Below are 55,558 nucleotides of genomic sequence, written 5' to 3' on the forward strand. Positions count from 1 at the left end.
CGGCGGCGGCTCGGCCGCACCGCTCCTGAACGACCCGGGACCCGTCGTCCGCTTCGGCCTCCCGGTCGCCAAGCTCGCCGTCAACCTCGGCGCCGCCGGCATGATCGGCGCCCTCGTCCTCACGCTCTTCGCGCTGAGCCCCCGCGCGGTCGCCGCGCGGAAGGGCGCCCCCGCCGACGCGGAGCCGCGCACCGAGTACACGATCGCCCTCGACGTGGCCGCCGCGAGCGCCGCGTTCTTCGCCGCCGCCTCCGCGCTGACCGGCTTCTTCACCTTCCTCAACGTCACCCAGACGCCGCTGAGCTTCGACCGCGACTTCGGCACCAAGCTCAGCTACTTCATCGGCAGCATCCCGGTCGGCCAGGCCTGGCTGATCACCACGCTCCTCGCCGCCGTCGTCACGGTGCTCTGCTTCGCGGTGCGCAATCAGACCGCGCTCGTCTTCGTGACCGCGATCGCGCTGCTGACACTGCTGCCGATGGCGCAGCAGGGCCACGCGGCCGGAGCGAGCGGCCACGACGCCGCCGTCACCGCCCTCGGCCTGCACCTGGTCTTCGCCGCGATCTGGCTCGGCGGGCTGGTCACGATCGTCGTGCTGCGCCCGCTGCTCGGCGGCGCGCGCCTGCTGCCCGTGATCGGGCGCTACTCGAGCCTCGCGCTCGTCAGCTTCATCGTGGTCGCCGCCTCGGGCTACATCAGCGCCGAGCTGCGGCTGGCGACCCTCGGCAACCTGCTCACCGGCTACGGCGTGCTCGTGCTGGTCAAGGTCGCGGCGCTGACCGCCCTCGGCGTCTTCGGGCTCGTCCAGCGCCGGTTCCTCATCGCGCGGATGCGCAGCGCCGGCGGAGCGGGCGGGCGCAGCTTCTGGTGGCTGGTCGCCGCCGAGGTCGCCTTTATGGGCGTCGCCTCCGGCGTCGCCGCCGCCCTCGCCCGCACCGCGACGCCGGTCGACCAGGTCGCCGCGACCGAGCTGACGAACCCGACCCCCGCGGAGCTGCTCACCGGCGAGCCGCTGCCGCCCGCACCGTCCGCGCTCAACTTCCTCACCCTCTGGAACGTCGACCTGGTCTGGCTGCTGGTCTGCGGCTTCGGCATCGCCTTCTACGTCGCCGGCGTCGTGCGCCTGCACCGCCGCGGCGACCGCTGGCCCGTGCACCGCACCGTGCTCTGGATCGCAGGCATGCTGCTGCTGGCCTACATCACCAACGGCGGTGTCAACGCCTACGAGAAGTACCTGTTCAGCGCGCACATGCTCGCGCACATGGTCCTGACGATGGCGGTGCCGGTGCTGCTCGTGCCGGCCGCTCCAGTGACGCTGATCGCGCGCGCCACCGCGAGGCGCACCGACGGCTCCCGCGGCGGCCGCGAGTGGGTCCTGCTCGCCGTGCACTCGCGCTTCGCCACCGCGATCTCGCACCCGATCGTCGCCGCGCTGCTCTTCGTCGGCTCGCTCTGGGGCTTCTACTACTCGCCGCTGTTCCGCTGGGCGACGACCGACCACATCGGCCACGAGTGGATGATCGTGCACTTCCTGATCACGGGCTACCTCTTCGTGAGCGTCCTGATCGGCGTCGACCCGAGCGTGCACCGCGTGCCGTACCCGATGCGCCTGCTGCTGCTGCTGGGCACGATGGCGTTCCACGCCTTCTTCGGTCTCGCCCTGATGACGGGCGAGGGCCTCCTGCTCGCCGACTGGTACGGCGCGATGGGCTGGGGCACGAACGCCCTCGTCGATCAGCAGGCGGCCGGCGGCATCGCCTGGAGCATCGGCGAGATCCCCACGCTCGCGCTCGCGATCATCGTCGCGGTGATGTGGAGCCGGTCGGACGCGCGCGACTCCAAGCGGCTCGACCGCCAGGCCGACCGCACCGGCGAGGCCGAGCTCTCGGCGTACAACGACCGCCTCGCGGCGCTGCAGAAGCGCGGCTGATCCGAGCCGTTCCCGTCCGGCCGGACGTCCTGCGACAGCCCGGAGCGGGCTCCGCCGGCGCTTCCTAGGCTGACCGCTGCCGCACGACCTCGCCCGCTCCCCGCGGGCTCGAGGCGGCGCGCTGCGAGAAGGGGAACGCATGATCGAGGCACGAGGCCTGACCAAGAAGTACGGGGCGAAGACCGCCGTCGACGGGATCGACTTCACCGTCGAGCCCGGGAGGGTCACCGGATTCCTGGGGCCGAACGGCGCCGGCAAGTCGACGACGATGCGGATGATCGTCGGTCTCGACCGGCCGTCCGCCGGCTCGGTCACGGTGAACGGCCGCCCCTACCGCGAGCACGAGGCGCCGCTCGCCGAGGTCGGCGCCCTGCTCGACGCGAAGGCGACTCACCGGGGCCGCTCGCTCCGCGACCACCTGCGCGTGATCGCCGCGACGCACCGCATCCCGCGCTCCCGGGTGGAGGAGGTCATCGAGGTCGTCGGCCTCGGCAGCGTCGCCCGCAAGCGCGTCGGCGGCTTCTCGCTCGGCATGGGGCAGCGCGTGGGCATCGCGACCGCGCTCCTCGGCGACCCGCGGACCCTCCTGCTCGACGAGCCGGTCAACGGCCTCGACCCGGAGGGGGTCCGCTGGGTCCGCGACTTCGTCCGGGCGAAGGCGGCGGAGGGCTGCTGCGTGCTGCTCTCCTCGCACCTGATGAGCGAGATGGCGCAGACCGCCGACCACATCATCGTCCTCGGCCGGGGCCGGATCCTCGCGGACGCACCCCTCGCCGACTTCCTCGCCGAGGCGCGGCCGCGCGTGCGCGTCGAGAGCCCGGACTCGGTGCGCTTCGCCGAGCTCCTCGCCGTCCGCGGCGCGGCGGTCGCCGTCGTCGCCGGCGGGATCGAGGTCGAGGGCCTCGGGGCCCCGGTGATCGGCGCCCTCGCCGCCGAGTCGGGGGTCGTCCTGCACGCCCTCACCGCGCTGACGCGCTCGCTCGAGGAGGCGTACGTCGCGATGACCGCCGACTCCGTCGAGTACCACGCCGCCCAGCCCGCCGGATCCCAGCCCGCCGGATCCCAGCCCCTCGAAGGAGCCTCCCGATGACCGCCACCGCCCCGGGCACCGCCCGTGCCGACACCGCGCCCGTCCGGCTCCGCCTGGACGGCGTCGTCCTCTCCGAGCTGCTCAAGCTCGTCACCGTCCGCTCGACCTGGTGGTCGATCGTCGTCTCCGCCGCGCTCGCGCTCGCGCTGGCGCTGGCGCTCGGCGCCGTCGCCTCCCCGGAGCCGGGGGTCTCCGCGTCCACGCTCGCGGCCGGCGGCTCGACGATCCAGCTGCAGTTCGTCGGTCTGGTCATCGCCGTCCTCGGCGCGCTGTCGCTCGGCGGCGAGTACTCCACCGGGATGATCCGCTCGACCTACACCGCCGTGCCGCGCCGGATCCCGTCGCTCCTCGCCCGCGGAGTCGTCGTGGCCGTCGCCTCCTTCCTGGTGGGCGTGCTCACCTGCGTCGGCTCGTTCGCGGTGATCGCACCGCTGCTCACGGCGAAGGGCGCGCAGGTGTCGCTGCTCGACGACGGGGTGATCGGGAGCCTGCTGGGCGGGGCCTTCTCGCTGGCCGTCATCGGCGCCTTCGCGGTCGGGGTGGCGGCGCTGCTGCGCAGCACTGCCGCCGCCATCGGCGTCTCGGTCGGCGTGCTCTTCGTTCTGCCGCTGCTCGCGACCATCGCGGGCGGGCTGCTGCAGGCGCCGTGGATCGCCGACGTCAGCCCCTACCTGCTCTCGAACCTCGGGCTGGCGCTGTCGAGCGTCCCGAGCGAGGGCTCCGGCGTGGAGTCGATCAGCACGACGTCCGCCGTGCTCGCCTGCGGCGTCTGGCTCCTCGCCGTCTGGGTCCCGGCGCTGCTGGTCACCCGCGTCCGCGACGTCTGACCGCCCGGGTCGGCCGGGTGCGGCGGTCGGCTGGGTACAGTGGAGCGGTGACCCAGCCGACCCTCTCCGACGAGCAGCAGCGGGTGTTCGACCTCATCGAGAACACCCGCGAGCACCTCTTCGTCACGGGCCGCGCCGGCACCGGCAAGTCGACCCTGCTCAACCACCTGAGCTGGAACACCGACAAGCAGATCGTCATCTGCGCGCCGACCGGGGTCGCCGCCCTCAACGTCGGCGGGCAGACGATCCACTCGCTCTTCCGGCTCCCGATCGGCGTCATCGCCGACTCGGACCTCGATCAGCCGCCCGAGCTGCGCAAGCTCCTCAACACCATCGACACCCTCGTCATCGACGAGATCTCGATGGTCAACGCGGACCTCCTCGACGGCATCGACCGCAGCCTCCGCCAGGCCCGGCAGCGCCGGTCCGAGCCGTTCGGCGGCGTCCAGGTCGTCCTCTTCGGCGACCCGTTCCAGCTCGCCCCCGTGCCGGGCGACCCGGAGGAGCGCGCCTACTTCGCCGACCGCTACCGCTCGCTCTGGTTCTTCGACGCGCTGGTCTGGCAGGAGGCGCCGCTGCGGATCATCGAGCTCGGGAGGATCCACCGGCAGAGCGACGAGCGCTTCAAGTGGATGCTCAACGCGGTGCGCTTCGGGATGGTGACCAAGGAGATCGCCGACGTCCTGAACGCCGCCGGCGCGCGCACTCCGCCCGGGAACGACGCGATCACCCTGGCGACCCGCAACGACACCGTCAACCGGATCAACCAGACCGCCCTGGCGCGGCTCAAGGGCCCGGTGAAGACGGCCTCGGCTGAGATCAGCGGCGACTTCGGCGGTCGCGCCTACCCCGCCGATCAGAACCTCGAGCTCAAGATCGGCGCGCACGTGATGTTCCTGCGCAACGACGCCGAGCAGCGCTGGGTCAACGGCACGATCGGCCGCGTGACCAAGGTCGCCGGCACGGTCTGGGTCGAGGTGGACGGCGAGGTGCACGAGGTCGAGCCCGCCACCTGGGAGCGCTACCGCTACTCCTACTCCGCCGCGACCAAGAAGCTGACCCGCGAGATCGTGGCCGAGTTCGCGCAGTTCCCGCTCCGCCTGGCCTGGGCGGTCACGATCCACAAGTCGCAGGGCAAGACCTACGACGCCGCGGTGGTCGACCTCGGCTCGCGGGCGTTCGCACCCGGTCAGACCTACGTCGCGCTCAGCCGCATCACCAGCCTCGAGGGGCTCTACCTCACCCGTCCGCTGCGGCCGAGTGACATCATCGTCGACAAGGACGTGCTGCGCTTCATGTCCGAGCGCCGCGCCGAGCCGGCCGCGGTCGCCGAGGCCGGGACCGCCTCCGCCTGAGCCGTCGGGCGGACCCTCCGCGGTCCGTCAGGCCGCGGCGCGGGAGCGGGCGAGGTCGCGGAAGAGCTCGGTCGTCAGCCGGTAGGCCTCGGCCACCTCGGCGATCACGCGGTCGCGCTCGTCGTCGTCCCAGCCGGCGGCGTCGAGCTGCTCGCGGTAGACCGCTCGGAACGCGGACGGCGTCGCGATCTCGCCGTAGAGGTAGAAGCCCACGCCGTTCGTCTCGAAGCCGAAGCGCCGCTGCAGCAGAGCGCGCACGATCGCGCAGCCGGAGAGGTCGCCGAGGTAGCGCGTGTAGTGGTGCGCGACGAAGCCGCCGCTCCAGCCGCTCGCGACGGTGCGGATCCGCTCGACGTAGGCCGCCGTCGAGGGGAGCGGGCTGATCCGCGAGCGCCAGTCCTCGCCGACCAGGAAGCGCAGGTCCTCCGCGATCGCCGGCATGCGGGTGAGCTTGGCCGAGATGAACGGGGCGGCGACCGGGTCGCCCGCCATCTCCTCGGCCACGGCCTCGAGCGCCTCGTAGACGAAGTAGTGCTGCGCGATCATCGCGACGTAGTCGTCGCGGCTGCCGGACCCCGTCATCAGCGCCGTCATGAAGGCCGAGACCTCGTCGTCGGCGCCGGACTGGCCCAGGCGCGCGCGGAGGGCCTGCGAGAACGGAACGACGTTCGAGACCTTCGGCACGGCGGCCTCCTTCGGGCGTCTTAGGCTGCCCTTACCTTAGCCTGCGGGCACCGCCGTGGCCAGGACCGGTCTCAGTGCGAGTGCCCGCCGTCGGTGACCGTCGTCATCATGCCGCCCATGTCGTGCGAGCCCTCCGAGGACGCCGACAGCGCCGGCGTCGCGAGGGCGGAGACGAGCAGCGCGCCGGCGAAGAGGCCGAGGACCGCGCGCGGCGCTGACACGGGCGGCTCGGCGGTGCGCCGCGAGCGCAGGGTCGCCGCGACGACCGCGGCGGCGACGAGCTGCAGGGCGCCGGCCGCGAGGGCGGGCAGCGGATCGCGGAGCAGACCGGCGGCGATCGCCAGGACGAATCCCGCGACGGTCGTGCCGGTGACGGCGAGCGCGATCCGCGGGACGACGATCCAACCACGGGCGAGGACGACGACACCCCAGATCAGCTCGGCGACGCCGAGGGCGGCGATCGGCAGGGCCGCCGCATCGAGCTGTCCGGCGGCGAGCGAGAGGTGCACGAGACCGGCGCCGAGTCCTGCGAAGGCGGCGTTGCCGCGGGCGACGGTGCTCATCCCGGTCTCCGATCGTGGTGCATGCCTCGGGCGCGGCCCGAGAGAAGGGAAGAGGCCCCGGATCGACACACCGCATCGTGTCGTCCGGGGCCGTTCGGTCCGTCCGCCGCGGAAAACGGCGGGCCCACGGCGGACGGAGTGCAGGGGGAGCGGACGGATCCGCTCCGGGTCAGGCGGTCGCGGTGCGCGCCCGGGCGCCCTTGTCGGCGGTGAGCCCGACTCCGAGGAGGACGAGCGCGCTGGCGAGGTGCAGGAAGTGGTCGGCCGTGTTCAGCGCGAGCACATTGAGCGCGGTGTCGACCAGGAAGAAGCCCACGACGCCGAGGGCGAGGTAGACCGCGCCGACGGTGGTGTTCACGGTCTTGGCCGCCGACGTGGTGGAGAGGCCCGCGATGAGCAGTGCCCCGCCGATCAGCAGGTGAGCGATGTTGTGCAGCGGATTGACCTCGAAGATCCCGAGGAGCAGTCCGCCCTCGGTGGCGAGGAACTGGACGCCGCCCGTGACGACGAAGCCGAGCAGTCCGACGACGACGTACACCGCGCCGAAGAGCGTGGCGAGCAGTCGATTCGGTGATGTGCGCATGGTCCCTGATCTCCCTTCGAGCAGCGTCTCTTCGCCGCTTGCCTTCTCTTCGTAGCAGCCGCTCAGACGGTTTGGAAAAGGGGTGGCCGGATCCGGGAGGACGTGGTTGCGAGGGTCACGGTCGGGACACGAAAGCCGTCCAGCGCGCCTCCCGCCGCGTCCTCCGCCGGATCGCGCCCGTACAGTGGGGGCGTTCCAGCACACGTCTTCGGGGGGAGTCGAACGGCATGATCGGTGGCCGCAGGTCGATCCGGGTCGGAGCTCTCGTCGTGCCCGCCCTGCTCCTCGCCCTCACCGGCTGCACCGGCGGCACCAGCTCCGTCGTCCCCGACGCACCGCCCGGTCCCGTGCCCGACGATCTGGCGATCGCCCTGTCCGGCTTCCTCGTCGAGGCGCAGAGCGTCGCGGGTGCCTCCGGCGTGGTCGCCGGGGTCTGGTCGCCCTGGGCCGGCGGCTGGGAGACGGCGATCGGCACGATCGGCGACGAGGCGAACACCCCGGTGACCACCGACGCGCACGTGCGGCTCGGCACCGGCGGCACCGAGGCGATGACCTGCGACGTCGTCGTCGCGCTCGCCGAGAAGGGCACCCTCGATCTCGACGCCGACGTCGGCGGCGCTCTCACCTCGCTGCCCGGGATCGAGGGGATGACCCTCCGCCAGCTCTGCTCGCACACCTCCGGGCTCGCCGACTTCCGCTCCATCCTCTGGCCGACCGTCGTGCAGAACCCCGCTCGCGAGTGGCCCACGCTGGAGCTGATCTCGGCCGCGCAGGTGAGCGCGCCGATCGCCGAGCCGGGGACCGCCTGGTCCGAGTCCTCGACCGGCCCGCTCCTCGCCGGTGTCGTGGCCTCCCAGGCGACGGGCCTCAGCATGCAGTCGCTCTACGACGAGTACGTCGTGCCGCGCTACGGACTGGGCAGCACCCGGCTCCCCGGCGACTCCGAGCTCGAGCTCCCCGCCCCGGCGATGCTCGGCTTCTCCGCGGCCCTCGATCCGCGCTCCGGAGCCGTCCAGTGCGAGGTCCGCCGCGACCTGTCCGCCGCGTCGCCCTCCTCGCTCGGCGCGGCCGGTGGCGCCGTCACCGACCTCGAGGACCTGCGCCGCCTCGCGCAGGGTCTCGCGACCGAGCCCGCGGGCGACGCGATGTGGGCCGATCCCGTGCCGCAGGGTCAGGGGCGCGCGGAGTGGCTCCTCGCCGGCCTCGGCGGCCACCAGGCCGGTCCGCTCCGCGGCTTCTCCGGTATCGCGCCCGGCTTCCTCACCGCCGCCTACTCCGACCCCGAGTCGGGACTGACGGTCGCGGTCGCGTTCAACAGCTCGACGGCGGGCGAGGGCTTCGTCGCCACGACCGCGCGCGCCCTCGCGGCGATCGCGGTCGAGCAGGGCGCGGCGACCGGCGCCGCGGGCCTGCCGCAGCTGCCGTGGACGGCGGACGGCGAGCGCGGTGCGGTCCAGGGCGCGCAGCCCCGCTGCTGAGCGGTCCTACCCTGGACCCATGCCCATCACTCCCGATACCAAGGACTGGACCTGGGTGCTCGAGCGCCCCTGCCTCGAGTGCGGCTTCGACGCCTCGCTCGTCGAGTCCGATGCCGTCCCCGCGCTGATCCGCCAGAACGCCGCCGCCTGGCCCTACGTCCTCGAGCGCGAGGACGCCGCGGGGCGCCCCGACGACGAGACCTGGTCGCCGCTGGAGTACGCCGCGCACGTGCGCGACGTGCACCGGATCTACCGGATGCGCCTCGGGCTGATGCTCGAGGGCGACGACCCGCTCTTCCCCAACTGGGACCAGGACGTGGCGGCGACCGAGGAGCGCTACGACCAGCAGGATCCGGCCGTCGTCGGCCGCGAGCTCGTCGAGGAGGCGGGCCGCATCAGCGACGTCTTCGAGGGCGTCACCGGCCGGCAGTGGCAGCGCCCGGGGCGGCGCAGCGACGGCGCCTCCTTCACGGTCGAGACGATCGCGAAGTACTACCTGCACGACGTGCAGCACCACCTGCACGACGTCGAGGGCTGACGCCGCGCGGAGCCGGGGCCGGCGTCAGCAGTCGATGAGCTGCGGGTTGAGGAACGAGAGCGTCCGCGCGTAGGCGAGCGCCGCGGCGGCCGGGCTCACCGACTCCCGCAGGGTGGCATTGGCGAAGTGCCGCTCCGTGTCCGGGTAGGTGTGCGCGGTGACGGGGGTGCCCGCCTCCTTCAGGCGGCCGACGAACGACTCCGGGTCGTCGCCCTCGGGCCACTCGTCGCTCTGCGCGTAGTGCAGCAGGGTCGGGCAGGGGACGAGCACGTGCTCCTCCCGGCCGAGAGTGGCGTAGTAGGCCACGACCGCGTCGACGAGACCGGTCGCGGCGACCAGCAGCGCCAGCCGACCGCCGAAGCCGAAGCCGACGATGGCCGAGCGCGCGGCACCGGCCGCGGATCCGGTGCGCACCGCGTCGGCGACGGAGGCGAGTGCGCGGTCCTGCGCGGCCATCGCGGCGAGGTCGCGCGCGTCCTCCGGGGCGAGCGTGGCCCAGCCGTCGTAGAGGTCGGGGACGAGCACGTGGTACCCGTGCTTCGAGACGGCCTCGGCGAACGGCTCGAGCCAGGGCAGCCGGCCGAAGACGTCGTGCAGGATCACCACGACCGGGCGGCCGGGGTGCCCGTACTCGAGGGCGATGCCCGGAGACGGGATCTGGACGAGCTCGCTCACCCCTCCACCCTGCACCGTCGGGCGGGCGGATCCGCGTGTTCGCACCGATCCGCCCGGCGTGTCGCAGCGCCGGCTCACCTCTGGACGGTGAAGCCCTGCTCCGCGCCGTACTCCTCGAGCTCGGCCTCCCAGTCGAGCAGCCCGTCCTGGAGGGTCGTCCCGTCGGTGTAGGCGGTGCCGACGGAGTCGTTGAAGACCCCCGCGGCGTAGACCTGGTAGGGCAGGAACCGGACGTCGTCGGGGGCGTTCTCCGACGCGGTCGCGTACTCCCGGTTGACGGCCTGCCCGCCGAAGTACTCGTTCGGCTCGTCGAGGAACCCGGGGGCCTCGGTCGCGGCGCGGTGGGCGGGCCAGAGCCCGGAGTCGCGGAGGACGTCGACGCCCTCGCCCGCGGTGGCGAAGGTCAGGAAGTCGACGGCGAGCTCCTTGCTGTCGCTGCTCTCCAGCACCGAGAAGCCGCCGCCGCCGTGCTCCGCCGCCACGCTCTCGCCCGGCTCCCACTGCGGCAGCTGCGCCACGCGCCACTCGCCGGCGGAGTCGGGGGCGCTCTGCGCCAGCGCGGAGGCCATCCAGCTGCCGGCCGGCAGCGTCGCGATCCGGTCCGCCGCGAGCATCCTCCGCCACTCGTCGCTCCAGTCCGCGACCGGCGCGAGCAGACCGCCGTCGAGGAGCCGCTGCCAGTTCTCCGCGTACCGAGCGGTGCCGGGGTCGGCGAGATCGATCGCGACCTCGGAGCCGCTCCCCGAGAACGGCCGGCCGCCCGCCTGCTGGATCAGACTCGTGGCCAGGCCGGCGTTGCCGACGTCGTTGAGGATGTGCACCTCCGGATCCGCCGCGTGCAGCTGCTCCGCCGCGCTGACGTACTCCGTCCAGGTGGTGGGCACCGCCACGCCGAGCCGCTCGAAGAGGGCTCGGTTGTAGAACAGCACCATCGGCCCGGACGCCCACGGCAGCCCGTAGACCGTGCCGTCGAGCTGCGACGCCGCCCACGGACCGGGCGCGAACTCGTCGGACAGCGCGTCGGCCCCGAGCGGCCCGAGGTCGGCCAGAGCACCGGACAGGGCGAACTGGGGGAGCGCGGTGGCGTCGAGGAAGGCGACGTCGGGGCTGCCCGATCCGGCCGCGATCACGTTCTGCAGCGCGGTGTACTGCTCGTCCCCGGTGCCGACGTCGACCACCTCGATCTCGACCCCGGGATGCTCCTCCTCGTAGAGCTCCGCGACCTCCGGCAGCTGGTCGTCCCAGCTCCAGACCAGCAGGGAGTCGTCCCGGGGTGCCGCTGCGCCGGCGCAGCCGCCGAGGGTGACGGCGAGCGCGGCGGCGGCCAGCGCTGCCACGGGGCGAGAGGGGCTCCGGTGGGTCATCGTCGTCCTTCACTCGATCGGGATGCCGTCCCGGAAGGGGGAGGCCGTCGTCGATCCTACGAGAAGGTCGGCGAAGATGGTTGCCTTACCATTCCCTCATGTCTGCCGATGACGTGCACGACCCGATTCCCCCGCCCGACTTCCTCGAGGAGCTCCTGGACGAGCTGCGGCGGAAGAGGAGCCACTATGGGGACATGACCGACGTTCCGCGCCGCCCCTCGCTGGCCGACGTGGCGCGCCTCGCGGGCGTCGCGCCCGTCACCGCCTCCCGGGTCGCGAACGGGCAGACCAACGTCGTGCCGGCGACGCGGCAGGTCGTGCTGGAGGCGATGCGCACCCTCGGCTATCGGCCCAACAGCGCCGCGCGCGCCCTGAAGAGCGGTTCGTTCCGCACCCTCGGGGTCGCCGTCTTCAGCCTGGACACCCTGGGCATGATGCGGACCGTGGACTCGATCGCCTCCGCGGCGGCGGAGGCGGGCTACGCGATCACGCTCGTCCCGGTCTCCGCACCCAGCCAGACCGGGCTCAACGGCGCCTTCACTCGGTTCGGCGAGCTGGCGGTGGACGGCCTCATCGTCGTCGTGGAGACGTACCTGCGCGACACGGCGCAGCTGACCCTCCCCGAGATCCCGCGCGTGCTCGTCAACGCGGCCGCCGGTGCCCAGGGGCCCGTGGTCGACGCCGATCAGGCGGGCGGCGTCCGGGCCGCGGTCGAGCACCTCCTCGGGCTCGGGCACCGCACGGTGCACCACATCGCCGGCCCCCGCGGCTCCTTCGCGGCCGAGCGCCGCGAGACGGCGTGGCGGGAGGCGCTCCTCGCGGCGGGTGCGCCCGTGCCGCCCACGCGCTACAGCAACTGGCGCTCCGACGGCGGGTACCTGCAGGGCGCCGCCCTGGCCGAGAGCGGCGACTGCACCGCGGTGCTCGTCTCCAGCGACGAGGCCGCTCTGGGCGTCTACCGGGCGTTCGCGGAGCACGGTCTGCGGATCCCCGAGGACGTCAGCGTGGTGGGCTTCAACGACATCCCGGAGGCGCAGGACTTCTCGCCGCCGCTGACGACGATCCGGCAGGACTACCGCGCGGTCGGCGCGAAGTGCGTCGAGCTGCTGCTGGAGCAGCTCGCGAACGGGGTGAGCGACGAGCCCGTCGTCGAGCTGGTGCCGACCTCGCTGATCGTGCGGGCGAGCACCGCGCCGCCCGCGACGCGCTAGGCCGCCGCCGTGCACGGTCTCCTCCGCGTCGTCGCGGAACTGGAGCGGACCTGGCCCGACAACAGGGCGGTGAACCTCGTCTTCCACGGTCACAGCGTGCCGTCGGGCTACTCCGCGACGCCCCTGGTCGACCGGCGCGCGTCCTACCCGCACGTCGTCGCCGGCCGGCTCGCCGAGCGCCACCCGCACGCGGTGATCAACGCGATCGTCACTGCGATCGGCGGCGAGCACTCGGAGTCGGGTGAGCGCCGGACGACGGAGGTCCTCGGCCATCGCCCGGACGTCGTGCTGATCGACTACGCCCTGAACGACCGGGCGATCGGGCTCGACCGGGCCCGCCGCGCCTGGGCGTCGATGATCGACGCCGTGCTCGGGGCCGGCGTCGTCCCCGTGCTGATCACGCCCTCGCCGGACCTGGCCGCCGACCTGGCCGATCCCGACGACGAGCTGGTCCGGCACGCCGAGCAGATCCGCGGGCTCGCCGAACGCGACGGCGTGCTGCTGGCGGACCCGCTCCGGGTCTTCCGCGCGCTGCAGGAGCGCGGCGAGTCCCTGGCGGAGCTGATGGCGCAGGGGAACCACCCGAACGGGCGCGGCCACGAGGTCATCGCGGCGGAGATCCTCGCGCTGTTCGCGCAGGCCCGGCAGCGGGGGAGTCGGAGCGAGTGACGGGAATCGAACCCGCGCCATCTGCTTGGGAAGCAGAAGTTCTACCATTGAACTACACTCGCGCGGCGCCGCTCAGGCGCACCGCCCCATGGTAGCAAGCCCCGCGCCCTAAGCTCGCCTCGTGCTGCTCTCCGATCGCGACATCAAGCTCGAACTCTCCTCCGGCCGCGTCGGGCTCTCGCCGCACGACGCGGCGATGATCCAGCCCTCGTCGGTCGACGTGCGGCTCGACCGCTTCTTCCGGCTGTTCGACAACCACCGGTACCCCTACATCGATCCGGCCGAGGACCAGCCCGAGCTGACGCGCCTGGTCGAGACCCCGGCGGGCGAGGCGTTCATCCTGCACCCCGGCGAGTTCGTGCTCGGCTCGACCTACGAGGAGGTCTCGCTCCCCGACGACATCGCCGCGCGCCTGGAGGGCAAGAGCTCGCTGGGGCGGCTGGGGCTGCTGACGCACTCGACCGCGGGGTTCATCGATCCCGGCTTCACCGGTCACGTCACGCTCGAGCTGAGCAACGTCGCGACCCTGCCGATCATGCTCTGGCCGGGGATGAAGATCGGCCAGATGTGCTTCTTCCGCCTGAGCTCGCCCGCCGAGCAGCCGTACGGCTCGGCGTCCTACCTCTCGCGCTATCAGGGCCAGCGCGGCCCCACCGCCTCCCGATCGTCGCTGAACTTCCACCGCACCGACGTCTACGGCGACTGACCCCCTCCGCGAGATGCCACTTGTGCACGCGACACGCCGTGGAAGGCGTGCACAAGTGGCATCTCGCGGGCGGGGGCAGCCGGTCAGCCGAGCAGGCGGGGGAGCTGCAGGACGAGCCAGGGGGAGAAGGCCCAGGGGGCCGCACGGACGGCGGCGAGGGTCGCCTCGGGGTCGACCCACTCGACGTCCATGACCTCGTCGGCGCGGGGGCTCAGCGCGTCGCGGCTCGAGACCGTCGCGGTGTAGACCGGGCAGATCTCGTTCTCGACGATGCCGGAGGCGTCCACCGCGCGGTAGCGGAAGTCGGGCAGCGCCAGCTCGAGCGAGTCGAGCCGGGCGCCCAGCTCGCGCTCGGCGCGGCGCACCACCGCGTCCTCGATCCGCTCGCCGGGAGCGGGGTGCCCGCAGAACGAGTTGGTCCATACTCCGGGCCAGGTGCGCTTGCCCAGCGCGCGCCGCGTCACCAGCAGTGCGCCGTCGGGCGCGAAGACGTGGCAGGAGAAGGCGAGGTGCAGGGGGGTCGCGGTGTCGTGCACGGTCGCCTTGTCGGCCACGCCGACGGCGGTCCCGGACTCGTCGAGGAGCACCACCTCCTCGAGGAGATCCAGCTGCTCGAGCTCGTCAGTGCGCACGGCGATTCCTTCCGAAGTCATGACCGTAAGTCAAGCACGACGGCGGAACTCAGCCGGCTTATTGCTAGAGAGGCGAGTTTGTTAGCCTCGACCCCGTGGATACGCGCGACCCCGTGGTTCTCTCCCGAAGGCGGCAGGAGCACGTCGATGCTGTCCTCGACCGGTTCTTCTCGCTCGCGCGCTCCCGGGCGACGCGGCTCGGACCCCGGTACCTGACCCTCTGGCAGACGATCGAGGCCAACACCCGCGGCGGCAAGCGGTTCCGGCCGCTGATGGTGATCTCGGCCTACGAGGCGCACGGCGGTCAGGACCCCGAGGCGTCCGCCCACCTCGGCGCGGCCTTCGAGCTGCTGCACACCGCGCTGATCGTGCACGACGACGTGATCGACCGCGACTTCGTCCGCCGCGGCGGCCCGAACGTCTCGGGCAGCTACCGCGACGAGGCGACGACCGCCGGGCTCTCCATCCCCATCGCGGAGCACCGCGGAACCTCGGTCGCCGTCATCGCGGGCGACCTCGCGCTCACCGGCGCGCACCGCCTGGTCGAGGGCGTCGGCGCCTCCGACGGCGTCCGCGCGCGCCTGCTCACCCTGCTCGACGAGGCCGTCTTCGCCTCCGCCGCGGGCGAGCTGGCCGACGTCGACTTCTCGCTGATGCCCGGCATGCCCTCGGTGGAGGAGGTGCTCGAGATGGAGCGTCTGAAGACCGCGGTCTACTCCTTCGAGGCGCCGCTGCAGGCCGGCGCGATCCTGGCCGGCGCCGACGACGCGGCCGTCGAGGCCCTCGGCGAGTTCGGCCGCGGCATCGGCATCGCCTACCAGATCGTCGACGACCTGCTCGGCGTCTTCGGCTCCGAGGGGCAGACCGGCAAGACCACGCTCGGCGATCTCCGCGAGGGCAAGCGCACGGTCCTGATCGCGCACGCCGCCGGGACCGACCGCTGGCGCGAGATCGAGGGCCTCATCGGCGACGAGCACCTCGACCCCGACACGGCGGAGCGCGTGCGCTGCATCCTCGAGGAGTGCGGTTCGCGCGGCTACGCCGAGGCGCTCGCGAGCGACTTCGCGAACCGCGCGTGGGACGCGCTGCACACCCCCGCGGTGACGGAGGCGTTCCGCACCGAGATGCGGCCGCTGGTCTCGAGCGTCCTCGGGCGCACCCGGTGACCGCCCGACACGCCGCCGCGCACCCGTCGGACGCCCGCCACGCGCGGATCGCGGCCCGGATGCCGGTCGCCGCCCGCGCGCGCCGTACGGTGGCACGATGAGCCGGCAGAGCGAACTGTACGACCGCGTCGCCCACGAGGCGTCCGCGCAGGTGATCCGGCGCTACTCCACGTCCTTCGGCCTGGCCACCCGCCTCCTCGGGGCGGGCGTGCGCGAGCGCATCGAGGACGTCTACGCGCTGGTGCGCGTCGCCGACGAGATCGTGGACGGGGTCGCCGAGGAGGCGCACCTCGACCGCGCCGCCGTCGAGGAGTCGCTCGACGCCTTCGAGGCCGAGACCGAGCGCGCGCTCGCCAGCGGCTACAGCGCGAACCTCGTCATCCACGCCTTCGCCCGCACCGCGCGCGCCGCCGGCTTCGGCACCGAGCTCACCGGTCCCTTCTTCGCCTCGATGCGCGCCGACCTGCGCGAGACGGTGCACACCCCCGAGTCGTTCGAGAGCTACGTCTACGGCTCGGCCGAGGTGGTCGGGCTGATGTGCCTGCACGTCTTCCTCGCCGCGCCCGACGCCGGACTCGTCTCGCCCGCCGCGCGCGAGCGCCTCGTCGCCGGCGCCCGGCGCCTGGGTTCCGCGTTCCAGAAGGTCAACTTCCTCCGCGATCTGGCGGCCGACGTCGACGGCCTCGGCCGCAGCTACTTCCCCGGCGTCGACCCGCGCGCGTTCTCGGAGACCGACAAGGCGGCGCTGCTGGCCGACCTCGATGACGACCTCGCCGCGGCCGGCGCCATCGTGCCCGAGCTGCCCCGCTCGAGCCGACGCGCCGTGCTGCTCGCGCACTCCCTCTTCGCCGCGCTCGCGGACCGGATCCGCGCCACTCCCGCCGAGGAGCTGCTGCGCGCCCGGGTCGGCGTGCCGACGGCGACGAAGGCGGCGCTCGCCGCCCGCGCCGCCGTCTCGACGATCGGCCCGCGCCTGGGCGCCGGCCCGGCGCGCGCCTCCCGCTCGGCGAGCGGCCCGCACCGGGCCGTCGTGATCGGCGGCGGCATCGGCGGTCTCGCCTCCGCCGGCCTGCTCGCCCGCGACGGCTGGGACGTGACCCTGCTCGAGCAGCGCGAGGTCGTCGGCGGCCGGGCCGGCTCGTGGGAGCGCGACGGCTTCCGCTTCGACACCGGCCCCTCCTGGTACCTGATGCCGGAGGTGTTCGACCACTTCTTCCGGCTGATGGGCACGAGCGCCGAGGAGCGGCTCGACCTCGAGCGCCTCGACCCGGGCTACCGCGTCTACAGCCAGGGCATCGCCGAGCCGATCGACGTGCTCGCCGACCTGGAGTCCAACCTCGCCCTGTTCGAGAGCATCGAGCCCGGCGCGGGGGCCCGGATGCGGGTCTACCTCGAGTCGGCGCGCGACACCTACGAGGTGGCCAAGCGCCGGTTCCTCTACACGAGCTTCGCGTCGTTCCTGCCGCTGCTGCGCCGCGACGTGCTCAGCCGCACCGGCCGGCTCGGCCGCCTCCTGCTCACCCCGCTCGACACCTTCGCGGCGACCGCGGTCACCGACAACCGGCTGCGGCAGATCCTCGGCTACCCGGCCGTCTTCCTCGGCTCCTCGCCGTTCGCCGCGCCGAGCATGTACCACCTGATGAGCCACCTCGACCTGGCCGACGGCGTGCTCTACCCGATGGGCGGCTTCACCCGCCTGATCGCGGCCGTCGCCGAGGTGGCGGAGGAGGCGGGCGTCACCGTCCGCACCTCCTCGCCCGCCACCCGCATCCTCACGGCGCGCGCCCCGCGCGGCAGCCGCCGCGGGGCCGAGGTCGTCGGCGTCGAGTACGAGGGCCCGGACGGCACGCGACAGCTCCCCGCCGAGCTCGTCGTCAACGCCTCCGACCTGTTCACCACGGAGCAGGCGCTGCTTCCTGACGAGCTGCGCAGCTATCCGCCCGAGTACTGGGAGAACCGCGAGCCCGGCCCGAGCGCCGTGCTGGTGCTCCTGGGCGTCCGCGGCGCGCTGCCGGAGCTCGAGCACCACACGCTGCTGTTCACGAGCGACTGGCGCGAGAACTTCGGCCGGATCTTCGGCGAGAACCCCTCGGTCCCCGATCCCGCGTCGATCTACGTCTGCCGCCCGAGCGCGACCGACCCCGGCGTCGCTCCCGAGGGGCACGAGAACCTCTTCGTCCTCGTGCCGATCCCGGCCGACACCTCGATCGGCCACGGGGGGATCGACGGCGCCGGCGACGCGCAGGTCGAGGCCATCGCCGACGCGGCGATCCGCCAGATCGCGACCTGGACCGGTGCCGAGGACCTCGCCGAGCGGATCGTCGTGCGCCGCACCATCGGCCCGGCCGACTTCGAGAGCGATCTCGGGGCCTGGCGCGGCTCGATGCTCGGTCCGGCGCACATCCTCTCGCAGAGCGCGTTCTTCCGCTCCGGGAACGCCAGCGCGCACGTCGACGGGCTGCTCTTCGCGGGCAGCTCGACGATCCCGGGCATCGGCCTGCCCATGTGCGTGATCAGCGCCGAGGTGATGCTCAAGCGCGTCCGCGGCGACGTGTCGACCGAGCCGTTGCCCGTGCGCGCCGCCCCCTCGGCGCCGGTCGCCCCGAGCGTGGCTCCCGAGCCCGTCGCCGCGGGGGAGTAGCGCGTGGGGGTCCTCTACCTGCTCGCGCTCGTCGTCTCGATCACCGGGATGGTCGTGCTCGACAGGCGCTTCGGCCTGTTCTTCTGGGCGGACGCCCGCCGTGCGGCGATCGTGCTGCCGGCCGGCGTCGTGTTCTTCCTGCTCTGGGACCTCGCCGGCATCGGACTCGGCGTCTTCTTCCGCGGCGAGACCCCGTACATGACCGGGCTGCAGCTCGCGCCGGAGCTGCCGGTCGAGGAGGTCCTCTTCCTCACGCTGCTCTGCTACCTGTCCATGGACGTGCACGGGTTCCTCGCGAAGCGGGCGGAGGCGCGCGCGTGACCTACCTGCTCCTCAACGCGGTCTTCCTCGCGGTGGTCGCGGTGCCGCTGGTGGTCGCGCTCCGGCGCGGCCGGCTCCGGCTGCCCGTGCTGCTCGGCACCCTCGCGGTGCTGCTGGTGACGACCGCCGTCTTCGACAACATCATGATCGGCGTCGGGCTCCTCGTCGCCTACGACGACGACCTGATCTCGGGGATCCGGATCGGCGTCGCGCCGATCGAGGACTTCGCCTACGCGATCGCGGCCGCGCTCGCCCTGCCGGCGCTGTGGGTCCTCCTGCCGGCACGCCGCCGGAGCGCTCGGTGAGGCGGCTCCGCGCGCTGTTCGTCTCCAGCCGCCCGCTGAGCTGGGTCAACACGGCCTACCCGTTCGCCGCGGCCTACCTGCTGACCACCCGCGAGATCGACCTCGCCCTCGTGCTCGGCACGCTCTACTTCCTGATCCCCTACAACCTCGCGATGTACGGGATCAACGACGTCTTCGACTACGAGTCCGACCTGCGGAACCCGCGCAAGGGCGGTGTCGAGGGCGCGGTCCTCGATCGGAGCGAGCACCGCGCGACGCTGATCGCGGCGGTGGCGACCAACGTCCCGTTCCTGATCGCGCTCGTGCTGCTCGGCTCGCCGCTGTCCTGGCTGGTGCTGGCGGTCAGCGTCTTCGCCGTCATCGCCTACAGCGCGCCCGGCCTGCGCTTCAAGGAGCGGCCGTTCCTCGACTCGCTGACCTCGGCGACGCACTTCGTCAGCCCCGCCGTCTACGGCGTCGCGCTCGCGGGCACGGTGCTCACCCCGGGTCTCTGGGCCCTGCTGGTCGCGTTCTTCCTCTGGGGCATAGCCAGCCACGCCTTCGGCGCGGTGCAGGACATCCTGGCCGACCGGGCCGGCGGCATCGGGTCGATCGCCACGGTGATCGGCGCGAAGGCGACCGTGCGCTTCGCGATCGCCGCCTACGTCGCGAGCGGACTGCTCCTGCTGCTGCTGCCCTGGCCGGGGACGCTGGCCGCGCTGCTCGCGATCCCGTACGCGCTGAGCGTCTGGCCGTACCGCTCGCTGACCGACGAGCAGGCCGAGCGCGCGAACGCCGGCTGGAAGCGCTTCCTCGCGCTGAACTTCCTCACCGGGTTCCTGGTGACGCTGCTGCTGATCCTGTTCTGGCTCGCGACCTGATCGGAGCTCGCCGGCTGATCAGGCGCTCGTCCGGGCGGCGGCGGCCGGCGTCCTGACCGGCAGCAGCAGGGCGAGTCCCGCGGCGAGCACGACGACCAGCCCGAGGATCCCCCAGTACTGCACGTCGGCGTCGCCGGAGACGCCCGCGGCGATCGAGACCGCGGCGGCGAAGGCGGCGGGCGCGAGGAACGACGCCGCGCGACCGGTCGTCGCGTAGAGGCCGAAGATCTCGCCCTCGCGTCCCTCCGGGATCAGCCGGGAGAGGTAGCTGCGGCTGGCCGACTGCGCGGGGCCGACGAAGAGGCACAGCAGCAGGCCGAAGACCCAGAACGCGGTCGGGCCGGCGTCGTGCAGGACGAAGACGGCGCCGCCGCAGACGATCAGCCCGATCAGCGAGGCGACGATCACCGACTTGGGACCGAGCCGGTCGTCGAGGGCGCCGACCGCGATGGTCGCGACGCCGGCGACGATGTTCGCGGCGATCGCGAACAGGATCACCTGCCCGGCGCTGAAGCCGAAGGTGCCCTGGGCGAGGACGCCGCCGAAGGTGAAGACGCCGGTCAGGCCGTCGCGGAAGACGGCGCTGGCGAGCAGGAAGGCGAGCGTCGTCGGGCTCTCGCGGCGCAGCGCCCCGATCTGGCGGAAGAGCGCGCGGTAGGACTCGAGCACGCTCACCCGCGCGGTGCCGCCGGTCCGGCCGGGGAGCTCGGGGACGGCGAACAGGACGGGCAGGGCGAAGACGGCGAACCAGATCCCGGCCAGCAGGATCGAGACGCGGACGTCCAGGCCGTCCTCGCCCGTGACGCCGAAGAGCCCCACCTCGGGCGAGATGAGGCCGAAGTAGAGGACGAGGAGCAGCGCGATGCCGCCGACGTAGCCCATGCCCCAGCCGAAGCCCGAGACGCGCCCGACGCTCGCCCGGGTGGAGACCTGGCTGAGCATCGCGTTGTAGTTGACGCTCGCGAACTCGAAGAAGACGGTGCCCACGGCGAGCAGGCCCAGGCCGAGCCAGAGGAAGGCCGGGTCGGGGCGGACGAAGAACATCAGCAGGATGCAGACGACGACCACCGCGGAGTGCAGGCCGAGCCAGCGGCGCCGCCGCCCGCCGAGATCGGCGCGGCGCCCGGTCACCGGGGCGATCAGGGCGACGACGACGCCGGCGCCCGCGAGCGTCCAGCCGAGCGCCGCCGAGACGCCGCTCGGTGTGCCGAAGAGGCCGTCGGTGGTGAGGTAGACGGTGAAGACGAAGGTCGTGACGACGGCGTTGAAGGCGGAGCTGCCCCAGTCCCAGAGGCCCCAGGCGACGACGGGCCAGCGGCTGGTGCGGGGGCGGAGGCTGGCGCTGGCGGTCATGCACTCACCGTAGGGGGAGCGGGAGAACGGGAGGTAGCGTGACGTTTTCTGCAGCCTGAGAGTTGAGCCGGGTCGACTCAGGTTTCTGCTCCTCGACTTGACTCGCCACGACCGATGCGTAAACTTGAGCGTGCGGGGCTCAACTCCCGCAGACGACTTTCCCGCAGAAGATCCACCAGTGAGGGACGGCCCGACGGCCGTCCGCGAAGGAGAAACACGCATATGTCCCGTGCCGTAGGCATCGACCTGGGAACCACCAACTCGGTCGTGGCCGTCCTCGAGGGTGGCGAGCCCACCGTCATCGCCAACGCCGAGGGCTTCCGCACCACCCCGTCCGTCGTCGCGTTCACCAAGGACGGCGAGGTGCTCGTCGGCGAGACCGCCAAGCGCCAGGCCGTGACGAACGTCGACCGCACCCTCGCCTCCGTCAAGCGCCACATGGGCACCGACTGGACGTTCGCCGTCGAGGAGAAGAAGTACACGCCGCAGGAGATCTCGGCGCGCATCCTCGGCAAGCTCAAGCGCGACGCCGAGCAGTACCTGGGCGAGAAGGTGACCGACGCGGTCATCACCGTCCCGGCCTACTTCAACGACGCCGAGCGCCAGGCCACGAAGGACGCCGGCGAGATCGCCGGCCTCAACGTGCTCCGCATCATCAACGAGCCGACCGCCGCGGCGCTCGCCTACGGCCTCGACAAGGGCAAGGAGGACGAGCTCATCCTCGTCTTCGACCTCGGTGGCGGCACCTTCGACGTCTCCCTCCTCGAGGTGGGCAAGGACGACGACTTCTCCACCATCCAGGTCCGCGCGACCTCGGGTGACAACCGCCTCGGCGGCGACGACTGGGACCAGCGCGTCGTCGACTACCTGGTCAAGCGCTTCAAGGACTCGACCGGCGTCGACGTCTCGAAGGACAAGATCGCGCGCCAGCGCCTCAAGGAGGCGGCGGAGCAGGCCAAGAAGGAGCTCTCCTCGAGCACCTCGACCAGCATCCAGCTGCCCTACCTCTCGCTCACCGAGAACGGCCCCGCGAACCTCGACGAGACGCTCACGCGCGCCAAGTTCGAGGAGCTCACGAACGACCTGATCGAGCGCACCCGCAAGCCGTTCACCGACGTCATCGCGGAGGCCGGTGTCAAGGTCGACGACATCGCGCACGTCGTCCTCGTCGGCGGCTCGACCCGCATGCCGGCCGTGGCCGAGCTCGTCAAGAAGCTCACCGGCGGCAAGGAGCCCAACAAGGGCGTCAACCCGGACGAGGTCGTCGCCGTCGGCGCCGCCCTGCAGGCCGGCGTCCTCAAGGGCGAGCGCAAGGACGTCCTGCTCATCGACGTCACCCCGCTCTCGCTCGGCATCGAGACCAAGGGAGGGATCATGACCAAGCTCATCGAGCGCAACACGGCCATCCCGACCAAGCGCTCCGAGACCTTCACCACGGCCGACGACAACCAGCCGTCCGTCGCGATCCAGGTCTTCCAGGGCGAGCGCGAGTTCACCCGCGACAACAAGAACCTCGGCACCTTCGAGCTGACCGGCATCGCCCCCGCGCCGCGCGGCATCCCGCAGGTCGAGGTCACCTTCGACATCGACGCCAACGGCATCGTGCACGTGTCCGCCAAGGACAAGGGCACCGGCAAGGAGCAGTCGATGACGATCACCGGCGGCTCGTCGCTGCCCAAGGACGACATCGACCGCATGGTGCGCGAGGCCGAGGAGCACGCCTCCGAGGACAAGGCCCGCCGCGAGGCCGCCGAGGTCCGCAACAACGCCGAGACCCTCGCCTACTCGATCGACAAGCTGATCAAGGAGAACGAGGACAAGCTGCCCGAGGACGTCAAGACCGAGGTCCAGGGCGACGTCGACGCGCTGAAGACCGCGCTCGCCGGCGACGACGACGCGGCCGTCAAGACCGCGTTCGACGCCCTCAACGCCTCGCAGACCAAGATCGGCCAGGCCATCTACTCGCAGGACCAGGCCGCGCAGAGCGCTCCGCAGGACGCGCCGGCCGAGGACGAGAAGAAGGACGACGAGGACATCGTCGACGCCGAGGTCATCGACGAGGACGAGCCGAAGGACACGAAGTAGCGATGGGGAAGCACAACCAGGAGCCGGACAACGGCGTGCCCGAGGACGAGCCGGCCACCGGTGCCGAGGCGGCCGAGTCCGCCCAGGACACCGAGGGTCTGATCGAGGCCGAGGGTCCCGACGTCGAGACGACGCTCTCCGACGCCGACCTCTCGTTCCTCTCCGGTCAGTCCGACGCCGAGACGCTCGCGGCCGAGCACCTCGCCGACCTCCAGCGGGTCACCGCGGAGTACGCGAACTACCGCAAGCGCACCGAGTCGAACCGCCAGGTCGACAAGGAGCGGGCGATCGGCGACGCGGTGAAGGTCATCCTCCCCGTGCTCGACGACATCGACCGCGCCGAGAAGCACGGCGATCTCGCCGAGGGCGGCCCGTTCACCGCCATCGCGCAGAAGCTGCGCGGCGGCATCGAGAAGCTCGGGCTGGTGAAGACGGGCGCCGTGGGCGATCTGTTCGACCCGAACATCCACGAGGCGATCTTCCAGCAGCCCACTCCCGGCGCCGAGACCTCCACGGTCGCGGACGTCGTCGAATCGGGCTACTACCTCGGCGGCTCGCTGCTGCGCGCCGCCAAGGTGGTCGTCGCGGTCCCCGCCGACTGACCCGCCTCCCGCACCACTGCGGAGCCTCCGCTCCCGAGCAGGGGCCGTCCCGACCACGGGCGGCCCCTGCCGGGGTCTGAGGACTCCGCACGACGACAGCCGCACTACGACACAGGAAGAGGCGCATGGCCAGCCAGGATTGGTTCGACAAGGACTTCTACAAGGTCCTCGGTGTCTCGAAGGACGTCTCCGCGGCGGACCTCAAGAAGACCTACCGCAAGCTCGCTCGGCAGTTCCACCCCGACTCCAACCCGGGGGACGCGAAGGCCGAGGCGCGCTTCAAGGAGATCAGCGAGGCGTACACCGTCCTCTCCGACGCCGAGCACCGCAAGGAGTACGACCAGATCCGCGCGATGGGCTCCGGCGCCCGCTTCACGGCCGGCGGCCAGCCCGGCGGCTTCGACGACGTGTTCGGCAACGTCTTCAACCAGGGCGGCGGCGGCCGCACCTCGTACAGCACCCAGCAGGGTCCGCCCGCCGGCTTCGAGGACATCCTCGGCGGCATGTTCGGCAACGCGGGCGGCGGCCGGTTCGGCCAGCCCAGCGGCGGCTTCCGCGGCTTCGGCGGCCCGCAGAAGGGCGCCGACGTCACCGCCAGCACCACCATCGACTTCCGCACCGCGACGCAGGGCGACACCGTGCAGCTGCAGACCGGCGAGGGCCGCGCGCTGTCGGTCCGGATCCCGGCCGGCGTCGCCGACCAGCAGAAGATCCGCGTCCGCGGCAAGGGCCGCCCGAGCCCCGACGGCGGCGAGCCCGGCGACCTCGTGCTCACCGTCGCCGTGCGCAAGCACCCGGTCTTCGAGCGCGACGGACTGAACCTGCGCGTCACCGTCCCCGTCACCTTCGTCGAGGCCGTCTTCGGCGCCACGATCGAGGTGCCGACCCTCGGCGGCGACCCGGTCAAGCTGCGCGTCGCCCCCGGCACCCCGAGCGGCCGCGTGCTGCGAGTCAAGGGCCGCGGTGTCGCCACCGGCAAGGGCACGGGCGACCTGCTCGCCGAGATCCAGGTCGCGGTGCCCGACCACCTGTCCGGCGCGGCGCGCGACGCGCTCGAGGCCTACGCGGCCGCCGAGCCGTCGGACAACCCGCGCGACGACATCCTGGAGAAGGCCCGCTACTAGCACGGCCCGGACCCTGCGGGGCCGGCCGGAGAGGAGGAGACGTGGACGAGAGCACCCCGGTGTTCGCGATCGCGGTCGCCGCCGACCTGGCCGGCATGCACCCGCAGACGCTGCGCCAGTACGACCGGCTCGGTCTGGTGCGCCCCACGCGCACGGCCGGCAAGTCCCGCCGCTACTCGATGCGCGACGTCGTGCAGCTGCGCGAGGTCGCCCGGCTCTCCTCCGAGGGCGTCTCGCTCGAGGGCATCGCCCGCATCCTCCAGCTCGAGAACCAGGTCCTCTCGCTGTCGCAGCGCGTGCGCGAGCTCGAGTCCGCGCTGGCCGACGAGCTGCTCAACCGTCCGGGCCGCCGGGTCTTCGCCGCCGGCCTCGAGGGCGACGTGGTGACCCTCCGTCACGGAACGCGCGCCCAGCGGCGCACCGAGCTCGTGGTGTGGCGTCCGCTGCCGCGCGGGGCCGATGAGGGCGACGCCACCCCTGAGCGCGGAGCCCCCGAACAGGGTTAGCCTGTCGGAGCGCCCGGAACGGACCGGGCCGCTGAGAGGGCACCATGACTCAGGACGACCGCGACGACGACGCCGCGACGCCGGATGCCGAGACTCCGGAGTACAGCCGCGAGGACTACGCGATCCACGCCACCCGGAGCGAGCTGCCGCTCTTCGCGGAGGCCGTCGCCGACCGGCGGGACGACTCCGACTGGCTCTCCGCGCTCTCGGGCGTCCTCGGCCGCACCGAGAAGGACACCGCCGCAGCGGCCGCCCAGGCGGCCCTCGAGCGCCGCGCGAGCAAGCCCGACGGCACCTGAGCTCACCGGCTGAGGCGGCGGGCGGGTCTCGATGCGCCCCTGCGGGGCTGCTCGACCACCATGATGTGCATGCCGATCGAGTAGCGCGCGGAGCGGGCGCATCGAGATCCACCGGCGTCAGAAGTCGAGTCGGCACTCGACCAGCAGGAGAAGGCGCTGCGTGCTACTTGCGGGCCGGGACGCGCAGCGCCGCGGGGGCGCCGAGGCGGCCGCCGCTGAGGCGCTGCAGGATCTCGGTGCCGAAGGGCACGGCGCCGACGAGTCGGCGCGCATCGACGTCCTCCTCGTCGGAGTAGCCGACCAGGACGTAGACGCCGACGACGACGATCGCGGCGATGGTCGCGACGCGGACCGGGATCTGGTCGACCGCCCCTCCCCCGCCGTCGACCGGCTCGGCGAGCGTGACGCACATCAGGAAGACCGTGGCGTAGACCGCGAGGTGCCGGTGCGTGCTCCGCCAGGGCCGCGAGAGCGCGGCGATCGGCAGGATCCAGAGCGCGTACCAGGGGTGGATGGCGGTCGACGCCGTGACGAAGGCCAGCAGCGCGCCGGTCAGGCGGGCGAGCGGATCGATGGCCCGCCGCGACAGCATCAGCGCACCGGCGATCACGCCCGCGCCGAGGAGGGCGAGCATCTTGACCACGGCGATCGCGGCGGCCGGATCGTGGCCGGTCATCTGGACGGCGGTGGACACCGCGACGACGACGGCGGACATCGGCGCGTACCAGTGCAGGATCGAGCCCGGCACGATCATCGCGCCGATCCAGCCGACGCCGACTCCCGCGGCGAGGCCGATCGCGACGACGACGGCGAGGGCTCCCGCGCCGCTCCAGGCCCAGGTCCGGATGCGCTGCCGCAGCGTCGCGTCGTGCCGCAGCCAGAGCAGCGCGAGGACGGGCAGCGCGATGACGGCGACCGGCTTGACGGCGATCGCCGCGCCCATCAGCAGCACGGCGGCGACCCGGCGGTCGGTGTGGCCGTAGTAGAGCGAGGCGAGGATCAGCGCGATCATCACGGAGTCGTTGTGCCCGGCGACGACGAAGAGGACGAGGGTCAGCGGATTGGCGACGAGGGTCCACGCGGTGAGCGGGACGGACAGGCCGCGCAGCCGGGCGAGCCGCAGGGCGTAGACGGTGCTGACGGCGACTCCGGCGACGGAGAGCGCGCGGAGCATCGCGACCGAGAGCTCGGGGAAGGTCCAGCCGGCGACGTGCACGGCGGTCTGCTCCGCGAGCAGGTAGAGCGGCCCGTAGGGCGTGGGCGTGTCGGCCCAGCGCGGGTCGACGCCGAGCGCGTACCAGCCGGGCAGGGTGGCGACGCCGCTCGAGTAGGGGTTCACGCCGGCGGTCATCAGGCGGCCCTGTGCGACGTAGGAGAACATGTCGCGGCTGAACAGCGGCACGGTGACGAGCAGGGGAGCGGCCCAGGCGAGCGCGGCGACGAGGATCGCGCGGACGGATCCGGGGCGGTCGTCGAGGGCGGCCGAGCGCAGCCGCAGCCAGGCGACGAGCAGCAGCATCCCGCCGCCGACGACGGCCACGACGCCCAGCTCGGTGGCCCCGGCCGAGGCGCGGAGCGCGGAGATCAGCGGCCAGTCCCGGATCGGCGAGTCGAGCGGCAGGTAGCCGACGGAGAGCGAGCCGGCGAGGATCGCGAGCGAGCCGATCAGCCCGACCACGAGGGGTGCGGCCGTGGACAGCAGGGGCGCGCGCACGCGCCCGCTCTGCGTCCGGACCTCGTCCGGTCGTCGCGTCGTCCCCCGAGTCACCATCCCGGCCACGTTAGGCGACCCGCATCGGAAAGCGGTGGACAGGCGGTGAACGGTTGACCAGCGCGCTCTCAGCCGTTAGCGGCGTCCGGCGCGGCCTCGGCGAAGCGCAGCTGGTTGCCGAACGGATCGATCAGATCGAGCGCGAATCCGAACGGCGACCGCGTGATCCGCGGGTTGAGGTACGGGTACTCCTTCGAGTCGAGCTCGGCGTGCAGCTCGCGCACCCCGCGGAGGGCCACGTGCACCGCCGCTCCGGGGCTCCCGTCGCGGTGGTGCTCGCTGAGGTGCAGGCGCAGGCCCGACCGCGAGACCTGCAGGTAGAGCGGCGCGTCGCGTGCGGCGCGGTGCTCCCAGTCGACGGTGAAGCCGAGGTAGTCGACGTAGAACTCGCCCGCCTTGGCGACCGAGAAGATCCTCAGGATGGGCACCGCCGCCTCCAGCCGCACCGCTTCCAGGCGCGGAACGTCGCCTCCGTTCGTCTGGTCTCTGGCGCGTCGTCTCGTCTCCACGCCACGAGGCTAGCCGCCCGTGCGACGGCCGCTCGCCAGCGGCGTCGCTCGACGAGGCCCGGCTCAGTCGATGAGGTCCAGGGCGCGCAGCCGGGCGAGCGTGTCGACCCCGGCGGGCGGGCAGCGGTGCGCGTCGGAGCCGGTGATCCAGTGCAGTGCGTCGATCTCGCCGCTCGCGCGCGGCTCCGCGGTGAGCTCCGCGGCGAACACGGTCATGTGCACCTCGCGGCCCTCCGGCTCGCCGTGCGCCTGCGTCCGGACGGTGAAGAGCTCGCGCAGCGACGTCGGCGCGGTGCCCAGCTCCTCCTCCGTCTCGCGGGCCGCCGCCTCGGCGCCCGTCTCGCCCGGGTCGACCTTGCCGCCGGGGAGGTAGACGACGTCGCGCCCGCGCGCCGTCACCATCAGCACGCGGCGCTCGCGCAGGACGGCGACCGCGGAGACGACGAGGGGAGGGAGGCTGCTCATCTCGCCATCATGCCCGTCGACGGTTCCCGCCCGCGGTCGGGCCTCCGAGCCCGCGGCTACCATGGACGCACACCAGAAGGACGCGCGCAGCCGGCGCGCGCCAGGGCCCCGTGCGCCCGAACAGCTAGGAGCTCCCCGTGGCAGAACCCACCACCCTCGACAAGGTCGTCACCCTCGCCCAGCACCGGGGGTTCGTCTTCCCCTCGGGCGAGATCTACGGCGGCACCCGCTCCGCCTGGGACTACGGCCCCCTCGGCGTCGAGCTCAAGGAGAACATCAAGCGCCAGTGGTGGAAGGCGTTCGTGCAGGGCCGCGGCGACGTCGTCGGCCTCGACTCGGCCGTGATCCTGCCGACCGCGATCTGGAGCGCCTCCGGTCACGTCGGCGTCTTCTCCGACCCGCTGACCGAGTCGCTGATCACGCACAAGCGCTACCGCGCCGACCACCTCTTCGAGAAGTACGAGGAGGTCAACGGGCACGCCCCCGAGAACGGCCTCGCCGACATCCCGGACCCGGAGCACCCCGACAAGATCGGCCAGTGGACCGAGATCAAGCAGTTCTCCGGGCTGATGAAGACCTACCTCGGTGTCGTCGACGACGAGTCGGGCCTGCACTACCTCCGCCCCGAGACCGCGCAGGGCATCTTCACCAACTTCGCCAACGTGCTGCAGAGCGCGCGGAAGAAGCCGCCCTTCGGCATCGGCCAGATCGGCAAGGCGTTCCGCAACGAGATCACGCCCGGCAACTTCATCTTCCGCACCCGCGAGTTCGAGCAGATGGAGCTCGAGTTCTTCGTCGAGCCCGGCACGGACGAGGAGTGGCAGGAGACCTGGATGCAGCTCGCCTGGGACTGGTTCGTCGACCTCGGGATCTCGCCGGAGAACATCCGCCAGTTCGAGCACCCGAAGGACAAGCTCTCCCACTACTCCAAGCGCACCGTCGACATCGAGTACCGCTTCAGCTTCGCCTCGGGCGAGTGGGGCGAGCTGATGGGCGTCGCGAACCGCACCGACTTCGACCTCAAGACGCACATGGAGCACTCCGGCAAGGACCTCTCCTTCTTCGACCAGACGAAGAACGAGCGCTTCGTGCCGTTCGTGATCGAGCCGTCCTTCGGCCTGACCCGCGCGCTGATGGCGTTCCTGGTCGACGCCTACGAGGAGCAGGAGCTGCCGCCGAACGCCAAGGGCAAGGTCGAGACGCGCACCGTGCTGCACCTCGACCCGCGCCTCGCGCCGGTCAAGGTCGCGGTGCTGCCGCTCTCGCGCAACGAGGCGCTCTCGCCGCTCGCCCGCGAGGTCGCGGACCGGCTCCGCGCACTCTGGAACGTCGACTTCGACGACTCCGGCGCGATCGGCCGCCGCTACCGCCGCCAGGACGAGATCGGCACGCCCTACTGCGTGACGATCGACTTCGACTCGCTGGAGGACCACGCCGTGACGGTCCGCGACCGCGACACCATGAAGCAGGAGCGCATCCCGCTCGACCAGCTGGAGACGCACCTCTTCACCGGTCTGCGCGGCGCCTGACCCTTCTCGCGAGATGCCACTTGTGCACGCTTTCCACGGCGTGTCGCGTGCACAAGTGGCATCTCGCGGAGGGGGTCAGCGCTCGCGGGCGAGCAGGGCGTAGACGAGGGTCGACGTCCACTCGCCCTTGCAGTACTCGTCGTCGAGGTGGTGCGCCTCGAGGCGCAGGCCGAGCCGCTCGCAGAGGCGGGCGGAGGCGGTGTTGCGGGCGTCCAGCTGCGCGACGATCCGGTGGGCGCCGAGCCGGTCGAACGCCAGATCGAGCAGGGCGCGGGCGGACTCGGTCGCGAAGCCCTGCCCCTGCGCCTCCGGGTGCAGGACCCAGCCGATCTCGATGCCGGCCTGCTCGACCGACGACGCGATCAGCGTCAGGTCGCCGACGACCCGGCCGGTGAGCGGCCCGGAGCGCGGCACGATCGCGAGCACGACGACGTCCCCGTCGGCCGCGAGCCGGTCGGAGGGCAGCCGGAGCGCGAGGTGCGCCCGCGACTCCTCCGGAGTCCGCACGGGCCAGCGCAGATAGCGCACCGCCTCTGCATCGCCCTGGTAGCGGGCGTGGTCCTCGGCGTCGTCCGGCGAGAGCGGCCGCAGCAGCAGCCGCTCCGTCTCGATCGGCTCCGCCTCGTAGGGGAGCCGGAGCGGCGTCACGCGGAGGCCGCGGACTCGCCGCCGGCCTCGAGCGGGCGGGCCGCGGTGCGCTCGACCGGCACCTCGATGCCGAAGAGCGCCTCGAGGCCGGTGAGGTAGGCCTCCTGCTCGCCGGCGCGGGCGTAGTCGCGCGCCCGGACGCTCGGGGTGTGCAGCAGCACGCCGGCCAGGTGCCGCAGCGCCTGCTCGGTGCGGCCGTCCTCGTCACCGCGGGAGCGGGCGCGCTCGATCTCGGCGTCGAGCGCGTCGAAGACGTGGGCGCGGAGGGCGACCACGGCGGGGGTGAGGCTCTTCTCGTCGGCGACGTCCGAGAACTTGCGGACGGCCTTGTCGACCAGGGCGCGCGCCTGCGTCGACGCGTCGAGCACGTCGAGCGGGGCGTGCAGGCTGATCGTCTCGAGGTCGAGCAGCTCGACGCCGGTCACCGTGGTGACGTCGGCGGCGACGTTGCGGGGGAGTCCGAGGTCGATCACCAGCTGGCGCTCGCGGGAGAAGCCGCGCAGGCGCCCCTCCGCGAGGACGGCAGCGTCGAGGACGGGCTCCTGCGTCGTGGTGCAGGTGATCACGACGTCGGCCGCGACGGCCTCGGTCGCCAGCTCGTCGCCGTCGATCGGCCGCAGTGCGCGGCGGGCGGCGAAGCCCTCGGCGCGGCCGGAGGGGGAGTGCACGGCGATCTCGAGCACGCCGCGGTCGCGCAGAGCGGCGACGGTCGCGCGGGCGTAGCTGCCGGTCCCGATCAGCAGCACCCGGGCGGCGCGCCAGTCGGTGATGCGGCTGGAGGCGAGGTCGAGGGCGAGGCGCACGATCGAGCGGCCGGCGCTGCCGAGCCCGGTGCGGTTCTTGATCCCGCGGGAGGTCTGCGAGGCGCGCTGGAAGAGGCGCTCGAGCTCGGAGGAGGTGGTGCCGAGGCGGCGCGCCTCCTCGAGCGAGCGGCGGACCTGGCCGGCGATCTCGCCCTCGCCGACGACCACGGACTCGAGCCCGCTGGAGACGGCGAAGAGGTGCTCGGCGACGCGATCGCCCGAGACGACGGAGACCGAGCTGCGCAGCTCCTCCTGCTCGACGCCGGTCGCGGCGCTCACCGCGGCGGTGGCGGCCTCGACGGTCACGGCCTGCGCGGCGGTCAGCGGCTCGTCGATGTCGAGGTAGGCCTCGAAGCGGTTGCAGGTCGCGACGACCACGGCGCCCGAGACGAAGTCGATCCCGTCCGAGAGGGCCGACGCGACGGCGGAGGAGTCGACGGAGAGCTTCTCGAGGAGATCGAAGCTGGCGTTCTTGTGCGACGCCGTCAGACACAGAAGCACCAGGGCAGTCTACCCGCGGAGTCCGGGGGTCGGCCGCGGTCCTGGGGAAGACTGCACGGATGCGCTCGGATCAGCGGGGCCTGGAATAATGCCGCGGTGACCTCCCCCGACACCGGCCTGCTCGATCCGCTGCACCCGCTCGCCTCCGGGCGCACGGCCGACTCCTCTCTTCTGCGGGCGTACCGCTCCGACCGGCCGGAGTCGACGCCCGTCTGGTTCATGCGCCAGGCCGGCCGCAGCCTCCCCGAGTACCGGGCGCTGCGCACCGACACCCAGATGCTCGACGCGTGCCTCGACCCGGCCCTCGCGAGCGAGATCACCCTGCAGCCGATCCGCCGCCACGGCGTGGACGCGGCGATCTTCTTCAGCGACATCGTCATCCCCCTGCGCCTCGCGGGCGTCGCCGTCGACATCGTCCCCGGACGCGGACCGGTGCTGGAGAAGGCGGTGCGGACCGCCGCCGACGTCGACGAGCTCGTGGCGCTGGACCCGGCCCTGCTCGACGAGACGCTCGAGCCGATCCGCGAGGGCGTGCGCCGCACGGTCGAGGGCCTGCAGGGGATCGGCGCGGGCGACACCCCGCTGATCGGCTTCGCGGGCGCCCCCTTCACCCTCGCGGCCTACCTCGTCGAGGGCGGGCCGTCCAAGGACCACATCCGCGCCCGCACCCTGATGCACGCCGATCCCGAGGCCTGGGCCCGGCTGATGGAGTGGACCGCCGAGGTCACCGGCCGCTTCCTCCGCGCGCAGGTGCAGGCCGGCGCGAGCGCCGCGCAGCTCTTCGACTCCTGGGCCGGCGCGCTCTCGCTGGCCGACTACAGCGCGCACGTGGCTCCCGCCTCCTCCCGCGCGCTCACCCACGTGCGCGACCTCGCCTACGACCACGGCGAGACCCGGCGGAACGTGCCGATCGTGCACTTCGGCGTCGGCACCGGCGAGCTGCTCGGCGCGATGCACGGGATCGGCGCGGACGTCGTCGGCGTCGACTACCGCATCCCGCTCGACGAGGCGAACCACCGGCTCGGCGGCTTCGTGCCGGTGCAGGGCAACGTCGACCCGGCTCTGCTCTCCGCGCCGTGGGAGGTGCTGGCCGCGCACGTCGAGGACGTCCTCCGCCGCGGCACCAGCGCGCCGGCGCACGTGCTGAACCTCGGCCACGGTGTGCCGCCCGAGACCGACCCCGACGTGCTGACGCGCTTGGTCGCGCACGTGCACGCCTGGCGGCCATGACCGAGGAGCGCGGCACCGAGGGGCGCGGCGGCGAGGGGCGCGGCAGCGAGGCCGGCACCGATTACGACGTCGCGGTCGTCGGCGGGGGAGTGGCGGGACTCGCCGCCGCCGCCGAGTGCCTCCGGATCGGACTGCGGGTGGTCGTCCTCGAGGCGGGCGACGCGGTCGGCGGCTCGGTCGCTCCGCTCGGGATCGCCGGGGTCGTCCTCGACGCGGGCGCCGAGAGCTTCGCCACCCGCGGCGGGCACGTCGAGAAGGCGCTCGCCGCGCTCACCCTCGACGGCCGGCCGCTCGCCGAGTCGATCGTCGAGCCGCGCACCGGCGGCTCCTGGCTGCACCTCGCGGGCGGCCGCTCGGTCCCCTCGCCGCGGGCCGGCGTCCTCGGCATCCCCGGCACCCCGCTCGCGCCCGACGTCGTCCGCGCGATCGGCCGCCGCGGTGCCGCGCGCGCCTGGCTCGACGCCGTGATGCCGGTGCTGCGGATCGGCCGCGCCCACTCCCTCGCCGAGCTCGTGCGCACCCGGATGGGGCAGCGGGTCCTCGACGACCTCGTCGCGCCCGTCGTCTCCGGCGTCTACTCCAGCCGCCCCGAGGACATCGACGTCGATGCAGCGGCGCCCGGGCTGAACGGGGCGATCACCCGGTCGGGCTCACTGGCCGGCGCGGTCGCCGCCCTGCGCGCGAACCTCCCGGCCGGCGTGGCCGTCCGCGGGATCGACGGCGGGATGCACCGCCTGGTCGCCGCGCTCGTCGAGCGGATCGACTACCTCTCGGGGGAGATCCGGGTGCGGACCGCCGTGACCCGGCTCGAGGGCGACGGCGAGCCGTTCCTGCTCACCCTCGGCGACGGTGCCGCGCTGAGCGCCCGAGCCGTCATCGTCTCGACCCCGGAGCGCGACGCGCGCGAGCTGCTCGCCGGGATCGTGCCCGCGGTGCGCGAGGAGGCGGCCGAGGTGCTGCACGACTCCGTCGAGCTGGTCACCCTCGTCGTCGACGACGCCCGCCTCGACGCGGCGCCCCGCGGCTCCGGCGTGCTCGTCGCCCCGACCGCCCGCGACGTCACGGCGAAGGCGCTCACCCATGCGACCGCGAAGTGGGCGTGGCTCGCCGCCGGTCTGCCCGCGGGCCGGCACGTCCTCCGCCTCTCCTACGGGCGCCCGGGCGAGCACCCGCCGCTCGAGGGCGCGACCGACGCCGAGGCGGCCGCGACCGCGCTGCGCGACGCGTCGATCCTGCTGGGGATCGAGCTCGACCCCGCCACCCTCGTCGACTCCGCGCGGGTGCGCTGGGCGAACGTCCGGCCCGCCGCGGCACTGGGCCGCCGGGCGCACCTGGAGGCGTTCCGCGAGGCGCTCGCCCCGGTCGCGGGCATCGCCGTGACCGGCACCTGGCTCGCGGGGACGGGTCTGGCCTCTGTGCTCCCGCACGCCGCCGGGACCGCCGCTCTTATCCGGCGCCGACTGGTGCGTCAAGGCGTCGGCATTCCGCGCGAAGAATATGACGGCGACGGCTACTCTGGGAGCCAGGCATCCGCGTGAGTGCGGCGTGCCCCGACACGAGTGGTCATCGACCGCGTGAACGAGCCGCGAGAGCGGCCCAGGACGAGGAGTAGGCGTGAAGGGCAAGATTCTTTTCGTGGCAGGAGCCGCAGCGGGCTACGTGCTGGGAGCGCGTGCAGGCCGCAAGCGGTACGAGCAGATCGCCTCGGCGGCGAACAGGTTCTGGCAGACGCAGCCCGTGCAGGACGTCGCGGGTGCCGTGGGCGGAGCGGCGAAGACGCAGCTCAGCACGGTCTCCGACAAGGCCTACGAGCTCGTCCGCACCGTCGTGGTGAAGGCCGTCTCCGGCGGCAAGAAGGCGCAGGGCGCCTCGCCCGCCGAGGCGACCGCCGCGGCCCGCTCGGCCGCGTCGAAGGTCGACGAGGCCGCCGCCGCGGCCGGCTCCGGAGGATCGACCTCGTCGTCCTCCACCAGCAAGGCGTAGTCCTCATCCCCCCGGGCCGTCCGTTCGGCCGAGGCCCGGCACGTCCCCCCTGCGAGGAGCCCCCGTGGTGAACGAACGCAATCCGAAGAACGCCCGATCGCTGGGCGAGCTGGTCAGCGACCTCCCCGGTCTCGTGATCGAGCTCGTGAAGGCCGAGATCGCCTCCCTCAAGAACGAGCTGTCCGGCAAGGCGAAGAGCGCCGGCCTGGCGGTCGCGCTGTTCGCGGTCGCGGCCTTCTTCCTCCTCACCGCGTGGGCGACCCTCGTCACCTTCGCGATCATCGGCATCGCCTCCTGGCTCCCCGCCTGGCTGTCGGCGCTGATCGTGACCGTGTTCTTCCTGCTGGTGGCGGTCGTGCTGATCCTGGTCGGCGTCAAGTCGATCAAGAAGGCCGTCCCGCCCGTTCCGCAGGACTCGATCGAGAGCATCAAGAAGGACGTCCAGGCGTTCAAGGGAGTCGGCAGCTATGACCACTGATCGCGCTGTGTCCAGCACCACGCCCCGCTTCGTCGACCCGGCGGAGCTCGAGCCGAGTCAGCTGAAGGCCGACATCGAGCGCGCCCGCACCGAGCTCGCGGCCACGCTCGACGCCATCGAGTACAAGGTGAACGTCCCGCGCAAGGTGCGGAACGTCCAGCGCACCCTCGAGCGCAAGGTCGCCGTCGTGCGCAAGCACCACCCCGAGGCGCTGATCGCGGGCGCCGCGGGTGCGGCCGCCGCGGTCGGCCTCGTCGTCTGGGGCATCGTCCGCGCGGTCGTCGAGGACTGACACTCGGCCGCGGGGGCCCGGGTCGCTAGCGCCCCGGGCCCCCGGGCGCCAGAGTCCCTGCCGCTTTTGTGCATCGGCACGAGCGGAGGGATGATGGATCAATGACCGATCAGACCGCCGAGACGGCGGGTCCCGTTCAGTCCGCCCCCGACACGAGCGCCGCTCCGGCGCCGCAGCCCCCCGCCGATCAGGATCACTCCGATCAGGCCCTGGGATACACGCTCTGGGCGGTTCTCCGCAGGGATCCCTCACGCCCGTTCACCCTCTCCGCCGACGAGGCCGCCCAGGCGGCCGCCGGCTACGAGGACACCGTCGCGCGGCTCGCGGGCGAGGGCGTCACGGTGCGCGGCACCTACGACGTCTCGGCCCTCCGTGCCGACGCCGACATCATGCTCTGGCTCACCGGAGCCGCGCCCGAGGAGTTGCAGCGCGCCTACCGCGAGCTGCGCCGCACCGAGCTGCTCTGCGCGCTGCTGCCCACCTGGAACGCGATGGGCGTGCACCGCGACGCCGAGTTCAGCTCGAACCACCTCCCCGCCTACATGCGGGGCAAGGCGCCGGCCCGCTGGCTGACGGTCTATCCGTTCGTCCGCTCCTACGAGTGGTACATCCTCCCCGAGGAGGAGCGCCGCACCATGCTCGCCCAGCACGGCCGTCAGGGCTCGCGCTTCCGCTCCGTGCTGACCAACACGGTGGCCTCGTTCTCGCTCGGCGACTACGAGTGGATCCTCGCGCTCGAGGACGAGGAACTGGTCAACCTGGTCGACCTCATGCGCGACCTGCGAGCCACCGAGGCCCGTCGGCACGTGCGCGAGGAAGTCCCCTTCTACACCGGTCGGCGCATCGAGGCCGACCAGATCGCCGAGGTCCTCCGATGAGCTCCACCGTCCCCGCACCCGAGGCGCGCGACTTCGCCGAGCCGGTTCCCGAGGTCGCCGAGGGCGTCCTCGTCCGCGGTGCGACACCCGCCGCCGCGTCCGGCCCCGAGCACGTCACCGAGCCGGTCGCCTACGACGCGATCCTGCTCGCCGGCTTCGGCGGCCCCGAGGGGCAGGACGACGTCATCCCGTTCCTGCGCAACGTCACCCGCGGTCGCGGGATCCCGGAGGAGCGCCTCGAGGAGGTCGCCCACCACTACCGGCACTTCGGCGGCGTCAGCCCGATCAACGCGCAGAACCGCGCGCTGAAGGCGGCCCTGGAGGCCGAGCTCGCCGACCGCGGCATCGACCTCCCGGTGCTCTGGGGCAACCGCAACTGGGCGCCGTACATGAGCGAGGCGGTGACGGAGGCGAAGGAGCGCGGCTTCTCGAACCTGATCGCCATCGCGACCAGCGCCTACTCGTCCTTCTCCTCCTGCCGGCAGTACCGCGAGGACTTCGCGGCCGCGCTCGACGCGACCGGCCTCGAGGGCGAGCTGCGGATCGACAAGGTCCGCCAGTTCTTCGACCACCCCGGCTTCGTGATGCCGTTCGTGAAGGCCGTCCACGACGGGCTCGACGAGCTGCGCTCGCGCCTGCCCGGCCTGGACGCCGCCACCGAGGTCGAGGTGCTCTTCGCGACGCACTCGATCCCCTCCACCGACGCCGCGCGCAGCGGCCCGCACGAGCGGCACGAGGACGGCACCGTCGTCGACGTGCACCACTTCGGCGACGGCGGCGCCTACGAGGCGCAGCACCTCGCGGTCGCGGAGGTCGTGATGGCGGCCGCCGGCGCGGAGGACGTGCCGTGGCAGCTCGTCTACCAGTCCCGCTCCGGCCCGCCCACCCAGCCGTGGCTCGAGCCCGACATCAACGACGCGATCGCCGAGCTGCCCGCCAAGGGCCGCAAGGCGCTCGTGATCGTGCCGCTCGGCTTCGTGTCGGACCACATGGAGGTCATGTGGGACCTCGACAACGAGGCGCTCGAGACCTCCGAGGAGCACGGCCTCGTCGCCGTCCGCGTCGCGACGCCGGGCACCGACCCGGTCTACGTCTCCGGTCTCGTCGATCTCGTCCTGGAGCGGGTGAACGGCACGCCGGTCGAGGACCGTCCGTCGATGACGGCGCTCGGCCCCTGGTACGACGTGTGCCGCCCGGGCTGCTGCGAGAACGTGCGCGCGGGCTTCAAGCCGGCGCTCGCGGGGATCGCACCGTGACGGGAAGCACTCAGTCGTGAGCATCCGCGTCGGCACCCGCGCGAGCGCGCTCGCGGTGGCGCAGACCCGGATGACGGCCGATCGGATGGCGCAGGCCGCCGGGGTGCCGGTCGAGCTGGTGCGCATCGAGTCCGACGGCGACCGGATGCGCGGCTCGCTCGCGTCTCTCGGCGGCACCGGGGTCTTCGTGAGCGCCCTGCGGGACGCGCTGCTGGCCGGCCGCTGCGACGCGATCGTGCACTCGTTGAAGGACCTGCCGACGGCGCCGGTCGAGGGCCTCGTCCTCGGCGCGGTGCCCGAGCGCGAGGACCCGCGCGACGCGCTCTGCGCCCGCGAGGGGGCGACCCTGGCGACCCTGCCCCGCGGAGCGCGGGTCGGCACCGGCTCGCCGCGCCGGAGGGCCGCCCTTCTGGCCGCGCGCCCGGATCTCGAGATCGTCGACATCCGCGGGAACATCGACACCCGGCTCGGCCGGGTGTCGGCCGGCAGCTCGTCGCCGCTGGACGCGATCGTGCTCGCGCTCTCGGGCCTGCGGCGCCTGGGCCGGACCGACGCGGTCACCGAGGTGCTGGACTTCGGCGTCTCGCCGCACGCACCCGGTCAGGGTGCGCTGGCGATCGAGGTGCGCGCGGAGGAGCCGTCGGACGAGCTGCGGGCGGCCCTCGCGGCCGTGGAGCACACGGCCACGCGCGCGGCGATCACCGCCGAGCGCGCGCTGCTCGCCGTGCTCGAGGCCGGCTGTGCCGCGCCGATCGGCGCGACCGCGGCGGTCGAGGGCGGCAGCGTCGTGGCCCGCGGCGTGGTCTTCGCCGTCGACGGCTCGGCGTCCCTCTCTCGGGAGGTGGCGGAGCCGATCGATAACGGTTCGGTCGCCGGTGCTCGACACCCGGCGGATCCGCAGTATGGTGGTCGCGAACTGCCCGTCGTCGAAGCCGCGTTCCGTTGCGGCTCTCTGCTCGCTGACGCGCTTCTCGGTGCGGGTGCCGCCCAACTCGCACCTCTGGGAGCCACTTCGTGATCGTGCCCGCCGCCTACTCCCAGTGGGAGAAGCCGTTGCAGGGCTGGCGTGTCCTCGTCCCCCGCGGAGGTCCGTGGGGCGACGGCGTCGCCGGTGCCCTCCGTGCGAAGGGCGCGTCGCCCGTCGTCGCCCCGATGATCAACTTCGCGCCGACCGACGACTTCCCGGCGCTCGAGCAGGCCCTGGCCGATCTCGAGGCCGGCGCGTTCGACTGGATGACGGTGACGAGCGCGACCACGGTCGATGTGCTCTCCCTCCTGCGCACCACCGTTCCCTCGAGCACCAAGGTCGCCGCGGTCGGCGAGACCACCGCCGCCGCACTCGTGGCGGCCGGCTACTCCGTGGACCTCGTCCCCTCCGAGGACAACTCGGCGAAGGGCCTGCTCGCCGAGTGGGAGCAGGCGACCGGCGGGCAGCACCCGCTCCGCGTGCTGACCCTGCGCTCCGAGATCGCGAAGCCGCTGCTCACCGAGGGCCTCAAGCGCATCGGCCACGACGTGCGCTCGGTGGTCGCCTACCGCACCGTCGGCGTGCAGGTGGAGGACCGCGTCGTCGCCGACGTCGCGAGCGGCGCCGTCCACGCCATCCTGATCACCTCGGGGAGCGTGGCCGAGCAGGTGCAGAAGCAGCTCGGCCCGGTTCCGGAGTCGACGCTCGTCGCCGCCATCGGCCCGCAGACCGCCAAGGACGCCCGCGCCTTCGGGCTGCGCGTCGACGTCGTCGCCGACGAGCGCTCCGCCTCCTCCCTGATCGAGGCCGTCGCCGGCGTCGCCGCGGAGCGCGCTACCCGCTGACCCGCGCCTGCCGCGCACGACATCAGCTGAGACGGGTGGGGCTCCGCTGTCAGGGGAGGGACCCCCGTCTCAACCCCGAGCGCAGCGCTCCTCGGGGATCTGTGGAGAGAAGATCACGAGGCGGTCCTGGGGAGGAGCTGATGTTCCGCGGTCAGGGGGCACTCCGCGAGCCCGGCTTAGGCTGGAGGCATGACCGCGATCCGCCCGCGGCGCCTCCGCACGACACCGGCACTGCGCCGGCTCGTCCAGGAGACGCGCGTCCACCCCGCCCAGCTCGTCCTCCCCCTCTTCGTCGCGGAGGGGATCACCGAGTCCCGTCCGATCGGCTCGATGCCGGGGGTGTCGCACCACTCGCTGGACAGCGTGCGCCGCGCGGTGACCGAGGCGGCCGAGGCCGGGCTCGGCGGCGTCATGCTGTTCGGCGTGCCGACCACGCGCGACGCGGTGGGCTCAGGAGCGACCGATCCGGACGGCGTGCTGAACGCGGCCACGCGGGTCGTCGTCGAGGAGGTCGGCGACGCACTCGTCGTGCAGACCGACCTGTGCCTCGACGAGTTCACCGACCACGGCCACTGCGGCGTGCTCGACGCGCTCGGCCGGGTCGACAACGACGCGACGCTGCTCCGCTACGAGCAGATGGCGCTCGCGCAGGCCGAGGCCGGCTCGCACCTGCTCGGGCTCTCCGGGATGATGGACGGCCAGGTCGGCGCGATCCGCGCGGCCCTCGACGGTGCCGGGCACCTCGACACCGCGATCCTCGCCTACTCCGCGAAGTACGCCTCCAGCTTCTACGGCCCCTTCCGCGAGGCCGTGCAGTCGACGCTCGAGGGCGACCGCCGCACCTACCAGCAGGACCCGGCGAACCGCCGCGAGGGCCTGCGGGAGGCGACCCTCGACCTCGCCGAGGGCGCGGACGTCGTGATGGTGAAGCCCGCGATGTCCTACCTCGACGTGCTCTCCGACGTCGCCGCGGTCTCGGACGTGCCGGTCTGGGCGTACCAGGTGTCCGGCGAGTACGCGATGATCGAGGCCGCCGCCGCGAACGGCTGGATCCACCGCGAGGCGGCGATCGTGGAGTCGGTCACCGGCATCGTCCGCGCCGGTGCCGACGCCGTGCTCACCTACTGGGCCGTCGAGCTCGCGAACGATCTGCTGAAGTAGGCACATCCTCCGTGAAGGGTCCGCGCCGTATCGTGGTCGGGTGACTCCCACCGCGAACGACACCCTGTACGAGCGTGCCCGGCACGCGATCCCCGGCGGCGTGAACTCGCCGGTCCGGGCCTTCCGCTCGGTCGGCGGCACCCCGAGGTTCATGGTGTCGGCGACCGGCCCGTACATCACCGACGCCGACGGCCGCGAGTACGTCGACCTCGTCTGCTCCTGGGGTCCGGCCGTGCTCGGCCACGCGCACCCCGAGGTCGTCGCCGCCGTGCAGGAGGCGGCGGCGCGCGGTCTCTCCTTCGGCGCGTCGACCCCGGCCGAGACCGATCTCGCCGAGCTGGTGGAGGCGCGGATCACGGCCGGCGGCGTCTCACCGATCGAGAAGCTCCGCCTGGTCTCCACGGGCACCGAGGCGACGATGACCGCGATCCGCCTGGCCCGCGGGGTCACCGGCCGCGACCTGCTGATCAAGTTCTCCGGCCACTACCACGGCCACTCCGACGGCCTGCTCGCCGACGCGGGCTCCGGTCTCGCGACGCTCGCGCTGCCCGCCTCGGCCGGCGTCACCGCGGCGACGGCGGCGCAGACGATCGTGCTGCCCTACAACGACCTCGACGCGGTGCGAGCCGTCCTCGCCGAGCGCGGCTCCGAGATCGCCGCGGTGATCACCGAGGCCGCCGCCGCGAACATGGGCGTCGTGCCGCCTGCGCCCGGCTTCAACGCGGCGCTCGCCGAGCTCGTGCACGCCAACGGCTCCCTGCTGATCATGGACGAGGTGCTCACCGGCTTCCGCGTCAGCGCCGGCGGCTGGTGGGGGCTCGAGAACGCGGGCGCCGAGGCGCCCTACGTCGCCGACCTCTACACCTTCGGCAAGGTCATCGGCGGCGGCATGCCCGTGGCGGCGCTCGGCGGCCGCGCGGACGTGATGGACCACCTGGCCCCGCTCGGGCCCGTCTACCAGGCGGGAACCCTGTCCGGGAATCCGGTCGCCGTGGCCGCGGGCATCCGCACGCTCCAGCTCGCGGACGAGGCCGTCTACGCCTCCCTCGACCGCACCGCGCTCACGCTGCAGCGCGAGGTCTCGGCCGCGCTCTCGGCCGAGGGCGTCGTGCACACGGTGCAGAGCGCGGGCAGCCTCTTCAGCTTCATGTTCACCGACATCGGCGGGCCGGTGCGCGACTACGCCCAGGTCCAGGCGCAGGAGTCGTTCCGCTATCCGGCGTTCTTCCACGCGATGCTCGACGCGGGCGTCTCGCTGCCGCCGTCGGTGTTCGAGGCGTGGTTCGTCTCGGCCGCCCACGACGACGCGGCGATCGGCCGGATCGTCGACGCGCTGCCGGCCGCCGCGAAGGCCGCGGCGGCAGCGCGCCCGCAGGAGTAGGCGGTGGCGCCGGGGGTCAGCCCCGGCGCGACACCGACTTCGGCAGCACGAAGACGAGCGCGAAGGCGGCGATCGCCATCAGCGCGCTGACCAGCATCGCCGGGGCCGCGGCGTCGAGGAAGCCCGAGGCGACGGTGTCCGGCCCGGTGATGACCAGGCCGCCGAAGAGGATGCTGCCGATCGCGGCGATGCCGACGGCCGAGCCGATCCGCTGGATCGCGGAGATGACGCCACTGGCCGCGCCCGCGTCCTGCGGGTCGACCGTCGAGACGATGAACTGCACGTTCGGCGCGATGAAGAAGCCGTTGCCGATGCCCGCGATGAACAGCGGCGCGAGCAGCTGCCAGTTGGTGATCGAGTCGGGCGTCGCGGTCAGCAGGACCAGCCAGACCCAGATCAGGCCGACGGCGAGGAGTCCGCTGCCGAGCACGAGGACGTTGCGGCCGAGCTTCGCGGTGAGGCGATTGCTCTGCGAGGAGCTGACGATGCTGCCGATCGCGAAGGGGATCGAGACGAGGCCCGACTCCAGCGCGGTGTGGCCGAGACCGGACTGCCAGAGCAGCGAGATGGTGAAGAAGATGCTCGTGAAGGCCGCGAAGTAGACCAGCGCGAGGATCACGCCGCCGGTGAAGGCGGGGTGGCGGAACAGGGTCGGCGGGACGAGGGGCGCGCGGCCGCGGCGGGTGTACGCCACCTCCCAGGCGCCGAACGCCGCGAGGAGGATCACGCCGCCGGCGATCGAGAGGAAGGTCCAGAGCGGCCAGCCCTCGTCCTCGCCCTGGATGAGCGGCACGAGCAGGGCGACGAGGCCGCCCGAGACCAGGATCAGGCCGAGCCAGTCGACACCGCCGCTCGGGGCGCGGTCCGCCGCGCCGAGCTCGCGGCGGGTCGGCAGCAGCATCGCGGCGGCGAGGAGCGTCGCGACGCCGATCGGCAGGTTGACCCAGAAGACCAGGCGCCAGCCGTTCTCGTCGCCGAAGGCCTGGATGATGAGGCCGCCGATGATCGGGCCGAGCGCCGACGAGACGCCGAGGACGGCGCCCATCACGGCGAACGCCTTGCCGCGCGCGGGGCCGCGGAAGAGGATCTGGATGTAGGCGTTGACCGCGGGGACGAAGATCCCGCCCGCGAGGCCCTGCACGACGCGGGCGATGACGAGCTGGACGTCGTCGGCGGCCAGGCCGCAGGCGAAGCTCGCGACGGTGAACAGCGCGACGCCGCTGACGAAGACCCACTTGTGCCCGAAGCGGTCGCCGAGGCGGCCGGCCGGGATCAGCGCGAGGCCGAAGGCGAGCGCGTAGCCCGAGATGATCCAGGAGAGCGTCGACTCGGAGGCGTCGAGGGTGGTGCGGATCGTCGGCAGGGCGACGTTGACGATGGTGGTGTCGAGCAGGGCGATGAACATGCCCGCGAGGAGGACCACGAGGGAGCGCCAGGCGCGGCGGTCGGGGGCCGGGGGAGCGCCGGTCGCGCGGTCGGACGACGTCTCGGTCATGCGGAGGGGGCCTTTCGAGAGGCGGGAGAAAGGGGGAGGGGGAGCGGGACCACCCATCGGGGGTACGACCGCATGTGAACTCTCGCAGGAGCACCCGGGTTTCTGCACGTCTCGGCCTGTGGGGGCCTTCAGGGTGCGGGTGCCCGGGGTCTCGTCAGCGGCGGCGGGACTCGGCGGCGCGGGCGCAGGCGATGCAGAGGTCGGCCGTGGGGCGGGCCTCGAGGCGGGCGGCACCGATCGGGAGGCCGCAGTGGGCGCAGTCGCCGTAGTCGCCGGCGGCGAGGCGCGTGCGGGCGGCGACGAGGTCGCGCTCGGTGCGGGCGAGGGCGTCGCGCACCCCGGCCATCCGCGACCACTCCGCGGAGAGCGGGGTGCCCTCCGGGTCGTGCTCGTCGTCGGCGGTGCCGTCGGCGCGGTCGAGGAGGAGCTCGCGGAGGGACTCGTCCAGCCGCTCCGCCTCGCGGCGGGCCTCGGCCTGCCGCGAGGCGAGGAGCGCGTCGAGGAGGCGCCGCTCGTTCGGATCCCTCGTCATCCCTCCATGCTGCCACCGCGACCGCCGGGCGCCGGGTGCGATGGTCGGGGCAGACTAGGGGCATGCCCGTCGTGACCGTGCTCCCCGACCGCCTCGAACTCCGCCTGACCCGTGCCGAACGGGTGCTCGCCCTGCACCGCGGCGACGTCGTCGTCGAGCGCGCGAGCATCCGCTCGGCGACCGTCACCGAGGATCCCTGGATCTGGGTGCGCGGGATCCGGGCGCCGGGGACCGCGGTGCCGCTGACGATCGCGGCGGGGACGTGGAAGTTCCACGGCGGCAAGGACTTCCTGCTGATCAAGCGCACGGCCGCGGCGGTCGTGATCGACCTGGTCGGCGAGGAGTACTCGCGCCTGATCGTCAGCACGAAGCACGCGCCCGAGCTGATCGCGGCGCTGCAGCTGGGTACCGCGACGGCGGCGATCCCGGTGATCGAGACCGACGACCTCGTCGTCGTGCCGGCCGTCGCCGAGCAGGCCGCCGAGCGCCTGGCTGCAGCGCAGGCGGAGGAGGAGGCGCCCACGGTCGTGGAGCCCGCCGTCGTGGAGCCCGCGGTCGTGGAGCCCGCGGTCGTGGAGCCCGCGGTCGCGGAGCCCGCCGCGAAGGAGCCCCCCGCGAAGAAGCCCGCTGCGAAGAAGACGCCCGCGAAGAAGCCGGCACCGGCGAAGCCCGCCGAGGGAGCGCCTGTGGACGAGGCGCCCGCCGCTGCGACGCCCGCCCCGAAGAAGCCCGCCTCGAAGAAGCCCGCCGCCGCGAAGCCGCGCCCCGACTCCTCCGTCGGCCACGCCTCCGCCGAGCCCAGCGGCGCGACCGAGGCCGCCGAGTAGGAGCGTCAGCTCCGGACGTCGACCAGCGTGCGCCCGTGGGCGCGCCCGGCGAGCAGGTCCGCCCCGGCGTCGATCGCGCCCGCGAGCGGAACCGTCGCGGTCAGCCCGTCGAGCAGCTCCAGGTCGAGGTCGTGCGCGAGCCGGCGCCAGGCCTCCTCGCGCAGCTTCCGTGGCGCCTCCACCGAGTTGATGCCCGCCAGCGTCACGCCGCGCAGGATGAACGGCATCACCGTCGCGGGCAGGTCGCCGCCCTGGGCGAGACCGCAGGCGGCGACGGTGCCGCCCCAGCGGGTCTGCGCGAGCGCGTTGGCGAGGGTGTGCGAGCCGGCCGAGTCGACCGCGCCGGCCCAGCGCTCGGATTGCAGCGGCTTGCCCTTCTCGGACAGCTCGGCCCGGTCGAGGACCTCCGTCGCGCCGAGGCGGCGGAGCAGCTCGCCGTGCTCGTCCGCGCGGCCGGTCGCCGCGACGACCTCGTGGCCGAGCTTCGAGAGGACGGCGACGGCGATCGAGCCCACGCCGCCCGAGGCGCCGGTGACCAGCACCGGTCCGTCGCCGGGGCGGACGCCGTGGCGCTCGAGGGCGAGGACGGCGAGCATCGCGGTGAAGCCCGCGGTGCCGATCGCGCCGGCCCGGGCGGAGGAGATCGCGCCGGGGATGCGCAGCAGCGAGGCGGAGTCGACCCGCGCCCGCTCGGTGAGTCCGCCGTCGAAGCGCTCGCCGAGGCCGGCGCCGTTGAGCACCACCCGGTCGCCGGAGTCGAAGCGCTCGGCCGCGGCGCCGTCGGCGTACTCGACGGTGCCGACGACGTCGATGCCCGCGATGAGCGGGGTGCGGCGCACCACGCCGGGGCGGCCGGCGAGCGCGAGCGCGTCCTTGTAGTTCACGCTCGAGTACTCGACGGCGAGGGTCACGTCCCCGTGCGAGCGGTCGGGATCGTCCCGCTCGGTCAGTCGTGCGCGATTCGGGGACTCGGTGTCGGAGGAGGAGTGCTGCTCGACGACGACGGCTCGGAACATGAGCCCACGCTACGCCCGAGCGCGCGGAACGCGCCCGGGCGGCGGCGTCAGTTCAGCGGCCGGGTGCCCTCGGGCAGCGCGCCGCCGGCGTAGAGGGCGGACGCCGCGTCCTGCAGGGCGGTCAGCGCCACGCGCTGCGTCCACGGTCCGTAGGAGACGCGGGCGAGGCCGAGCTCCTCGAATCCCGCGGGCGACTGGGAGTCGGGGACGCCGATCACGCTGACCCGCTGGCGGCCGAGGGCCGACACCAGGCCCTCGAGCTCCGCGTCCTGCAGCAGTCCGGGGACGAAGAAGCAGGTCGCTCCCGCATCGAGGTAGGCGCGACCGCGCTCGATCGCGTCGGCGAGGACCTCGCCGCGGTCGCGGTCGCCGGCGCGGAGGAAGACGTCGGTGCGGGCGTTCAGAGCGAAGGGCACGGCCTCCTCCTCGGCTGCGGCGACCGCCTTCTCGACCGAGCGCAGCGCGTCGGCGAGCGGCTTCGCCTGATCCTCGAGGTTCGCACCGACGACGCCGATCTCGATCGCGCGGCGGATCGTCTCGCCCGCGTCGCCGTAGCCGGCCTCGAGATCGGCCGAGACGGGGACCTCGACCGCGGCGACGATCCGCTCGATCATGCTCAGGTGCAGGTCGAGCGGGATCTGCTCGCCGTCCGGGTAGCCGAAGGTCGCCGCGATGGAGTGGCTGGCCGTCGCGAGCGCCCGCGTCTCGGGGAGGGCGGCGATCGTGGTGGCCGAGACCACGTCCCAGACGTTCACCACGCTCAGCAGCTCGGGGGCGGTGTGGAGGTCGACGAGGGTGCGTCCGCGCGCTTCGATGCTCATCCGAGCACCGTAGCCCGCTCCGCGACGTCCCCGCCGTGCGCCGCGCAGGACGCGGTGCCGCAGGCGTCGCAGACCACGAGCTGCTCCCGGCAGCCGGGATCGGTGCAGTTGCGCATCCGGCTCGTCGGCTCGGCGCAGACGCTGCAGCGGCCGAGCACCTCGGCGTCGGGGGAGAAGGTCAGCGAGCCGCGCCCGTCGAAGACGTAGAGCGCGCCGCGCCAGAGCCCCGTGTCGCGGCGGGCCTCCTGGTAGCGGACGACACCGCCGTCGAGCTGGTACACCTCGCCGAAGCCGCGCGCGAGCATCAGGCTCGAGAGCACCTCGCAGCGGATGCCGCCGGTGCAGTAGGTGACGACCGGCCGGCCCTTGAGGTGGTCGTAGGCGCCGGAGTCGAGCTGCTCGACGAACTCGCGGGTGCTGGCGACCCCGGGCACGATCGCGCCGTCGAAGCGGCCGATCTCGGCCTCGAAGGCGTTGCGGCCGTCGAAGAAGACCACGTCCTCCCGCTCGGCGACCAGGGCGTCGAGCTCGTCGGGGGCGAGCCGGGTGCCGGTGCCGACGACGCCCGTCGCGTCCACGCGCAGCTCCTCGGGCGCCCCGAACGACACGATCTCCTCACGCACCTTCACCGACAGCCCGGGGAAGTCGACGCTGCGGCCCTCGTCGTCGAGGCCCGTGCCGTCGCTCCACTTCACCTCGAGGCCGCGGAAGGCGGAGTGCTCGCGGGTGCGGCGGACCCAGCGCTTGAGCGCGCCCATCTCGCCGCCGAGGGTGCCGTTGACGCCGTCCTTCGAGAGCAGGACCCGGCCGCGCAGGCCGAGGTGCTCGGCGAGCTCGCGCTGCCAGAGCCGGACGGACTCGGGGTCGGCGAGCGGCACGAAGCGGTAGAACAGCAGGATCTTCGGCAGCACCGGGTCATCCTACGAGGGCCGGGCCGGGTCGGCCGAAACGCTCCGGCAACGCGGGTGTGACAGCATCTCCCGGTGACCGACGCCCCTCTCCCCGTGCCGCACAGCCGCTTCGAGGACGTCTTCGGACTCGTGACGGGGGCGTTCGTCGTCTCGCTCGGTCTGTTCCTGCTCCGCGCGAGCGAGGCGGTCACCGGCGGCACCGCGGGGCTGGCGCTGCTGCTGGGCTACGCGGCGCCGATCCCGTTCGGCGTGATCCTCGTCGTGGTCAACCTGCCGTTCCTGGCGCTCTCGCTCTGGAAGAAGGGCTGGCGCTTCACCCTGCGGACGATGTTCTCGATCGTGCTGGTCTCGCTGCTGGCGGGCCTGCATCCGCTCGCGTTCGGCACGATCCGGATCGATCCGGTCTACGGCGTGCTCACCGGCGACGTGCTCGCGGGGATCGGCCTGCTGATCCTCTTCCGGCACGGCTCGAGCCTGGGCGGCTTCAGCATCCTCGCTCTGCTCGCGCAGGAGCGGCTGGGCTGGCGGGCCGGCTACGTGATGATGGCGCTCGACGCCTGCGTCGTCGTGGCGGCGCTGCTCGTCGTGCCGCCGCTGAACGTGCTGATCTCGGCGGCCGGCGTCGTGGTGCTCAACCTCGTGCTCGCCTTCAACCACCGGCCGGGGCGCTACCTCGGTTCGTGAGCGGCGCAGCGTGAGCGCCGCAAGCCCTCGACCTGCGGCCGCCGCTTCCTAGGCTGGAGGGGAGGCGCGCGACTGCCGCGCCCGAACGGAGAACCGGATGTCCGACTGGAACTACGACCCCTACGCCCGCCTCGGCGAGGTGCCGACCTTCACCCTCGAGAGCGACGACATCAGAGACGGTGCGGCGCTGGCCCCCCGCCACTACGGCGAGGGCTCGGGCGGCGAGGACGTCTCGCCGCAGCTGCGCTGGTCGGGGGCGCCCGCGGAGACGAAGAGCTTCGCGGTGACCGTCTTCGACCCCGACGCGCCGACCGGTTCTGGCTTCTGGCACTGGGCGGTGTACAACCTGCCCGCCGACACCACCGAGCTGCCCACCGGCGCCGGAGCGGCCGGCTTCGAGCTGCTGCCCGCGGGCGCGCAGACCCTGCCGAACGAGATGCGGCTGCGCCAGTTCATCGGAGCGGCGCCGCCGGACCGCGAGCACCGCTACTTCTTCGTCGTGCACGCGCTCGACGTCGAGGAGCTCGAGCTCGACCCGGAGTCGACGCCGGCGATCCTCGGCTTCAACGTGCACTTCCACACGCTGGCGCGCGCGGTGCTCGTCGCGACGGCGACGCCGGACGGCGCGAAGGGCTGACGACCGCGGGTCTCGAGACGCCGCTGCGCTGATCGAGTAGCGCGCGGAGCGGGCGTCTCGAGATCCGCGCGCTACCCGAAGAGGGTGCGCGCCTCCTCGTAGCGGGAGTCGGGCACCGTCTTCAGGGTGCCGAGGGCCTCGGCGAAGTCGACGTGGTAGATGTCGGTGCCGCGCAGGGCGACCATGCGGCCCCAGTGCTCGGCGACGACGGAGTCGGCGGCGGCCATGCCGAGGCGGGTGGCGAGGACGCGGTCGAAGGCGCTGGGCGTGCCGCCGCGCTGGATGTGGCCGAGGGTCGTGGCGCGGGTCTCGATGCCGGTGCGGTCCTCGATCATCGGGGCGAGCATCTCGCCGATGCCGCCCAGTCGCGGGCGGCCGAAGGCGTCGAGGCCGCGCTCGGAGTGCGCGTCGTCCATCGAGTCGAGCGAGAAGCCCTCGGCGACGACGACGAGCGGCGCGCGCCCGCGGTCCTGGGCGCTCTGCACCCACTCCACGATCTGCTCGATCGAGGTCTTCTTCTCGGGGATGAGGATGACGTGCGCGCCGGCGGCCATGCCCGAGTGCAGGGCGATCCAGCCGACGTGGCGGCCCATGACCTCGGCGACCATGCAGCGGCCGTGCGAGTCGCCGGTGGTGCGCAGGCGGTCCATCGCGTCGGTCGCGATGCCGACGGCGGTGTCGAAGCCGAAGGTGTAGTCGGTGGCGCCGAGGTCGTTGTCGATGGTCTTGGGGACGCCGACGATCTTGAGGCCCGCGTCGGTGAGGCGCTTCGCCGCGGCCAGGGTGCCCTCGCCGCCGATCGCGATGATCGAGTCGATGCCGTTGCGGTCCATCATCTCGGCGATCTTCTCGGGGCCGCCGTTGTCGCCCTCGAAGGGGTTCGTCCGGCTCGTGCCGAGGATCGTGCCGCCCTGCTTGGCGATGCCCTGGATCTCGGGCCGCCCGAGGGGGAGGAGATCGCCGTCGACCACTCCGCGCCACCCGTTGCGGAAGCCCACGAATTCTTGGTCGTACACCTTGATGCCCTTGTACACGGCACCGCGGATGACGGCGTTCAGCCCGGGGCAGTCGCCCCCGGAGGTCAGGATCCCGATCTTCACCCGCTCAGAGTAGAGGACGCGGGGGCGGGGTCGGGTCGCCCGCCCCGGGTGGGAACGACGAAGGGCCCCTCCTCGCCGCCTCGAGGAAGGGCCCTTCATCGTCGTGGGGTCAGACGCCGCCGTTGGAGGCGGTGTTCACCACGCCGTTGACGCCGTCGGGGAAGAACCCGCCCTGGACGACCGGGCCGGGGTTCAGGTACACGATGTTGAGGACCTGGCCGGGGCTGCGGCTGAACGCGATGCCGTTGGCGTCGGTGGGCTGGATGTTGGCCGCGCCGCCGACCTTGACACCCTGGTCGAGGTCCGTGGGACCGTCGAGGCTGTCGCGCGCGTCGGAGAGCTTGCCCGCCTGCACGTCGAGACCAGCGCCGTAGATCGCCGAGCGGATGGCACCGGCGTGGTACGCCTCCACCGCGAGGATGCCGGCGGCCGCCTCCAGGTAGAGCTTCGACTGGATGAGGGGGGCAGCGCCCTTGTAGGCGGTGACTCCGACGTCCTCGAAGACGAAGGCGCCGAGCAGGAAGTTCTGCTCGTTGAGGAACGGGTCGAACGTGCCGCCCGCGGGGATGAGGCCGGCCGCGGCGGCCGCGGCGTTGAAGCTGGCCTCGAGGTTGATCGAGGGGCGGGCGACGGCGGCAGCGCCGAGCTGGCCGCGGAGGAACTTGACGTGCGCCTTCTCGTCGTTGGCGACCTCGCGGGCGAAGGACTTCAGCCACGGGGTCTTGAACGGGACGGCGCGGCCGCCCTTGACGCCACCGAGCTTGCCGGTGCCGCCGGTGTCGCTGCTCGCGAGGCCCGAGCCGGTGACGGCGCGGAGGTAGAACTCGGCCTCGAGGTACTCGAGGTTGAGCGCGAAGTTGAGGACGGCGGCGTCGCCGGGGCCCTCTGCGGCGACCTCTTCGGCCGAGGCAGCGGGGGCGGAGGCGAGTGCCGCCGCTCCGATGCCGAGTCCGGCGACGCCGGTGGCCTCGAAGAAGCGGCGACGGTCGAGAGCCGTCTCCGAGCTCCTGACGATCGCGTTGCGGATGAAGGTGGTGTCGAACATGTGCGCATCTCCAGTGATAGGCGGTTGGCCGGGCGGTCGGAACTGTGCCGCGACAGCGCGAAACTACGCCCGGAATCGGGGCACTGCCTAGCGGAATCGGGCGATCCAGATTGCGCATGTGTTCTTCCGGGTTGAACCAATCCAGGCGGGGCGCCGCTCCGAACACGTCGTGAATGGCGGTTCTGCGGGACACCTGATCAGGGCGTCGTTCCGGGGTGCTTCGGCGAGTGTCGGCACCCGCGATTACCATCGCAGCGTGTCGTCCGCCCTCCCCGCTCCCGTGCCGTTCCTGGCCACGGTCTATGCGCCGGCCGTGCCGGTGAGCCTCGCGCTCACCCTGCGCACGCTGCTGCGCGGCTCGGGCGACCCCACGATGCTGATCGACGCGACCGGCTTCTGGCGCGCCTTCCGCACGCCGCTCGGCCCCGGCACGCTCCATCTGCGCCAGGCGGCCGACGGCGCCGTGCACGCGCGCGCCTGGGGCGAGGGCGCCGAGTGGCTGATCGATCACGTGCCCGAGCTGCTCGGCCACGGCGACGACTGGAGCGCGCTCGATCTCTCCGCGCACGGTCCGCTGGCCGAGGTGCTGCGCCGCTCGGCCGGGCTGCGGCTGACCCGGGCCAACCTCGTCTTCGAGATGCTGGCGCCGTCGATCCTGGAGCAGAAGGTCACCAGCACGGAGGCGTGGCGCGCCTACCGCGCGCTCGTCCGGCTGCACGGCGAGCCGGCTCCGGGGCCGGTGCCGCTGCACGTGGCGCCGTCGGCCGAGCAGTGGCGGCGGGTCCCGTCCTGGGACTGGCACCGGGCCGGCGTGGACCCGCGGCGCTCGCGCACCGTGCTCACGGCCGCGCTGGTGGCGAAGGGGCTCGAGCGCACGCTGGCCCTCGGTCGCGGCGGCGAGGTCGTGGCCGCGCGGCTGCAGTCGGTGCCCGGCATCGGGCCGTGGACGGCCTCCGAGGTGATGATGCGCGCCCACGGCGACCCGGACGCGGTGAGCGTGGGCGACTACCACCTGGCCGCCGCGGTCGGCTTCGCGCTGACGGGGCGCCTCGGCGTCGACGACGACGGCATGCTCGAGCTGCTCGAGCCGTGGCGCGGGCACCGGCAGCGGATCATCCGCCTGATCGGGACGAGCGGCGCCCGGAAGCCCCGGCACGGTCCGCGGATGACGATCCAGGACCACCGGTACCACTGAGCCGCCGCCGGCTCCGAGGAGGCCGGTCTCAGGCGCCGAGCGCCTCCAGCACCGCCATCGCCGCGTTGTGGCCGCCGATCCCCGAGACGCCGCCGCCCCGGCGCGCCCCTGCGCCGCAGAGCAGCACCCGCGGGTGCTCGGTGGCGACGCCCCAGCGCTGGGCCGGGGTGTCCAGCGGCTCGTCGTCCTCCGCGAACGGCCAGGACAGCGGTCCGTGGAAGATGTGGCCGCCGGGCAGGCCGAGGCTCTCCTCCAGGTCGCGGGTCGTCCGCGTCTCGACGCAGGGCTTCCCGTCGGCGTCGGCGAGCAGCAGGTCGCGGATCGGCTCCGCGAGCACCGAGTCGATCGAGTCGAGGACCGCTGCCTCGAGCTCCTCGCGCATCGGAGCACCGTCGCCGGTCAGCAGCCGGTCGGGGGTGTGCAGGGCGAAGACGGTGAGGGTGTGCGCGCCGGTCGCGGCGAGCTCGGGCGAGAGGATCGTCGGGTCGGTCAGCGAGTGGCAGTAGATCTCGCAGGGGATCGGCGAGGGGAGGCGGCCCTGCTCGGCCGCGCTGCGGGCGTCCTCGAGCTGCCGGTAGCCCTCGTTGACGTGGAAGGTCCCGCCGAAGGCCGCCTCCGGGGCGACGCTCTCGTCGCGCAGACGCGGCAGGCGGCGCAGCACGAGGTTCACCTTCACCTGGGCGCCCTCGGGGCGGACGACGGGGCCGCCGCCGCCGAGCAGCCGGTCGAGGACGAACGGGGCGACGTTCGAGAGCACGAACCGCGCCCGCACCCGGCGGCTCCGCGGCCCGCGGCGGTAGACGACGTCGCCCGCGGGGTCGACGCCCGTCACCTCGGCGCCGGTGAGGATGCGCGCGCCGGCGTTCCGGGCCGCCCGCTCCAGCGCGCCCGAGACGCTGCCCATGCCGCCGACCGGGACGTCCCAGTCGCCGGTGCCACCGCCGATCACGTGGTAGAGCAGGCAGCGGTTCTGCGCGAGGTCGGCGTCCGCGGCCCCGGCGAAGGTCCCGATCAGCGCGTCGGTGAGCAGGACGCCGCGGGCCGCGTCGCCGGCGATGTCCCGCTCGATCACCTCGCCGATCGGGCGCTCGATCATCGCCCGCCAGATCGCGTCCTCGCCGACCAGCCGCCGCGCCTCCTCGCGGCGCAGCAGCGGCTGGGTGAGCGTCGGCCAGAGCGCGCGCGCCAGCCGGGAGGTGTGCCGGGAGAAGTCGGCGAAGGTCTCGGCGTCCTCCGGCGTGCCCATCCGCGCGAAGGACTCGGCGGTCGCCGCGGCGTCGCCGGTGTCGACGAGCAGCCCGCGCGTCGGATCGCCGGGGTCGGGTGTGTAGGAGGAGTAGCGGCGGCGCACGAGCGGCACGTCGACCCGCAGATCGGCGAGGATCGACGGCGGCAGCAGGCTGACGAGGTAGGAGTAGCGGCTGAGCCGCGCCTCGACGCCGCGGAACGGGTACTCCGAGACGGTCGCGCCGCCGGCGTGCGCGCCGCGCTCGAGGACGAGGACGTCGAGCCCGGCCTGCGCGAGGTAGGCCGCGGCGACCAGGCCGTTGTGGCCGGCGCCGACGATCACGACGTCGACCGAGGGATCGACCGCGGCGGGGGTGTCGGAGCGCAGCGGGCCGGGCGCGGTGCCGCTGCGCTCGGAGACGTCTCGGGGGCGGTGCCTGTCGCGTCGGGCCATGGTCCCCAGTCTGGCGTCAGCCCTCGTCGCTGCGCAGCGCCTCGGTGACGAACTCGCGCAGGGAGAAGAGGATCTCCTCGCTGGAGCGGCCGCTGGCCTCGACGAGTCGGCCGGTCAGCCAGGTGAGGCAGATCACCGCCGCGCCCGCGACGTCGGAGGAGGTGGGGACGACGATGCCGTCCTCGTCGAGCACGCCGTGCTCGATCGGGCTCAGCGCGCGCTCGAGCACGGCGCGGTTGACGGTGCCGGTCGCCTCGCCGTCGTAGGAGGCGGAGCTGTCGATCAGGGCCTGCGCGGCGATCATCGCGGCGCGGGGGATGGGCAGCGGATCCATCGGGTCTCCGATCGGGAGCGGGACTGTCGGGTGCGCCCCATGGTGCTCCTCCGCCGGGCCCGCGTCCATCGCCCCTTCGCGGGCGTCGTCCACAGCCGCAGTTCCCTGTCGAGTGTCCACAGACGGGGCGACACGACCCGCCGCCGCGCCGCCTCGGGCATAGCCTCGGGGGATGGAGAAGTCGACGTCCTCAGCCGTGCCCGGGAACGACCCGGAGCAGGAGGAGACGAGCGACGCACAGGACGAGACGATCGAGCCGGACGAGAAGATCGACCGCCACGCCCTGAGCGACACCGGCCAGTACCAGACGGGCGTGGCGCTCCGGCTGCCCCGGCAGAAGCCCGAGTTCGACACCGAGGCGCCGGTCCTCGCCCGCGTCGAGGCGCTGGTGCGCCGCTGGCTGGTGCGCAGCCGCGCCTTCCCGGTCGATCCCGCGGCGCAGCGCCTCGCCGGCGTGCTGCAGGACCCGAACGGCCTCGACTTCACCGTCGGCTTCGTCGACGGGGTCGCCCGCCCGGAGGACCCGGTCGTCGCGGCCGAGAACCTCGCCGCGCTGACCGCGAAGACGCCGGCGTTCCTCCCCTCCTACCTGCGTGCGGCGGTCGCGACCGGCGGCGCCGTCGGTCCGGTGCTGCCGTGGATCGTCGTCCCGGCGGCGCGCCAGGTGCTGCGCCGGATGGTCGGCCACCTCGTCGTCGACGCGTCCGACGCTCGGCTCGGCGCGGCGATCCGCCGGCTGCGCGAGGGCGGCGACCGCCTCAACCTCAACCTGCTCGGCGAGGCCGTGCTCGGCGAGCGCGAGGCCGACCGGCGCTTGGCGGGCACCCTGCGCCTGCTCGAGCGCCCCGACGTCGACTACGTGAGCATCAAGGTCTCGAGCATCGCCAGCCAGCTCTCGATGTGGGCGTTCGACGAGGCCGTGGACCGCGTCGTCGAGCGGCTCACCCCGCTCTACCAGCTGGCCGCGGCGAGCCCGGAGCCGAAGTTCATCAACCTCGACATGGAGGAGTACAGGG

General features: G+C 73.1%; 57 protein-coding genes and 1 tRNA gene (2 of these 58 cut by a window edge). 36 read left to right on the forward strand and 22 right to left on the reverse strand.

Annotated features, from left to right (window positions below; genetic code table 11):
- The 4 genes from GTU73_RS04135 to GTU73_RS04150 all read left to right on the forward strand — a co-directional run.
- Nucleotides 1-1,930, forward strand: the 3' portion of a protein-coding gene (locus tag GTU73_RS04135) for a cytochrome c oxidase assembly protein (RefSeq protein WP_208543735.1). 83 nt of this gene lie to the left of the window's left edge; the window shows 1,930 of its 2,013 coding nt (coding positions 84-2,013); its start codon lies beyond the left edge, outside the window; it ends in the stop codon at nucleotides 1,928-1,930.
- A gap of 139 nt (nucleotides 1,931-2,069) precedes the next feature.
- Nucleotides 2,070-3,020, forward strand: coding sequence for an ABC transporter ATP-binding protein (locus GTU73_RS04140; RefSeq protein ID WP_160087249.1), 951 nt, complete (start codon nucleotides 2,070-2,072; stop codon nucleotides 3,018-3,020).
- Nucleotides 3,017-3,847, forward strand: a complete 831-nt coding sequence (locus GTU73_RS04145) for a hypothetical protein (protein ID WP_160087251.1) — start codon at nucleotides 3,017-3,019, stop codon at nucleotides 3,845-3,847. Before GTU73_RS04140 ends, GTU73_RS04145 begins: the two co-directional genes overlap by 4 nt.
- Before the next feature lie 47 nt (nucleotides 3,848-3,894).
- The gene (locus GTU73_RS04150; protein ID WP_160087253.1) at nucleotides 3,895-5,202 is read left to right on the forward strand and encodes a DEAD/DEAH box helicase; all 1,308 of its coding nucleotides are present in this window, start codon (nucleotides 3,895-3,897) and stop codon (nucleotides 5,200-5,202) included.
- 27 nt (nucleotides 5,203-5,229) lie between these two features.
- Here the strand turns inward: GTU73_RS04150 and GTU73_RS04155 are convergent, their stop codons facing one another.
- From GTU73_RS04155 to GTU73_RS04165, 3 genes are all read right to left on the reverse strand, one after another.
- Nucleotides 5,230-5,886, reverse strand: coding sequence for a biliverdin-producing heme oxygenase (locus GTU73_RS04155; RefSeq protein ID WP_160087255.1), 657 nt, complete (start codon nucleotides 5,884-5,886; stop codon nucleotides 5,230-5,232).
- A gap of 71 nt (nucleotides 5,887-5,957) precedes the next feature.
- Entirely contained in the window at nucleotides 5,958-6,449 is a 492-nt protein-coding gene (locus GTU73_RS04160; protein ID WP_160087257.1) for a hypothetical protein, read from the reverse strand.
- Between the two features lie 169 nt (nucleotides 6,450-6,618).
- Nucleotides 6,619-7,032, reverse strand: coding sequence for a DUF4383 domain-containing protein (locus GTU73_RS04165; RefSeq protein WP_160087259.1), 414 nt, complete (start codon nucleotides 7,030-7,032; stop codon nucleotides 6,619-6,621).
- 269 nt (nucleotides 7,033-7,301) lie between these two features.
- Here GTU73_RS04165 and GTU73_RS04170 point away from each other — a divergent pair, with 269 nt between their 5' ends.
- Together GTU73_RS04170 and GTU73_RS04175 are read left to right on the forward strand one after the other, a co-directional pair.
- Nucleotides 7,302-8,510: a serine hydrolase domain-containing protein gene (locus GTU73_RS04170; protein ID WP_160087261.1), complete on the forward strand. Its 1,209-nt coding sequence runs from the start codon at nucleotides 7,302-7,304 to the stop codon at nucleotides 8,508-8,510.
- Between the two features lie 19 nt (nucleotides 8,511-8,529).
- A complete protein-coding gene (locus GTU73_RS04175; protein ID WP_160087263.1) occupies nucleotides 8,530-9,048 on the forward strand; it encodes a DinB family protein in 519 nt (172 codons plus the stop codon).
- Between the two features lie 24 nt (nucleotides 9,049-9,072).
- Here the strand turns inward: GTU73_RS04175 and GTU73_RS04180 are convergent, their stop codons facing one another.
- Together GTU73_RS04180 and GTU73_RS04185 are read right to left on the reverse strand one after the other, a co-directional pair.
- Entirely contained in the window at nucleotides 9,073-9,723 is a 651-nt protein-coding gene (locus GTU73_RS04180; RefSeq protein ID WP_160087265.1) for a dienelactone hydrolase family protein, read from the reverse strand.
- Between the two features lie 74 nt (nucleotides 9,724-9,797).
- A complete protein-coding gene (locus tag GTU73_RS04185; RefSeq protein ID WP_160087267.1) occupies nucleotides 9,798-11,087 on the reverse strand; it encodes a sugar ABC transporter substrate-binding protein in 1,290 nt (429 codons plus the stop codon).
- Nucleotides 11,088-11,281: 194 nt separating this feature from the next.
- On the opposite strand from GTU73_RS04185, the gene GTU73_RS04190 reads away from it, so the two are divergent.
- Complete coding sequence (locus tag GTU73_RS04190; RefSeq protein ID WP_160087269.1) at nucleotides 11,282-12,298, forward strand: LacI family DNA-binding transcriptional regulator; 1,017 nt, start codon at nucleotides 11,282-11,284, stop codon at nucleotides 12,296-12,298.
- Between the two features lie 9 nt (nucleotides 12,299-12,307).
- Nucleotides 12,308-12,967 carry an SGNH/GDSL hydrolase family protein gene (locus tag GTU73_RS04195; RefSeq protein WP_160087271.1) on the forward strand — a complete coding sequence of 220 codons (660 nt, stop codon included), beginning with the start codon at nucleotides 12,308-12,310 and terminating at the stop codon, nucleotides 12,965-12,967.
- Here the strand turns inward: GTU73_RS04195 and GTU73_RS04200 are convergent.
- A tRNA-Gly gene (locus tag GTU73_RS04200) sits at nucleotides 12,959-13,029 on the reverse strand. The genes GTU73_RS04195 and GTU73_RS04200 overlap by 9 nt on opposite strands.
- Before the next feature lie 59 nt (nucleotides 13,030-13,088).
- Here GTU73_RS04200 and dcd point away from each other — a divergent pair.
- Nucleotides 13,089-13,673, forward strand: coding sequence for a dCTP deaminase (dcd, locus tag GTU73_RS04205; RefSeq protein ID WP_160087273.1), 585 nt, complete (start codon nucleotides 13,089-13,091; stop codon nucleotides 13,671-13,673).
- 83 nt (nucleotides 13,674-13,756) lie between these two features.
- On the opposite strand, the gene idi is transcribed toward dcd, so the two are convergent.
- A complete protein-coding gene (gene idi / locus GTU73_RS04210; protein ID WP_244231766.1) occupies nucleotides 13,757-14,305 on the reverse strand; it encodes an isopentenyl-diphosphate Delta-isomerase in 549 nt (182 codons plus the stop codon).
- A gap of 95 nt (nucleotides 14,306-14,400) precedes the next feature.
- Here idi and GTU73_RS04215 point away from each other — a divergent pair, with 95 nt between their 5' ends.
- The 5 genes from GTU73_RS04215 to GTU73_RS04235 all read left to right on the forward strand — a co-directional run bounded on the left by GTU73_RS04215 (nucleotide 14,401) and on the right by GTU73_RS04235 (nucleotide 19,598).
- Nucleotides 14,401-15,471, forward strand: a complete 1,071-nt coding sequence (locus GTU73_RS04215; protein WP_244231767.1) for a polyprenyl synthetase family protein — start codon at nucleotides 14,401-14,403, stop codon at nucleotides 15,469-15,471.
- A gap of 97 nt (nucleotides 15,472-15,568) precedes the next feature.
- Entirely contained in the window at nucleotides 15,569-18,112 is a 2,544-nt protein-coding gene (gene crtI / locus GTU73_RS04220; protein ID WP_160087277.1) for a phytoene desaturase family protein, read from the forward strand.
- Nucleotides 18,113-18,115: 3 nt separating this feature from the next.
- Nucleotides 18,116-18,433, forward strand: a complete 318-nt coding sequence (locus GTU73_RS04225) for a lycopene cyclase domain-containing protein (protein ID WP_160087279.1) — start codon at nucleotides 18,116-18,118, stop codon at nucleotides 18,431-18,433.
- Nucleotides 18,430-18,738 (forward strand): lycopene cyclase domain-containing protein, encoded by a 309-nt coding sequence (locus GTU73_RS04230; protein WP_160087281.1) that lies wholly within the window; start codon nucleotides 18,430-18,432, stop codon nucleotides 18,736-18,738. Before GTU73_RS04225 ends, GTU73_RS04230 begins: the two co-directional genes overlap by 4 nt.
- On the forward strand, nucleotides 18,735-19,598 hold the full coding sequence (locus GTU73_RS04235; RefSeq protein ID WP_160087283.1) for a prenyltransferase: 864 nt from the start codon (nucleotides 18,735-18,737) through the stop codon (nucleotides 19,596-19,598). The genes GTU73_RS04230 and GTU73_RS04235 overlap by 4 nt, the downstream gene beginning before the upstream one ends.
- A gap of 18 nt (nucleotides 19,599-19,616) precedes the next feature.
- On the opposite strand, the gene GTU73_RS04240 is transcribed toward GTU73_RS04235, so the two are convergent.
- Nucleotides 19,617-20,951 (reverse strand): MFS transporter, encoded by a 1,335-nt coding sequence (locus tag GTU73_RS04240; protein WP_160087285.1) that lies wholly within the window; start codon nucleotides 20,949-20,951, stop codon nucleotides 19,617-19,619.
- Between the two features lie 222 nt (nucleotides 20,952-21,173).
- On the opposite strand from GTU73_RS04240, the gene dnaK reads away from it, so the two are divergent.
- From dnaK to GTU73_RS04265, 5 genes are all read left to right on the forward strand, one after another.
- On the forward strand, nucleotides 21,174-23,036 hold the full coding sequence (gene dnaK, locus GTU73_RS04245; protein ID WP_160087287.1) for a molecular chaperone DnaK: 1,863 nt from the start codon (nucleotides 21,174-21,176) through the stop codon (nucleotides 23,034-23,036).
- A gap of 2 nt (nucleotides 23,037-23,038) precedes the next feature.
- Complete coding sequence (grpE, locus tag GTU73_RS04250) at nucleotides 23,039-23,638, forward strand: nucleotide exchange factor GrpE (protein ID WP_160087288.1); 600 nt, start codon at nucleotides 23,039-23,041, stop codon at nucleotides 23,636-23,638.
- A 125-nt stretch (nucleotides 23,639-23,763) separates the two neighbouring features.
- Nucleotides 23,764-24,762 (forward strand): DnaJ C-terminal domain-containing protein, encoded by a 999-nt coding sequence (locus GTU73_RS04255; protein WP_160087289.1) that lies wholly within the window; start codon nucleotides 23,764-23,766, stop codon nucleotides 24,760-24,762.
- A gap of 41 nt (nucleotides 24,763-24,803) precedes the next feature.
- Entirely contained in the window at nucleotides 24,804-25,268 is a 465-nt protein-coding gene (locus GTU73_RS04260) for a MerR family transcriptional regulator (RefSeq protein WP_160087290.1), read from the forward strand.
- Between the two features lie 44 nt (nucleotides 25,269-25,312).
- A complete protein-coding gene (locus GTU73_RS04265) occupies nucleotides 25,313-25,567 on the forward strand; it encodes a hypothetical protein (protein ID WP_160087292.1) in 255 nt (84 codons plus the stop codon).
- 163 nt (nucleotides 25,568-25,730) lie between these two features.
- On the opposite strand, the gene mptB is transcribed toward GTU73_RS04265, so the two are convergent.
- The 3 genes from mptB to GTU73_RS04280 form a co-directional block, all read right to left on the reverse strand.
- Complete coding sequence (gene mptB / locus GTU73_RS04270) at nucleotides 25,731-27,281, reverse strand: polyprenol phosphomannose-dependent alpha 1,6 mannosyltransferase MptB (protein WP_160087294.1); 1,551 nt, start codon at nucleotides 27,279-27,281, stop codon at nucleotides 25,731-25,733.
- Between the two features lie 125 nt (nucleotides 27,282-27,406).
- Entirely contained in the window at nucleotides 27,407-27,847 is a 441-nt protein-coding gene (locus tag GTU73_RS04275; protein ID WP_347877751.1) for a glyoxalase superfamily protein, read from the reverse strand.
- A gap of 63 nt (nucleotides 27,848-27,910) precedes the next feature.
- Nucleotides 27,911-28,312, reverse strand: a complete 402-nt coding sequence (locus GTU73_RS04280; RefSeq protein ID WP_160087296.1) for an NUDIX domain-containing protein — start codon at nucleotides 28,310-28,312, stop codon at nucleotides 27,911-27,913.
- A gap of 137 nt (nucleotides 28,313-28,449) precedes the next feature.
- Between GTU73_RS04280 and GTU73_RS04285 the strand changes: the two genes are divergently transcribed.
- Nucleotides 28,450-29,841, forward strand: a complete 1,392-nt coding sequence (locus GTU73_RS04285) for a glycine--tRNA ligase (protein ID WP_123701783.1) — start codon at nucleotides 28,450-28,452, stop codon at nucleotides 29,839-29,841.
- Between the two features lie 75 nt (nucleotides 29,842-29,916).
- Here GTU73_RS04285 and GTU73_RS04290 read toward each other — a convergent pair whose 3' ends face one another.
- On the reverse strand, nucleotides 29,917-30,489 hold the full coding sequence (locus tag GTU73_RS04290) for a GNAT family protein (protein WP_244231768.1): 573 nt from the start codon (nucleotides 30,487-30,489) through the stop codon (nucleotides 29,917-29,919).
- A complete protein-coding gene (locus GTU73_RS04295) occupies nucleotides 30,486-31,793 on the reverse strand; it encodes a glutamyl-tRNA reductase (protein WP_160087298.1) in 1,308 nt (435 codons plus the stop codon). Before GTU73_RS04295 ends, GTU73_RS04290 begins: the two co-directional genes overlap by 4 nt.
- A 96-nt stretch (nucleotides 31,794-31,889) precedes the next feature.
- On the opposite strand from GTU73_RS04295, the gene hemE reads away from it, so the two are divergent.
- The 11 genes from hemE to hemL all read left to right on the forward strand — a co-directional run bounded on the left by hemE (nucleotide 31,890) and on the right by hemL (nucleotide 42,264).
- A complete protein-coding gene (hemE, locus tag GTU73_RS04300; protein WP_244231769.1) occupies nucleotides 31,890-33,023 on the forward strand; it encodes a uroporphyrinogen decarboxylase in 1,134 nt (377 codons plus the stop codon).
- Nucleotides 33,020-34,561 carry an FAD-dependent oxidoreductase gene (locus GTU73_RS04305; protein WP_160087300.1) on the forward strand — a complete coding sequence of 514 codons (1,542 nt, stop codon included), beginning with the start codon at nucleotides 33,020-33,022 and terminating at the stop codon, nucleotides 34,559-34,561. The genes hemE and GTU73_RS04305 overlap by 4 nt, the downstream gene beginning before the upstream one ends.
- Before the next feature lie 97 nt (nucleotides 34,562-34,658).
- Nucleotides 34,659-35,006: a YtxH domain-containing protein gene (locus GTU73_RS04310; protein WP_173250728.1), complete on the forward strand. Its 348-nt coding sequence runs from the start codon at nucleotides 34,659-34,661 to the stop codon at nucleotides 35,004-35,006.
- A 64-nt stretch (nucleotides 35,007-35,070) separates the two neighbouring features.
- Entirely contained in the window at nucleotides 35,071-35,484 is a 414-nt protein-coding gene (locus GTU73_RS04315) for a phage holin family protein (RefSeq protein WP_123444871.1), read from the forward strand.
- Nucleotides 35,474-35,776 (forward strand): DUF3618 domain-containing protein, encoded by a 303-nt coding sequence (locus GTU73_RS04320; protein ID WP_160087302.1) that lies wholly within the window; start codon nucleotides 35,474-35,476, stop codon nucleotides 35,774-35,776. Before GTU73_RS04315 ends, GTU73_RS04320 begins: the two co-directional genes overlap by 11 nt.
- 101 nt (nucleotides 35,777-35,877) lie before the next feature.
- Nucleotides 35,878-36,654: a hydrogen peroxide-dependent heme synthase gene (hemQ, locus tag GTU73_RS04325; protein WP_160087304.1), complete on the forward strand. Its 777-nt coding sequence runs from the start codon at nucleotides 35,878-35,880 to the stop codon at nucleotides 36,652-36,654.
- Nucleotides 36,651-37,910 carry a ferrochelatase gene (locus GTU73_RS04330; RefSeq protein ID WP_160087306.1) on the forward strand — a complete coding sequence of 420 codons (1,260 nt, stop codon included), beginning with the start codon at nucleotides 36,651-36,653 and terminating at the stop codon, nucleotides 37,908-37,910. The genes hemQ and GTU73_RS04330 overlap by 4 nt, the downstream gene beginning before the upstream one ends.
- 16 nt (nucleotides 37,911-37,926) lie before the next feature.
- The gene (gene hemC / locus GTU73_RS04335) at nucleotides 37,927-38,928 is read left to right on the forward strand and encodes a hydroxymethylbilane synthase (protein ID WP_160087308.1); all 1,002 of its coding nucleotides are present in this window, start codon (nucleotides 37,927-37,929) and stop codon (nucleotides 38,926-38,928) included.
- Nucleotides 38,928-39,722, forward strand: a complete 795-nt coding sequence (locus GTU73_RS04340) for a uroporphyrinogen-III synthase (RefSeq protein ID WP_160091214.1) — start codon at nucleotides 38,928-38,930, stop codon at nucleotides 39,720-39,722. The genes hemC and GTU73_RS04340 overlap by 1 nt, the downstream gene beginning before the upstream one ends.
- A gap of 189 nt (nucleotides 39,723-39,911) precedes the next feature.
- Nucleotides 39,912-40,883 carry a porphobilinogen synthase gene (gene hemB, locus GTU73_RS04345; RefSeq protein ID WP_160087310.1) on the forward strand — a complete coding sequence of 324 codons (972 nt, stop codon included), beginning with the start codon at nucleotides 39,912-39,914 and terminating at the stop codon, nucleotides 40,881-40,883.
- Nucleotides 40,884-40,923: 40 nt separating this feature from the next.
- Nucleotides 40,924-42,264, forward strand: a complete 1,341-nt coding sequence (gene hemL, locus GTU73_RS04350) for a glutamate-1-semialdehyde 2,1-aminomutase (protein ID WP_208543737.1) — start codon at nucleotides 40,924-40,926, stop codon at nucleotides 42,262-42,264.
- A 16-nt stretch (nucleotides 42,265-42,280) separates the two neighbouring features.
- Here hemL and GTU73_RS04355 read toward each other — a convergent pair whose 3' ends face one another.
- A complete protein-coding gene (locus tag GTU73_RS04355) occupies nucleotides 42,281-43,759 on the reverse strand; it encodes an MFS transporter (RefSeq protein ID WP_160087312.1) in 1,479 nt (492 codons plus the stop codon).
- A gap of 154 nt (nucleotides 43,760-43,913) precedes the next feature.
- The gene (locus tag GTU73_RS04360) at nucleotides 43,914-44,291 is read right to left on the reverse strand and encodes a TraR/DksA C4-type zinc finger protein (RefSeq protein WP_160087314.1); all 378 of its coding nucleotides are present in this window, start codon (nucleotides 44,289-44,291) and stop codon (nucleotides 43,914-43,916) included.
- Between the two features lie 62 nt (nucleotides 44,292-44,353).
- On the opposite strand from GTU73_RS04360, the gene GTU73_RS19235 reads away from it, so the two are divergent.
- On the forward strand, nucleotides 44,354-45,118 hold the full coding sequence (locus GTU73_RS19235) for a hypothetical protein (RefSeq protein ID WP_244231770.1): 765 nt from the start codon (nucleotides 44,354-44,356) through the stop codon (nucleotides 45,116-45,118).
- A 5-nt stretch (nucleotides 45,119-45,123) separates the two neighbouring features.
- On the opposite strand, the gene GTU73_RS04370 is transcribed toward GTU73_RS19235, so the two are convergent.
- From GTU73_RS04370 to GTU73_RS04380, 3 genes are read right to left on the reverse strand one after another with little or no spacing between them, the layout of a single operon-like run.
- On the reverse strand, nucleotides 45,124-46,134 hold the full coding sequence (locus GTU73_RS04370; RefSeq protein ID WP_160087316.1) for an MDR family oxidoreductase: 1,011 nt from the start codon (nucleotides 46,132-46,134) through the stop codon (nucleotides 45,124-45,126).
- A 47-nt stretch (nucleotides 46,135-46,181) separates the two neighbouring features.
- The gene (locus GTU73_RS04375) at nucleotides 46,182-46,955 is read right to left on the reverse strand and encodes an isocitrate lyase/phosphoenolpyruvate mutase family protein (RefSeq protein ID WP_160087318.1); all 774 of its coding nucleotides are present in this window, start codon (nucleotides 46,953-46,955) and stop codon (nucleotides 46,182-46,184) included.
- Entirely contained in the window at nucleotides 46,952-47,866 is a 915-nt protein-coding gene (locus tag GTU73_RS04380; RefSeq protein WP_160087320.1) for a rhodanese-related sulfurtransferase, read from the reverse strand. The genes GTU73_RS04375 and GTU73_RS04380 overlap by 4 nt, the downstream gene beginning before the upstream one ends.
- Before the next feature lie 72 nt (nucleotides 47,867-47,938).
- On the opposite strand from GTU73_RS04380, the gene GTU73_RS04385 reads away from it, so the two are divergent.
- Entirely contained in the window at nucleotides 47,939-48,550 is a 612-nt protein-coding gene (locus tag GTU73_RS04385; protein WP_160087322.1) for a YitT family protein, read from the forward strand.
- 97 nt (nucleotides 48,551-48,647) lie between these two features.
- Complete coding sequence (locus GTU73_RS04390) at nucleotides 48,648-49,187, forward strand: YbhB/YbcL family Raf kinase inhibitor-like protein (RefSeq protein WP_160087324.1); 540 nt, start codon at nucleotides 48,648-48,650, stop codon at nucleotides 49,185-49,187.
- A 71-nt stretch (nucleotides 49,188-49,258) separates the two neighbouring features.
- Here GTU73_RS04390 and GTU73_RS04395 read toward each other — a convergent pair whose 3' ends face one another.
- Entirely contained in the window at nucleotides 49,259-50,287 is a 1,029-nt protein-coding gene (locus tag GTU73_RS04395) for a 6-phosphofructokinase (RefSeq protein WP_123701816.1), read from the reverse strand.
- Nucleotides 50,288-50,396: 109 nt separating this feature from the next.
- The gene (locus GTU73_RS04400; RefSeq protein WP_160087326.1) at nucleotides 50,397-51,332 is read right to left on the reverse strand and encodes a ferritin-like domain-containing protein; all 936 of its coding nucleotides are present in this window, start codon (nucleotides 51,330-51,332) and stop codon (nucleotides 50,397-50,399) included.
- A gap of 256 nt (nucleotides 51,333-51,588) precedes the next feature.
- Here GTU73_RS04400 and GTU73_RS04405 point away from each other — a divergent pair, with 256 nt between their 5' ends.
- Entirely contained in the window at nucleotides 51,589-52,527 is a 939-nt protein-coding gene (locus GTU73_RS04405; RefSeq protein WP_160087328.1) for a DNA-3-methyladenine glycosylase 2 family protein, read from the forward strand.
- A 28-nt stretch (nucleotides 52,528-52,555) separates the two neighbouring features.
- Here the strand turns inward: GTU73_RS04405 and GTU73_RS04410 are convergent, their stop codons facing one another.
- Together GTU73_RS04410 and GTU73_RS04415 are read right to left on the reverse strand one after the other, a co-directional pair.
- Entirely contained in the window at nucleotides 52,556-54,208 is a 1,653-nt protein-coding gene (locus GTU73_RS04410) for an NAD(P)/FAD-dependent oxidoreductase (protein ID WP_167306039.1), read from the reverse strand.
- A 16-nt stretch (nucleotides 54,209-54,224) separates the two neighbouring features.
- On the reverse strand, nucleotides 54,225-54,542 hold the full coding sequence (locus GTU73_RS04415) for a hypothetical protein (RefSeq protein WP_160087330.1): 318 nt from the start codon (nucleotides 54,540-54,542) through the stop codon (nucleotides 54,225-54,227).
- A 172-nt stretch (nucleotides 54,543-54,714) separates the two neighbouring features.
- Between GTU73_RS04415 and GTU73_RS04420 the strand changes: the two genes are divergently transcribed.
- On the forward strand, nucleotides 54,715-55,558 hold the start of the coding sequence (locus GTU73_RS04420; protein WP_160087332.1) for a bifunctional proline dehydrogenase/L-glutamate gamma-semialdehyde dehydrogenase. It continues 3,095 nt past the right edge of the window; only the first 844 of its 3,939 coding nucleotides appear in the window; its start codon is at nucleotides 54,715-54,717; its stop codon lies off the right edge, out of view.

It is taken from the genome of Rathayibacter sp. VKM Ac-2804 (assembly GCF_009866655.1).
GTDB lineage: Bacteria > Actinomycetota > Actinomycetes > Actinomycetales > Microbacteriaceae > Rathayibacter.

Excerpts from the sequence above, each read along its gene's own strand:
- GTU73_RS04305 (WP_160087300.1), top strand. The coding sequence starts at position 33,020 with ATGACCGAGGAGCGCGGCACCGAGGGGCGCGGCGGCGAGGGGCGCGGC.
- GTU73_RS04190 (WP_160087269.1), top strand. The coding sequence starts at position 11,282 with ATGACCGACGTTCCGCGCCGCCCCTCGCTGGCCGACGTGGCGCGCCTC.
- dnaK (WP_160087287.1), top strand. The coding sequence starts at position 21,174 with ATGTCCCGTGCCGTAGGCATCGACCTGGGAACCACCAACTCGGTCGTG.
- GTU73_RS04410 (WP_167306039.1), bottom strand. The coding sequence starts at position 54,208 with ATGGCCCGACGCGACAGGCACCGCCCCCGAGACGTCTCCGAGCGCAGC.
- GTU73_RS04330 (WP_160087306.1), top strand. The coding sequence starts at position 36,651 with ATGAGCTCCACCGTCCCCGCACCCGAGGCGCGCGACTTCGCCGAGCCG.
- GTU73_RS04165 (WP_160087259.1), bottom strand. The coding sequence starts at position 7,032 with ATGCGCACATCACCGAATCGACTGCTCGCCACGCTCTTCGGCGCGGTG.
- grpE (WP_160087288.1), top strand. The coding sequence starts at position 23,039 with ATGGGGAAGCACAACCAGGAGCCGGACAACGGCGTGCCCGAGGACGAG.
- GTU73_RS04265 (WP_160087292.1), top strand. The coding sequence starts at position 25,313 with ATGACTCAGGACGACCGCGACGACGACGCCGCGACGCCGGATGCCGAG.
- GTU73_RS04145 (WP_160087251.1), top strand. The coding sequence starts at position 3,017 with ATGACCGCCACCGCCCCGGGCACCGCCCGTGCCGACACCGCGCCCGTC.
- GTU73_RS04320 (WP_160087302.1), top strand. The coding sequence starts at position 35,474 with ATGACCACTGATCGCGCTGTGTCCAGCACCACGCCCCGCTTCGTCGAC.
- GTU73_RS04175 (WP_160087263.1), top strand. The coding sequence starts at position 8,530 with ATGCCCATCACTCCCGATACCAAGGACTGGACCTGGGTGCTCGAGCGC.
- GTU73_RS04280 (WP_160087296.1), bottom strand. The coding sequence starts at position 28,312 with ATGAGCAGCCTCCCTCCCCTCGTCGTCTCCGCGGTCGCCGTCCTGCGC.
- GTU73_RS04375 (WP_160087318.1), bottom strand. The coding sequence starts at position 46,955 with ATGAGCATCGAAGCGCGCGGACGCACCCTCGTCGACCTCCACACCGCC.
- GTU73_RS04160 (WP_160087257.1), bottom strand. The coding sequence starts at position 6,449 with ATGAGCACCGTCGCCCGCGGCAACGCCGCCTTCGCAGGACTCGGCGCC.
- GTU73_RS04415 (WP_160087330.1), bottom strand. The coding sequence starts at position 54,542 with ATGGATCCGCTGCCCATCCCCCGCGCCGCGATGATCGCCGCGCAGGCC.
- GTU73_RS04370 (WP_160087316.1), bottom strand. The coding sequence starts at position 46,134 with ATGTTCCGAGCCGTCGTCGTCGAGCAGCACTCCTCCTCCGACACCGAG.
- GTU73_RS04240 (WP_160087285.1), bottom strand. The coding sequence starts at position 20,951 with ATGACCGCCAGCGCCAGCCTCCGCCCCCGCACCAGCCGCTGGCCCGTC.
- GTU73_RS04390 (WP_160087324.1), top strand. The coding sequence starts at position 48,648 with ATGTCCGACTGGAACTACGACCCCTACGCCCGCCTCGGCGAGGTGCCG.
- GTU73_RS04140 (WP_160087249.1), top strand. The coding sequence starts at position 2,070 with ATGATCGAGGCACGAGGCCTGACCAAGAAGTACGGGGCGAAGACCGCC.
- GTU73_RS04360 (WP_160087314.1), bottom strand. The coding sequence starts at position 44,291 with ATGACGAGGGATCCGAACGAGCGGCGCCTCCTCGACGCGCTCCTCGCC.
- hemB (WP_160087310.1), top strand. The coding sequence starts at position 39,912 with ATGACCGCGATCCGCCCGCGGCGCCTCCGCACGACACCGGCACTGCGC.
- hemQ (WP_160087304.1), top strand. The coding sequence starts at position 35,878 with ATGACCGATCAGACCGCCGAGACGGCGGGTCCCGTTCAGTCCGCCCCC.
- GTU73_RS19235 (WP_244231770.1), top strand. The coding sequence starts at position 44,354 with ATGCCCGTCGTGACCGTGCTCCCCGACCGCCTCGAACTCCGCCTGACC.
- GTU73_RS04400 (WP_160087326.1), bottom strand. The coding sequence starts at position 51,332 with ATGTTCGACACCACCTTCATCCGCAACGCGATCGTCAGGAGCTCGGAG.
- crtI (WP_160087277.1), top strand. The coding sequence starts at position 15,569 with ATGAGCCGGCAGAGCGAACTGTACGACCGCGTCGCCCACGAGGCGTCC.
- GTU73_RS04255 (WP_160087289.1), top strand. The coding sequence starts at position 23,764 with ATGGCCAGCCAGGATTGGTTCGACAAGGACTTCTACAAGGTCCTCGGT.
- GTU73_RS04355 (WP_160087312.1), bottom strand. The coding sequence starts at position 43,759 with ATGACCGAGACGTCGTCCGACCGCGCGACCGGCGCTCCCCCGGCCCCC.
- GTU73_RS04185 (WP_160087267.1), bottom strand. The coding sequence starts at position 11,087 with ATGACCCACCGGAGCCCCTCTCGCCCCGTGGCAGCGCTGGCCGCCGCC.